This is a genomic window from Massilia sp. 2TAF26, from assembly GCF_052115005.1.
GTDB lineage: Bacteria > Pseudomonadota > Gammaproteobacteria > Burkholderiales > Burkholderiaceae_D > Telluria.
Genome location: NZ_JBFRFV010000022.1, coordinates 1 through 56035, shown reverse-complemented (window position 1 = coordinate 56035; position 56035 = coordinate 1). Strand labels below are relative to the sequence as shown.

The window sequence follows — 56035 nt, the reverse complement described above, 5'->3', positions numbered from 1 at the left end:
CTACCAGCCGGGCGATCCGCTGCGCCAGCTGGCCTGGCGCCACATCGCGCGGCTGGACCCGGCACTCGGCGGCCAGCTGGTCACCAAACAGTTCGAAGGCGGCTCGATGGACGAGCTGGTGCTCGACCTCGACGCGCTGCCGCCGCGGCTCGATCTCGAACTGAAGCTGGCGCGCCTGGCGCGCTGGGTGCTGGAGGCGGAACTGCGCGCCCTGCCCTATGCGCTGCGGCTCGGCCGCCAGCGGATCGAGGCCGCGCTGGGGCCGGCACACCAGGCCGCCTGCCTGGAAGCGCTCGCGCTGTACGGCAGCGCCGCCGAGGCCACATGAAAGTCCTGCGCCCCGCCTTCCCGCTGTCGCGCGACAAGCAGGACACCCTGCTGCTGCTGGCCAGCACGGTGCTGGTGCTGCTGCCGCATACCGCCCACCTGCCGCCCTGGGTGACCCTGCTGTGCGGCGCGACCCTGGCCTGGCGCGCCCTGCTCACCCTGCTGGGACGGCGCATGCCGGCCAACCTGGTGCTGGTGCCGCTGGCGATCGCTGCGATGGCGGGCGTGCTGCACACCTATCACACGGTGCTCGGGCGCGATGCCGGGGTCGCGATGCTGGTGCTGCTGGTGGCCTTCAAGATGCTGGAGATGCACGCGCGGCGCGACCTGTTCGTGGTGGTGTTCCTGTGCTTCTTCCTGGTGCTGACGAATTTCTTCTACTCGCAGAGCATCGGCACCGCCCTGCTGATGCTGGTCTCGGTGGTGGCCCTCCTGACCACCCAGCTGTCCTTTCAGCTGACCGGCGTGGTGCCTCCCTTGCGCACCCGCCTGCTGATGGGCGCGAAGATCCTGGCGCTGGCGGCGCCGCTGGCGGCCCTCGGCTTCTTCCTGTTTCCGCGCGTCGACGGGCCCTTGTGGGGCCTGCCCGAGGATGCCCGCGGTGCCCGCAGCGGCCTGTCCGACAGCATGGCGCCGGGCCAGTTCTCGAACCTGGCTCAATCGGACGATCCGGCCTTCCGCGTGAAGTTCGACGGCCCGCCGCCGGCCCAGCCGCAGCTCTACTGGCGCGGCCCGGTACTGGGCGCCTACGACGGCCGCACCTGGACCCGCCTGCTGCCGCGTCCGCATTTCGGGCGCAAGGCGCCGCAATCCGTGTCGATCTCGGTGCGCGGCGCGCCGCTGCACTACCAGGTCACGATGGAACCCTCGAACACGCGCTGGCTGTTCGCCCTCGAGATGCCGCGCGCCCTGCCGCAGATGTCCGGCGACGCCGCCAGCGTGACGCCCGACCTGGAGCTGCAGGCGTCAAATCCGGTACGCGAGCGGATCCGCTACGAGCTCTCATCCTATGTCGACTTCAGCCTGCAGGCCGACGCTCCGCTCGACAATGCCTACCAGTGGCTGCAGCTGCCCTACGGCCGCAACCCGAAGACGCTGGCCGCCGGCGAGCGCCTGCGCCAGGACTATCCGGAACCCATGCAGCGGGTGCAGGCGGTGCTGCGCCAGTTCTCCACCGGCGGCTATGCTTACACGCTGCAGCCGCCCCTGCTCGGCGGCGACGCCGTCGACGAATTCCTGTACACCACCCGCGCCGGCTTCTGCGAGCACTTTGCCGGCGCCTTCGTGTTCCTGATGCGCGCGGCCGGCATCCCGGCGCGCGTGGTGACCGGCTACCAGGGCGGCGAACTGAATCCGATCGACGGCTACTTCACGGTGCGCCAGTCGGACGCCCATGCCTGGGCCGAGGTCTGGCTGCAGGAACAGGGCTGGGTGCGGGTCGACCCCACCGCCGCGGTCGCGCCGGAGCGCGTGCAGCGCAGCCTGGCGCGCGCGCTGCCGGCGCCGGCGCCCTTCGGCATCGAAGGCCTGGGGCGCCTGATGCAGCCGGCCCCCGGTTCGCTGCTGGCCAAGGTTCGCTTTGCGATCGCCGCCGCCAACAATGGCTGGAACCAGTGGGTGCTGAACTACACGCCGCAGCGCCAGCATGCCTTGCTGGAAAGCCTGCAGGACAATCTGTTCGGCTGGCGCAGCGCGGCCCTGCTGGCCCTGGGATGCGCGCTGTTGTTGATCGCAGGAAAATTGTCGCGGCAACAGCGGATGGACCCGGTCGATAAGCTATACTCGGCCCTGTGCCACCGCCTCGGCCAACTGGGCCTGCCGCGTGCGCCGGACGAAGGCCCGACGGCATATGCCGCGCGTGTCGCCGGCGCCGAGCTGGCCTCCGGACCGAAGGCCGCCGCGGCCGAATTCCTGCGCCGCTACAGCGCCTGGCGCTATGCGCCGCCCACGCAGTCCCAGCCGCATGGCGCCGGCCTGCCGACTATCCTGAAAGAGTTGCTGTCCCGAGTTCGATGAAATCTTTTGTACCGCTGCTGCTTGCCCTCGCCATCGGCGCCGGGCACGCGTCCCACGCCGCCGCCTCCTCCTCGATCCACCATGCCGGCGCCAAGTCGGCCAAGGCGTCCAAGGCGTCCAAATCCGCCAAGGCTGGCAAAAAAGCCAAGGCCACGGCCGCGAAAGCCGCGCCGGCGCCCAAGCGTCCGGCGATCGACTATGACGGCGAACAGGTCGCCTTCGGCGAATGGCAGGCGGTACGCGATTTCGAAGACGAGATGGTCAGCCGCCACAACTTCGACCGCGCGGCGCTGGACGCACTGGTGGCCAAGACCCGCTTTATCGACTCCGCGGTCCAGCTGGTGAAACCGGCGCCGCCGGGCAAGCCGAAGAACTGGCAGGCTTACAGCGAGCGCTTCATCGAACCGATCCGCATCAATGCCGGGGTCCGCTTCTGGAACGAGAACGCGGCCCTGCTGGAACGCGCCGAGGCGATCTACGGGGTGCCGGCCGAGATCATCGTCGGCATCATCGGCGTCGAGACCATCTATGGCCGCGACACCGGACGCTTCCGCGTGGTGGACGTGCTGACCACCCTCGCCTTCGCCTATCCGGAATCGCCGAACCGCAACGACCGCATGCAGTTCTTCCGCAACGAGCTGGAAAAGACCCTGGTGCTGGCGCGCAAGGAAAACATCGATCCTTTCTCGCTGCTCGGCTCGTTTGCCGGCGCGGTCGGCATGCCGCAGTTCATGCCCGGCAATATCCTGAAATACGGCGTCGACTTCGACGGCGACGGCATCGTCGACCTGCGCAACTCGGCCGCCGACGCGATCGGCAGCGTGGCCAACTTCCTGGTCAACCATGGCTGGGACCGGAATGCGACCGGTCCCTCGGTCTTCCCGGCCGAAGTCGCGCCGAGCCTTGCCTGGGAGCCGCTGCTGGGCGGACTCGAGGCCCGCTACGAGCCGGCCGAGCTGCGCGGCGCCGGCGTCGTCACGCGGACGCCGCTGCCGGAACAGCGCCAGTACGGCCTGATCGACCTGCAGAATGGCGCCGCCCCGACCGAGTACTGGGTCGCAAATGCTAATTTCTTTGCAATCACAAAGTACAATCGCAGTTATTTCTATGCCATGTCGGTGATCGAACTGGGCCGCGCGGTGCGTTTGGCACGGGGTATGTGACCCTTAACCAGCTAGAAACTTTGTATCCGTTTGTAACGGTACAACAGTGTTAATGCTGAGCTAATGCAGTACTGACAACGATATACTCCCTGGGGTATGCTGTTTTCCTGGACGTAGTTCTCCGAGGAAACAGACCTTTCGCCCCGATACCCCCATATTTCTTGGTGTTTCTACATGCTTTTTGGAAACGTGCGGCAGCGCATCGAGGATTGCTTTACACTTAAGTTTAAATAAAAAGCAATTAATTTTTCAGTGAGTTTGTGAGAGAATTGCATTGCGGCTATTGTTGCAGCAAGACAACGAATTAAGCAGTTACGCCTGATAGTTATTGCTCTTAAGTACTAAATTTAAAAAAGTTGTATAATTTAGTAGAAATTTTCGAAACTTTGTTGTGATAATAGAGTAGAGCCGCTAACGAGCTCCCTTAACCCAAAAATAGGAATAGTGACATCATGACGAACCAAGTCGGCATTGATATGAACAGCGATTCGGAGAATGACGAACTGCTGCAGTACAACCCGAACCGCCTGCTCGACACCCTGATCGAGAACCTGCGCCTGAAGAACGACGCAGCCCTGTCCCGCGCCCTGGAAGTTGCGCCGCCGGTCATCTCGAAGATCCGCCACCACCGTCTGCCGGTCGGCGCCTCGCTGCTGATCCGCATGCACGAAGTCAGCGACCTGTCGATCCGCGACCTGCGCTACCTGATGGGCGACCGCCGTGCGAAATTCCGCATCAGCGACAAGCAGTTCAAGCCGAAGGACAAGGACAACAACGCAGCCGCCAGCGCAGAATAACCGTGGGCGCGACTACGGACGGCGGCCACACGTGCCGCCGCACCGGCACCAGCATTTGTATTGCCAGCTTCGCCAGTTCATCCTCGTGAGGGGAGACACCCAGCGCCCAGACCTCGCGCCGGGAAAAAGACATCCAGCCAATCAGGCGGGGAACACACCCGTCGACAGATAACGATCGCCGCGGTCGCAGACGACGAACACGATCGTCGCGTTCTCCACGGTCTGCGAAATGCGCAACGCGATTTCGCAGGCCCCGGCCGCGGAAATACCGCAGAAGATCCCCTCCTCGGCCGCCAGCCGGCGCGCCATCTGTTCCGCAGCAGCCTGGGTCACGTTCTCGACCTGGTCGACACGCGCCTTGTCGAAGATCTTCGGCAGATAGGCTTCCGGCCATTTGCGGATGCCGGGAATCGACGAGCCCTCTTCCGGCTGGGCGCCGATGATGCGGATCGCCTCGTTCCGTTCCTTCAGGTAGTGTGACACGCCCATGATGGTGCCGGTCGTGCCCATCGCGCTGACGAAATGGGTGATGCGGCCTTCGGTATCGCGCCAGATCTCGGGACCGGTGGTCTCGTAGTGGGCGCGCGGATTGTCCTGGTTGGCGAACTGGTCCAGGATGATACCCTTGCCGTCCTTCTGCATCTGCTCGGCGAGATCGCGCGCATATTCCATGCCGCCGGTCTTCGGGGTCAGGATGATCTGGGCGCCGTAGGCGGCCATGCTCTGGCGGCGTTCGACCGATAGGTTGTCCGGCATGATCAGGAGCATCTTGTAGCCGCGGATGGCGGCCGCCATCGCCAGCGCGATGCCGGTATTGCCGCTGGTCGCTTCGATCAGGGTGTCGCCCGGCTTGATCTGGCCGCGCTCCTCGGCGCCGCGCAGCATCGACATCGCCGCGCGGTCCTTCACCGAACCTGCCGGATTGTTGCCTTCGAGTTTGCCGAGAATGACGTTGTTGCGGGCCGCGGCGTCGGCGCCGGGAATGCGGACCAGCTGCACCAGCGGGGTGTTGCCGATCGTGTCCTGGATGGTCTTGTATGCCATGGGTTGCGTCTGCTTTCTTGCGATCTCAAAACGCCATTCTAATCCGAGATCAACAGCGGCGTATGGCGCCGCCCGCAGAGAGCGTGATTCGAAGCAATGTAGGGTGGGGCCTTCAGTCCAGTGGACTGAAAGGCGAGCCCACCCTACCAGGCTTACTTGGAAGCCTTGGCCGGCTTGGCGGCCTTGTCATCGGCCTTGGCCATCGGCGCGCCGGAATGCGCAGCCATTGCCGCGCCTTCCTTGGACTTGCCGTTCACCTGCAGGCCGGCTTCGGACAGCTTGGCGGCGCGCTTCTCGCCGACGCCCTTCACGCGCTTCTGGAAATCGGCCCAGTCCTTGAACTCGCCCTTGGCGCGTTCGTCGATGATGGTCTTCGACATGGCGGGACCGACGCCCTTCACCGAGTCCAGTGCCGCGGCATCGGCCTTGTTGACGTCGACCTGGGCGAATGCGATGTTGACCGACGCCGCCAGCGCGGCGATTGCAAGGAACAGTTTCTTGATCATCTGGTCTTCTCCGTTGGTTTGTATGTGGACGGCGAGCGCCGCCCGCATCCATTAACGGACCAGCCCGGCGGGCGTTGACGCCCGGCCTTTGGCAAAGCTCAAGTGCCGGCGTCGGTGCGGCGGCGGTGCGCGAACAGCTCGTCGCGGGTGACGGTGGCCGTACCCAGCTTGCCGACCACGATGCCGCCGGCGCGGTTGGCGGTGGCCAGGGCTTCCGCCAGCGGCGCGCCCACGCCCAGCATCGCGGCCATGGTCGCGATCACGGTGTCGCCGGCGCCGGAGACGTCGAACACCTCGCGGGCGTCGGCATGCACGTGCAGCACCTCGTCGGCGGTGTACAGGCTCATGCCCTCTTCCGAACGGGTCAGCAGCAGCGCGGTGAGACCCAGCTCCTCGCGCAGGCTCTGGGCCTTCTCGGTGAGCTGTTCCTCGGTCTTCCAGCTGCCCACGATGCGCTTGAGTTCCGACTTGTTCGGGGTCAGCATGGTGGCGCCGGCATAGGGCGTGAAATCGTCGCCCTTGGGGTCGACCATCACGGTCTTGCCGGCCGCGCGCGCCATGCGGATCATCTCGGCCACGTTCACCAGGCTGCCCTTGTTGTAGTCGGAGAAGATGATGACGTCGTAGTCCGGCAGGATGGCCTTGAACTGGGTCAGCTTGTCGCGCAGCGTGGTCTCGCTGGGCGCCTCTTCGAAGTCGATGCGCACCATCTGCTGCTGGCGTCCGATCACGCGCAGCTTGACAATGGTAGAGATCTGCTCGTCCCGCTTCAGGTAGGTATCGATGCTGGAATCGCGCAGGATCTGCTCGACCTCGTCGCCCGCCTCGTCGTTGCCGACCACTCCCAGCAGGCCGCAGTGGGCGCCGAGGGCGGCGGCGTTGCGCGCCACGTTGGCCGCCCCGCCCAGGCGGGCTTCGCGGCGCTCGATGCGCACCACCGGCACCGGGGCTTCGGGCGAGATGCGCGAGACGTCGCCGAACCAGTAGCGGTCGAGCATGACGTCGCCGACCACCAGCAGGCGCACGCTCTCGAGCTGCGGCGCCTCGGCCTGGCGGTAGCTGTCGGTCGGCAGCAGGCGGCTGGGAATGTCCTTGTAGCTCGACATCGCTGTCCTCACTTGCTGGTCAGGACCGAACGGCCGATCCCGTGGTATTCGATGCCCTGGCTGGTCATCAGGGCCGGCTCGTACAGGTTGCGGCCGTCGATGATCACCGGCTGCTTCAGGCGCGCCTTGATCTGCTCGAAGTCGGGGCTGCGGAAGGCTTTCCACTCGGTGACGATCAGCAGCGCCTCGGCGCCATCCAGCGCCTCCATCGGCGCCTCGGCGAAGCCGATGCGGGACAGCTTTTCCTCATCCAGGTCGAGGGCCAGCACGCGGCGCGCCTCTTCCATCGCCACCGGGTCGTACACGGTGGCGGTGGCGCCGCGTTCGATCAGCTCGGCCAGCAGCACGCGCGACGGCGCTTCGCGCATGTCGTCAGTGTTCGGCTTGAAGGCCAGGCCCCAGACCGCGAAGCGCATGCCGGACAGGTCCTCGCCGAAGCGGGCAACGACCTTGCGGCCCAGCACCTGCTTCTGGCGGTCGTTGACGGCCTCGACCGCGCTCAGGATCAGCAGTTCCTGGCCGTACTGGCGCGCGGTGCGCTCGATCGCCTGCACGTCCTTCGGGAAGCAGGAGCCGCCGTAGCCGGCGCCGGCGTACAGGAAGCTGTGGCCGATGCGCGGGTCGGAACCGATGCCGTGGCGCACCGCTTCGATGTCGGCGCCCACCTTGTCGGCCAGGTTGGCCAGCTCGTTCATGAAGGAGATGCGGGTCGCCAGCATGGCGTTGGCGGCGTACTTGGTGAACTCGGCCGAACGCACGTCCATCCAGTAGGTGCGCTCGTGGTTGCGGTTGAAGGGTGCGTACAGCAGCTTCATCAGCTCGTGGGCGCGGCTGCCCGCCGGGGTGTCGTCGAGGCCGATGACGATGCGGTCCGGACGCATGAAGTCCTCGACCGCGGCGCCCTCTTTCAGGAACTCGGGGTTCGAGACCACCGAGAACTCGGCCCCGCTCTTGCCGCGCGCCGCCAGCTCCTCACGGATCGCGGCGGAGACGCGGTCGGCGGTGCCCACCGGCACGGTCGACTTGTCGACGATGACCTTGAAGCCGTCCATGTGGCGGCCGATGTTGCGGGCGGCGGCCAGCACGTACTGCAGGTCGGCCGAGCCGTCTTCGTCCGGCGGGGTGCCGACGGCGATGAACTGCAGCTGGCCGTGGGCCACGCTGGCGGCGACGTCGGTCGAGAAATGCAGGCGGCCGGCGGCGCGGTTGCGCGCGACGATCTCTTCCAGGCCGGGTTCGTGGATGGGGATGCCCCCGTTGTTGAGCAGGTCGATCTTGCGCTGGTCGACGTCGAGACAGAACACATCGTTGCCGAGTTCCGCCAGGCAGGCGCCGGTGACGAGACCGACGTAGCCGGTGCCGATAATCGTAATCTTCATATTCTTAATTCATCACATTGAGTTCTTCGGTGCGGCGCGGCGGGTAGGTCTCCCACTTGCTGCATCCCGGGCATTGCCAATAGTACTGGCGGGCCTTGAAACCGCAGTGGCTGCACTGGTAGCGTGCGAGCTTCTGCGTATAACCGTGGACGAGGTTCTTCACCATCGACAGCTCTTCCCAGACATTCGCCGGCGCATCCATGAGGCGTGCTTCGAGCAGTTTGTCCAGGCCGAGCAGCGTCGGATTGCGGCGCAGTTCTTCGACCACCAGCTGTTTGGCAGCGTCCACGCCGTTCAGTTCGATGACGGCCTTGAACACCACCTCGATCAGATCAATCGACGACGCTTCCGCCAGGTAGGAGCGCAGCAGGTTCACGCCTTCCTGGGGCCGGCCGACCTTGCGGTAGCCGTCCATCAGGCGGGCCGCCACCAGGGCCACGTGGGGCACGCTCTGCTGCTCGACGCGGCGCCAGGTCTTGAGGGCGCCTTCGATGTCGCCCTGGGCGGTCTGGGCATCCCCGTACAGCATGGTCGCGCGCACGCTCTTGCGGTCGGCCTGCAGGGCCTTGTCGAGCAGCTGCATGGCGTCGGCCGGCTGCATGTGCACCAGCGCATCCTGGGCCAGCTCGCAGTAGAACTGGGCGATTTCCTTGTGCTGGGCGCCGGCGCCGGATTCCTGCAGCCCCTCGGCGGCGGCGATCGCGCGGCGCCATTCCTTTTCGCGCTGGAAAATTTCTAATAACGCGCGCCGGGCCTGCACCCCGTATTGCGTGTCGACCAGCAGGTTAAAGGTTTCCTCGGCGCGGTCCAGCAGGCCGGCCTTCAGGTAGTCCATGCCGAGTTCGTACTGGGCGTGCACCTGCTGCTCGATCGGCAGGTCGGGACGCGACAGCAGGTTCTGGTGGACGCGGATGGCGCGCTCGGTCTCGCCGCGGCGGCGGAACAGGTTACCGAGCGCAAAGTGCATCTCGGCGGTTTCGGGATCCAGCTTGACGATCTCGATGAAGGCGTCGATCGCCTTGTCGGGCTGCTCGTTGAGGAGGAAGTTCAGGCCCTTGAAGTAGCCGCGTGGCAGGCTGCGCGATTCGGACACGAGTTGCTTGATGTCGACGCGGGCGGCGATCCAGCCGAGGGCAAAAAAGACGGGGATGCCGAGCAGCCACCAGATTTCAAATTCCATGTGATTCTTATTCTGTTGTTACGACGGTTCAGCGCGGGGTGACGCTGTCGGGTTGCGGGGCGCTGGCGGCGGTGCCGGCGGCGCTCTGCAGGGCCTGGATGGTGTTCTTGTGCTGGGAGCTTTCGCGGCGGTGGCGGAACACGGTGGGCGTCACCGCCAGGATGCCGAGGAAGGCGCCGGCGATGAAGAAGGCCAGCAGCATCAATACCAGCGGTCCGCGCAGTTCATAGCCCAGGAAGAAATGCAGGTCCACCTGATCGGTGTTCTTGAGGGCGAAGCCGAAAAAGAGGACGAACAGGATGCATCCAAGAATGGCTGAAACAATCTTCATCTCATTAGGTCCTGTCAGGAGTGGCTACAAAGGCGCAGTGTCGCATATTTGAGACGAGTTTTCAAAAGGCGGGCCTATCCGTCGTTCCGCGCAGGCGGGGACGAGGGATAGGCAGGCATAAAAAAAACGGCATCTCCGAAGAGACGCCGTTTCTGTCCGCCAAACGGCAGACGACTCAGTCTTCGATGATCGGTTGCCCGACCATCGCGTCGACCCGCTCGCGCAACTGCTTGCCCGGCTTGAAGTGGGGCACCCGTTTTTCGGGCACCATCACCTTGTCGCCGGACTTCGGATTGCGTCCGATGCGGGGCGGCCGGCTGTTCAGCGCGAAGCTGCCGAAACCGCGGATCTCGATGCGCTGGCCGGTCGCCAGGGCGTTGGTCATCGCATCGAGGATGGTCTTGACAGCGTATTCCGCATCTTTGGCCACCAGCTGGGAATAACGTTCAGCCAGGCGGTTGATCAGCTCGGACTTGGTCATCTGCGCGTTCCCAGGTTAATTAACCCTTGTTGTCGAGCTTGGCCTTCAGCAGGGCGCCCAGCGAGGTGGTGCCCGATGCAGCGTTGCTGTCCGAAGCCAGCTTGCTCATCGCTTCCTGGGTGTCGGCGTTGTCCTTGGCCTTGATCGACAGCTGGATGCTGCGTGCCTTGCGATCGATGTTGATGACCAGGGCTTCGACCTTGTCGCCCACTTTCAGGTGGGTGCCGGCATCTTCAACGCGATCACGCGAGATTTCCGAAGCGCGCAGGTAGCCTTCGACTTCCTCGCTCAGGGCGATCACGGCGCCTTTCGGCTCAACCGATTTCACGGTGCCGGTGACCAGGGTGCCCTTGTCGTTCAGCGAAGCGAAGTTGTTGAACGGGTCGCCTTCCAGCTGCTTCACGCCCAGCGAGACACGCTCGCGCTCGACGTCGATTGCCAGAACCACGGCTTCCAGCTCGTCGCCCTTCTTGAACTTGCGCACGGCTTCTTCGCCGGCTTCGGTCCAGGACAGGTCCGACAGGTGCACCAGGCCGTCGATGTTGCCCGGCAGGCCGATGAACACGCCGAAGTCGGTGATCGACTTGATCGAACCCTTGACCTTGTCGCCCTTCTTGTGGGTCATGCCGAAGTCGTCCCACGGATTCGCCTTGCACTGCTTCATGCCCAGCGAGATACGGCGACGCTCTTCGTCGATTTCCAGGACCATGACTTCGACTTCGTCGCCCAGCTGGACAACCTTGTTCGGAGCCACGTTCTTGTTGGTCCAGTCCATTTCCGAGACGTGCACCAGGCCTTCGATGCCCTGCTCGACTTCCACGAACGCACCGTAGTCGGTCAGGTTGGTGACCTTGCCGAACAGGCGGGTGCCTTGCGGGTAGCGACGCGACAGACCGGTCCACGGATCGTCGCCCAGCTGCTTCACGCCCAGCGAGACGCGGTTCTTTTCCTGATCGTACTTCAGGACCTTGGCGGTGATTTCCTGGCCGACGGTCAGGACTTCCGACGGGTGACGCACACGGCGCCATGCCAGGTCGGTGATGTGCAGCAGGCCGTCGATGCCGCCCAGGTCGACGAACGCACCGTAGTCGGTGATGTTCTTGACGACGCCGGTGACCACGGTGCCTTCCTTCAGCGTTTCCATCAGCTTCGCACGCTCTTCGCCCATCGATGCTTCGATGACGGCGCGACGCGACAGCACGACGTTGTTACGCTTGCGGTCCAGCTTGATGACCTTGAATTCGAGGGTCTTGCCTTCGAACGGGGTGGTGTCCTTGACCGGACGGGTGTCGACCAGCGAACCCGGCAGGAATGCGCGGATGCCGTTGGTCAGGACGGTCAGGCCGCCCTTGACTTTACCGTTGACGGTACCGGTGACGATTTCACCGGATTCCATTGCTTTTTCCAGAGCCAGCCACGATGCCAGGCGCTTGGCCTTGTCGCGCGACAGGATGGTATCGCCGAAACCGTTCTCCAGCGATTCGATGGCCACGGAAACGAAGTCACCCACGTTGACTTCCAGTTCGCCCTGGTCATTCTTGAATTCTTCGATAGGAATGAAAGCTTCCGATTTCAGGCCGGCGTTGACGATCACGAAGTTGTGATCCAGACGCACGACTTCGGCCGAAATGACTTCGCCCGAACGCATGTCTTGACGCGACAGCGACTCTTCGAAGAGTGCTGCGAAGCTTTCCATGCCGGTATCTTGATTTGCTGCAGTAGCCATGAGTTTTTGAAAGGTTAGCCAGCAGAACGGCGATATGCCCTCTGAACTGGGTCAGGTTGAAACACACCCGGGAAACACTGCCCGGGCACCACTAGCCGTGCGCCCACCAGCCGAGCACCTGGGCAACCGCGTCTTCCACGGTCATCTCCGAGGTATCGAGGATATGCGCACCCTCTGCCGGGACCAGCGGCGCCACGGCGCGCTGGGTATCGCGCGCATCGCGGGACTGCAAATCCGCCAGCAGATCGTCCATATTAGCAGAAAACCCTTTGTCAATCAATTGCTTATACCGGCGTTGCGCACGCGCCTCGACACTTGCCGTCAGAAACACTTTCAACTTGGCGCCAGGGAAGATGACGGTCCCCATATCGCGCCCGTCGGCCACCAGTCCCGGGGTCTGGCGAAAGCCCAGCTGCAGCCCGAACAGGGCCTGGCGCACCGCCGGCAGCGCCGCGATCTTCGAGGCGGTATTGCCGACTTCCTCGGCGCGGATCGCATTGCTGACGTCCTCCGTGCCCAGGTAGATGTGGCCGCCGTTGAAACGGGCCGGCAGGTGTTCGGCCACCTTGGCGACCGCGTGTTCGTCCGACAGGATGGTGCCGCGGCGCAGCGCCGACAGCGCGGTCAGGCGGTACAGGGCGCCGGAATCGAGCAGGTGGAAGCCCAGGTGGTCGGCCACCCGGTGGGCCACCGTGCCCTTGCCGGACGCGGTCGGGCCGTCGACGGTGATGACGGGAATATTTGAATGGGGCATACGTAGCTTGTTCGTCAGAATAATTCTTCTTTGGCAATCGACGCAAACGTCTCGAAGTAATCCGGGAAGGTCTTGGCCACACACTTCGGATCGTTGATGCGCATGGCATTGCCGCGCCGCGCCTTGCCGTCCAGCGAAGCCAGCGAGAAGCACATCGCCATGCGATGGTCGTCGTAGGTGTCGATGGTGGCCGGCTGCAGCTCGGCCGGCGGGGTCACGCGGATATAGTCCGGGCCCTCCTCCACGATCGCGCCAACCTTGCGCAGCTCGGTCGCCATCGCGGCCAGGCGGTCGGTTTCCTTCACGCGCCAGCTGGCGATGTTGCGCAGGGTGCTGGTGCCGTCGGCGTACAGCGCGGCCACGGCGATCGTCATGGCGGCGTCCGGAATGTGGTTGAAGTCGGCGTCGATGGCTTTCAGCACGCCGTTCGAACGGGCCTCGATCCAGGTGTCGCCCTTGACGATGGTCGCGCCCATCTGCTCGAGCGCGTCGGCGAAGCGCACGTCGCCCTGGATGCTGTCGCGACCCACCCCCTCGACCCGCACCGGACCGCCGGCAATCGCGCCGGCCGCCAGGAAATAGGAGGCTGACGAGGCATCGCCCTCCACGTGGATGGTGCCGGGAGTATGGTAGCGCTGGCCCGGCTGCACCGTGAAGGATGCCCAGCCGTCCTGCCCGACCGTCACGCCGAAGCGGCGCATCAGGTTCAGCGTGATCTCGACGTAAGGCTTGGAGATCAGCTCCCCTTCCACCTCGATGGTCACCGGGCGGTCTTTCGCCATCAGCGGCGCGGCCATCAGAAGCGCGGTCAGGAACTGGCTCGAGACATTGCCGCGCACCGACATGCGGTCGGCGTGGATGTGGCCGCGGCGGATCCGCAGCGGCGGATAGCCCGGGGCACCCAGGTACTCGATCTGGGCGCCGACCGCGTTCAGGGCGTCGACCAGGTCGCCGATCGGGCGCTCGTGCATGCGCTGCACGCCGTGCAGGGTGTAATCGCCGCCGATCACGGCCAGGGCCGCCGTCAGCGGACGGATCGCGGTGCCGGCATTGCCCATGAAGAGGTCCGCTTCATGAATGGGCAGCTGCCCGCCGGCACCGTGCACGACGTGGGTGCGCTCGTCCAGCTGCTCCCACTCGATGCCGAGCGACTTGAGGGCGCCCAGCATCACCAGGGTGTCGTCCGAGGCCAGCAGGTCGTGGATGGTGGTCGTGCCCTCGCTGAGCGCGGCCAGCAGCAGGGTACGGTTGGAAATGCTCTTCGAACCCGGCAGGCGCACGGCGCCTTCCACGTGCATCACGGGTTCCAGGTCGAGGTGTTCGGGGTAGTGTTTTGCTTGGCTCATTCTGTTCCTGATTCCGGTGCGGGCGGTTTTTCGGCGGCTTCGATCGCTTCGATCCATGCGCGGCGGGCGCGCTGGGCATTGCCGTAGACCGCTTCCAGCGCGGCGCCATCGGCATCAAGCAGGCGCGCGCGCAGGCCATTCAATTGTGCCAGATAGGCATCCAGCTCACCGAGCAGCGCGTCGCGGTTGGCGAGGCTGATGTCGCGCCACATCTCGGGTGAAGAGCCGGCGATCCGGGTGAAGTCGCGGAAGCCGCTGGCCGCATACTGGAACAACAGGTCCGCATGCGGCTTGTTGGCGATATCGTCGACCAGCGCGTAGGCCAGCAGGTGCGGCAGGTGGCTGACGGCGGCGAACACCTTGTCGTGCTCTTCCGGCCCGAGGACGTGGATGATGGCGCCGCAGGCGCGCCAGGCGGCGGCCACCTTGTCGACTGCCGCTTGCTGGTTTTCCGGCAGCGGCGTCAGCACGGCTTTCTTGCCGCGGTAGAGATCGGGGATGGCGGCGTCCGGACCGTTCGATTCGCGGCCGGCGATCGGGTGGCCGGGCACGAACTGGGCGATGCGTTCGCCGAGCACGGCGCGCGCGCTGGCGACCACGTCCGCCTTGGTGCTGCCGGCGTCGGTGACGATGGTATGCGGCTCCAGCCAGGGCAGCAGCGATTCGAGGATGCGGGCGGTCTGGGCCACCGGCGCCGCCAGCAGCACCAGGTCGGCGCCGCGCAGGGCCAGCCGCGGATCGGTGCAGGCTTCATCGATGATGCCGAGCTGCCCCGCCCTCTCCAGCGCCGCGCCGGAACGCTCCAGCCCGACGATCCGCCGCGCCGCGCCGGCCGCCTTCAGGCCGAGGGCGAAGGAGCCGCCGATCAGGCCGACGCCGACGATGACGACTTTATCGAACATTCAGGCCAGTGCCTCGCGCAGTGCTTCGATAAAGCGTGCATTCTCTTCCGGCAAACCGATCGAGATGCGCAGCCACTGCGGCAGGCCATAGGCGCCGACCGGACGCACGATCACGCCCTGCTTCAGCAGCGCCACGTTCACGCGCCCGCCCGCGCCTTCGTCCTCGCCCACCTTCACCAGCACGAAGTTGCCGTGCGAGGGCACGTACTCGAGCTTGAGCTCGTCGAAGGCGGCGGTCAGCTGCTTGTAGCCGGCGCGGTTGTTCTCGGCACCCTTCTGCAGGAATTCCTTGTCGTTCAGGGCGGCGATGGCCGCGGCCTGGGCCAGGGAATTCACGTTGAAGGGCTGGCGGATGCGGTTCATCAGGTCGGTCACCGCCGGCTGGGCGATCGCGAAGCCGACGCGCAGGCCGGCCAGGCCGTAGGCCTTCGAGAAGGTGCGCGAGACGATCAGGTTCGGGAACTTGCGCACCCACTGGGTCGACTCGAACTGGTCCTTCTGTTCCAGGTATTCGTTGTAGGCCTCGTCCAGCACGACGACGACATTGGCCGGCACCTTGGTGAGAAAAGCTTCGATCTCGGGCGCCGAAATGAAGGTGCCGGTCGGGTTGTTCGGATTGGCGATGAAGACCAGCCTGGTGTCCGCATCGATCGCGGCCGCCATCGCATCGAGGTCGTGGCCGTAGTCCCTGGCCGGCACCACGATGCCGCGCGCGCCCACGCCCTGGGCCGCCAGCGCGTACACGGCAAACGAATACTGCGAGTACAGCACCGCCTGGCCCTTCTGCACGAAGGCGTGGGCGGCGATCTCCAGGATATCGTTGGAGCCGTTGCCGAGGGTGATCCAGTCGGCCGGCACATCGTAGCGCTTGGCCAGCGCGGCCTTCAGCTCGAAGCCGTTGGCGTCCGGATAGCGGCCCAGTTCCGCGGCGGCGGCGGCCATGGCCTGCCTGGCCGATTCCGGCACGCCGAAGGGGTTCTCGTTGGATGCCAGCTTGACGATATTGGCTTCATCCAGGCCGAACTCGCGGGCGACTTCGGAAATGGGTTTGCCCGCCTGGTAAGGGGCGATGGCGCGGACGTATTCTGGACCGAATTGCGACATGGGGACTCTCGATGACAAATGAAAAATGGATTACAAGCCTAGCGGATACGAGCCGAGCACCTTGAAGAAGGCGGCGTTGGCTTTCAGCTCCTCGAGGGCGCGGGCGACGGCCGCATCCTGCAGGTGCCCTTCGACGTCGACGTAGAAGTAGTATTCCCAGGTGCCGATGCGCGCCGGGCGCGACTCGAAACGGGTCATCGACACGCCGTGCCTGGCCAGCGGGGCCAGCAGATTGTAGACGGCGCCTGCCTTGTTCGGCACCGCCAGCACCAGCGAGGTGCGGTCCTGGCCCGACGGGCCGGTCGCCTGGCAGCCGATCACGGCAAAGCGCGTGCGGTTGTGCGGATCGTCCTGGATGTGGGCTTGCACCACGCCCAGCTTGTACTGCTCGCCCGCCATCTCGCTGGCGATCGCTGCGATCGTCGGATCCTGGCTGGCCAGCACGGCGGCTTCGGCGTTCGAGGCGACGGCGCGGCGCTCGACGTTCGGGTGGTGCAGGTTGAGCCAGGCCTGGCACTGGGCCAGGGCCTGCGAATGCGCGCACACGACTCTCACGCCGTCCATGCTGCCGGTCTTGCTCATCAGGCTGTGGTGGACCGGGATCGAGACTTCGCCGCTGATGATGGCGGTGGTGGCCAGCATCAGGTCGAGGGTGCGGTTGATCGCGCCCTCCGACGAGTTCTCGACCGGCACCACGCCGTAGTCGGCGGTGCCGGCCTCGGTGGCGCGGAACACTTCGTCGATCGACACGCAGGGCAGGCCTTCGACGGCGCTGCCGAAGTGCTGGAACACGGCCTGCTCGCTGAAGGTGCCGGTGGGGCCGAGATAGGCGACCGTGATGCGCTTTTCCAGCGCGCGGCAGGACGACATGATCTCGCGGAAGATGGTCTGCACGTCCTGGTCCTTCAGTGGACCGGGATTGTTCTCGGCGACCTTGCGCAGAACCTGGGCTTCGCGCTCCGGGCGGAACACCGGCGCATTGGTTTCTGCCTTCACGTGGCCGACCTCCTGGGCCACCTTGCCGCGGCGGCTCAGGAGTTCGAGGATTTGCGCGTCGATCGCATCGATCTGTTCGCGCAGGGGTTGTAATTTGTCTGTCATTGTTTGCTCATGATTATCGTTTGCCCGTCGTTCCCGACACTACCGGAACCGACTTCCCGCGAAGGCGGGAACCCAAGTTCTGCATGCATCTCGACTGCTCGACAAACTTGGATTCCCGCCTGCGCGGGAATGACGTCGGGTGATCAGCGCCCGGCAAACTCGTTCAAATAATCGACCAGGGCATGCACGCCCTCGATCGGCATCGCGTTGTAGATCGATGCCCGCATACCGCCGACGGACTTGTGGCCCTTCAGTTGCAGCAACCCGCGCGCCTTGGCGCCGGCCAGGAATTGGTCGTTCAGGGATTCGTCGCGCAGGTAGAAGGGTATGTTCATGCGCGAACGGCAATCGGGCGCCACGCGATTCCGGTAGAAATCGTCGGCATCCAGCGCCTCGTACAGCAGGCGCGCTTTTTCGATATTGCGGCGTTCCATCTCGGCCACGCCGCCCAGCCGCTTCAGGTGAGCGAACACCAGGCCGGCGATGTAGATCGCGTAGGTCGGGGGCGTGTTCAGCATCGAGTCGGCATCCGCCACCGCGCGCCAGTTGAAGACGCCGGGGCAGATCGGCAGCGCGTGGTCCAGCAGGTCGTCGCGCACGATCACCAGGGTCAGGCCGGCCGGGCCGATGTTCTTCTGGGCGCCGGCGAAGATCACGCCGTATTTCGAGACGTCGACGGCGCGCGACAGGATGTGCGAGGACATGTCGGCCACCAGCGGGGTCTCGCCCTGCACGGTCGGGACGAAATTGAATTCGACGCCGTCGATGGTCTCGTTGGTGCAGACGTGCAGGTAGGCGGCGTCGCTGCTGAGTTTCCAGCTTTCCTGCGGCGGCACCGTGGTGAAGCCGCTCGCCTCGCCGGAGGCGGCGATGTTGACGTTGGCGTAGCGCCGCGCTTCCTTCAGGGATTTGCTGGACCAGGAACCGGTCTGCACGAAATCGATGGTGGCCGGCTGGGGCTTGCGGCCGGCCAGGTTCAGCGGCACCAGGGAATTCTCGCCCAGTCCCCCGCCCTGCATGAACAGGATCTCGTAGTTGGACGGGACGTTCAGCAGTTCGCGCAGGTCGGCTTCGGCCTGCTCGTAGATCGAGATGAATTCGGGGCCGCGGTGGCTCATCTCCATCACCGACATGCCGCTGCCGTGCCAGTCGAGCATCTCGGCGGCGGCCTGCTGGAGAACTTCCTTCGGGAGGACGGCCGGGCCGGCGGAAAAATTGAAAACCTGGGTCATCGTGCCTGTTGCCTCACTTCCCGCCGAGAGCCTGGTGGCTTTGCGCCATGGCTTTCTGGATTCGCGGCATCATCACGCGCTGGCTGATCTCCATGCTGCGGGTCATCAGCTCGGGCATCTTGGCCTGCATCTTCTGGCCCAGCGGCGAAGTGTAGAAGGCGGTCAGCTGGCGGATCTCGTCCAGCGTATAGGTTTCCGCATACAGCGGCACCATTTCCGCGAGCATGTCGTCGACCAGGGTCGGATCGGCGAACAGCGTATGCGCCTGGACGGCCGCGGCCTGGGTCGCCTCGTCGAGCTTCTTCAGCTGCTCGGCCTTCTGGGCGGCGTCCAGGTTGGGATTGCCGTTGATCGAGGCCGTCATCGTCGACCGCATCTGCGCCGGCATCTGCTGCTCCATGCGCGCCAGCATGCCGGTCATCATCTCGCGCACCTTCATTGCCGCCAGCATCTCCCTGGTCGCCGCGACCACTGCCGGATCGGCGGACGGCACCGGCGCCGCCGCCAGACTGAAAGCGGGTGCGCAGCTCAGAATGAAGGTGGAAGCGATGGCGGCGAGCGTTTTTTTCATGATGATCCTTTGGATGGACGGCCCGTGGGCGAGCCTGTTGGCGTCATGGCAGCAGTGACGGGGAACCTGATTTTCGCACGAAACTTGCAAAAAATCCTCAGGGCGGACCATTTTTCGCCGCATTGCAGCAATCCGCCGCCGAATGCGTCAAATGAAAAACGGCCCGTGCATCGCTGCAGGGGCCGTTTCGATGGCTGGGACGCGCCTTATTCCGGCGCCGGCTCCAGCTCCACCTCGTCGACGTCGCTCTCGACCACGCGCTGCAGGCCGGACAGCTTGGTGCCGTCCTCCACCGCGATCAGGGTCACGCCCTGGGTCGCGCGGCCCATCTCGCGGATCTCGGCCACGCGGGTGCGGATCAGCACGCCGCCGGTCGTGATCAGCATGATCTCGTCGGTTTCGTCGACCAGGGTCGCGGCCACCACCTTGCCGTTACGCTCGGTGGTCTGGATCGCGATCATGCCCTTGGTGCCGCGGCCATGGCGGGTGTACTCCAAGATCGGGGTACGCTTGCCGAAGCCGTTCTCGGTGGCGGTGAGCACGGACTGCTGTTCGTTCTCGGCCACCAGCAGCGCGATCACGTTCTGGCCTTCTTCCAGGTTCATGCCGCGCACGCCGCGCGCGGTACGGCCCATCGGGCGCACGTCGTTCTCGTCGAAGCGCACGGCCTTGCCGGCGTCCGAGAACAGCATCACGTCGTGCTTGCCGTCGGTAAGCGCGGCGCCGATCAGGAAGTCGCCCTCGTCCAGGTCGACCGCGATGATGCCGGCCTTGCGCGGGTTGCTGAAGTCCTTCAGCGGGGTCTTCTTGACGGTACCCAGGCTGGTTGCCATGAAGACGTAGTGATCTTCCGGGAAGCTCGAGTTCTCACCCGACAGCGGCAGCACCACCGTGATCTTCTCGCCGTCCTGCAGCGGGAACATGTTCACGATCGGCTTGCCGCGCGAGTTGCGCGAGCCCTGCGGCACTTCCCACACCTTCAGCCAGTACATCCGGCCGCGGTTGCTGAAGCACAGGATGTAGTCGTGGGTATTGGCGATGAACAGCTGGTCGATCCAGTCCTCGTCCTTGGTCGCCATCGCCTGCTTGCCGCGGCCGCCGCGCTTCTGGGCGCGGTATTCCGAGATCGGCTGCGACTTCATGTAACCGGTGTGCGACAGGGTCACCACCATGTCCTGCGGGGTGATCAGGTCTTCGGTTTCGAGGTCGCTGGCGTTGTGCTCGATGGCCGAGCGGCGTGCATCCTTGCCGTTCTCGGTGTAGTCGGCCTTGATCTGGCCCATTTCGTCCACGATGATCGCGGTGACGCGTTCCGGCTTGGACAGGATGTCGAGCAGGTCGGCGATGTGGAGCATCACTTCCTTGTACTCGTTGACGATCTTGTCCTGCTCCAGGCCGGTCAGGCGCTGCAGGCGCATCTGCAGGATTTCCTGGGTTTGCTCGTCGGACAGGCGGTACATGCCATCCGGCTGCATGCCGTAGTGCTTCGGCAGGTGTTCCGGACGGAAGGCGTCGATGCCGCCGGATGCGCCCAGTTCGGTACGGCTCAACATCTCGCGCACCAGGGACGAATCCCAGGTCCGCTGCATCAGCTCGACCTTGGCGACCGGCGGGGTCGGCGCGGCCTTGATGATGGCGATGAACTCGTCGATGTTCGCCAGCGCGACGGCCAGGCCTTCCAGCATGTGGCCGCGTTCGCGCGCCTTGCGCAGTTCGAAGACGGTGCGGCGGGTGACCACTTCGCGGCGGTGCGACAGGAAGCTTTCCAGCATCTGCTTCAGGTTCAGCAGCTTCGGCTGGCCGTTGACCAGGGCCACCATGTTCATGCCGAAGGTGTCCTGCAACTGGGTTTGCTTGTACAGGTTGTTCAGCACCACTTCCGGCACTTCGCCGCGCTTCAGCTCGATCACCACGCGCATGCCCGACTTGTCGGACTCGTCGCGGATGTCGGAGATGCCTTCCAGCTTCTTGTCGCGCACGTTCTCGGCGATGCGCTCGAGCAGCGACTTTTTATTGACCTGATACGGCAGCTCGTCGACGATGATGGCCACGCGGCCGCCGTCCTTGCCGTACTCTTCGAAGTGGGTCTTGGCGCGCATCACCACACGGCCGCGGCCGGTGCGATAGCCGTCGCGCACGCCGGACACGCCGTAGATGATGCCGGCGGTCGGGAAGTCCGGCGCCGGGATCAGCTCGATCAGCTCGTCGATCGTGCAGTCCGGATTCCTCAGCACGTGCAGCGCGCCGTTGATGACTTCGGACAGGTTGTGCGGCGGAATGTTGGTCGCCATGCCGACCGCGATACCGGAGGAGCCGTTGACCAGCAGGTTCGGGATACGGGTCGGCAGGACGGTCGGTTCTTTTTCCTTGCCGTCATAGTTCGGCTGGAAGTCGACGGTGTCCTTGTCGATATCCGCCAGCAGCTCCTGGGAAATCTTGTCCAGGCGGCACTCGGTGTAACGCATCGCCGCAGCGCTGTCGCCGTCGATCGAACCGAAATTCCCCTGCCCGTCGACCAGGGTGTAGCGCAGCGAGAAGTCCTGCGCCATACGCACCAGGGTGTCGTAGATCGAGGCATCGCCGTGCGGGTGGAACTTACCCATGGTCTCGCCGACCACGCGCGCGCACTTGAGGTACGGGCGGTTCCACACGTTGTTCATCTCGTGCATCGCGAACAGCACACGGCGGTGCACCGGCTTGAGACCGTCGCGCGCGTCCGGCAGAGCACGGCCCACGATCACGCTCATCGCGTAATCGAGGTAGCTCTTGCGCATTTCTTCTTCCAGGGAAATTGGAATTGTTTCTTTTGCGAATTGATCCATTGGCGGGTCGGCTGTTTTGGGCCGTGAAATTTAAGTTTCCAAGGGGTAGATTTTACCACGCGCGCTATATCAGCAGTGCATTTTGAAAGCAAGTCCAGCGCGGCTTGCGTGTGCACGTTTGCTAATCTGACACATGCATGTAATAAACTTTCGTCAAGCTTGCGGTCCGTTCACAATTACGTTGTTGCGCAGAAACAACGAGAGAAATCGCATGCGCAGCAAATGGGCTTTCCGCGGTCGTGCGGATGTAGCGTATGTGGCAAAATGGCCGAGATGTTAATTGCTCGTTTCACAATGCGAAACAGACACGTCCGTGCAAGTGTTAATATTCTGCCCACGTGCTCACATCATGCGCATCGGCGCGCAAGTTTCGCGGCGGGAAGAATTTACCGAAAGGAAGAAAAAATATGAAAAAACTGGCAACCCTCATGCTCGCAGCCTCGGCCGCGATGGCAGGCAGCGCTTTCGCGCAAAGCGCTCCGCCGTACGCGCCGCTGACGACCGACATCCAGGCGCCGACGCCTTACAGCGCTTACGTTCAGGATGCCCGCGGCGTGATCGCGCGCAATCCTTTCGGCCTGTGCTGGCGTACCGGCTACTGGACCCCGGCCGACGCGGTCCCAGGCTGCGACGCACCGCTGTGCGTGGCGCCTGAGAAACTGGAAAACGGCAAGTGCGTCGCGCCGCCGCCGCCACCGCCGGTCGAAGCTCCGGCCCCGGCACCTGCCCCAGCACCGGCTCCGGCTCCGGTCCCGACCTCGGAAAAAGTGAGCTACTCGGCTGACGCCTTCTTCGACTTCGACAAAGCCGTACTGAAGCCGGCCGGCAAGGCATCGCTGGATGACCTGGTCTCGAAGCTGAAGGACATCAACCTGGAAGTCATCATCGCCGTCGGCCACACCGACTCGATCGGTACCGATGCCTACAACCAGAAGCTGTCGGTCCGCCGCGCTGAAGCCGTCAAGGCCTACCTGCAAGGCAAGGGCGTGGAATCGAACCGCATCTACACCGAAGGCAAGGGCGAGAAGCAGCCTGTGGCCGACAACAAGACTGCCGAAGGCCGCGCCAAGAACCGCCGCGTGGAAATCGAAGTGGTCGGCACCCGCGGCACCCAGCAGCAGTAATCTGCCGCTGGCGGGCTGACGCCCCGGACAAACCCCGCTTCGGCGGGGTTTTTTTTCGCCAACCCAACCGTAGCACGGCGGCATTTCCGCTATTATTCGCACCTATGACTACGCAAGCATCGACGACGGCCAACGCCGACCCCTTGGAAATCCAGAAGTTCAGCGAGCTGGCCCACCGCTGGTGGGACCCGACGTCCGAGTTCCGCCCGCTGCACGAGATCAATCCGCTGCGCCTGGAATGGATCAACGCGCGCGTGCCCCTGAGCGGCAAGAAAGTGATCGACATCGGTTGCGGCGGCGGCGTGCTGTCCGAATCGATGGCGCGCAAGGGCGCGAAAGTGACCGGCATCGACCTGTCGAAGAAGGCCCTGAAAGTGGCCGACCTGCACAGCCTGGAATCGGGCGTCGAGGTGCGCTACAAGCTCATCGCCGCCGAAGACATGGCCGCCGAGGAACCGGGCCAGTTCGACGTCGTCACCTGCATGGAAATGCTCGAGCACGTGCCCGATCCGGCCGCCATCGTGCGCGCCGCGGCGACCCTCGTGAAACCGGGCGGCCACGTGTTCTTCTCGACCCTGAACCGCAATCCGAAGTCCTACCTGTTCGCGGTGATCGGCGCCGAGTACGTGCTGCGCATGCTGCCGCGCGGCACCCACGACTACGCCAAGTTCATCACGCCGGCCGAGCTCTCCAGCTTCATCCGCGCCGCCGGCCTGCAGGTCGAAGGCCTGAAGGGGCTGAGCTACAACCCGCTGACCAAGATCTACTCGCTGAACCAGGACACCGATGTGAACTACATGGTGGCCTGCACCAAGCCGCTTTAAGACGATACTGCATGACCTTTCCCTCCCGCCTGCCCGTGCCGCGCGCCGTCCTGTTCGACCTCGACGGCACCCTGGCCGATACCGCGCCCGACCTCGCCGCCGCCGTCAACTGGCTGCGCACCGAGCGCGGCCTCGAACCGACGCCCTACGCGGTGCTGCGCCCGACCGCCTCGGCCGGCGCACGCGGCATGATCGGCGCCGCCTTCGGCCTGGCGCCGGGTGACGAGGGCTATGAAGAACTGCGCCTGCAATGGTTCGACCGCTACCAGTCGGCGATGGCGGTCGAGAGCCGCCTGTTCGACGGCGTGCCCGAACTGCTGGACGGCATCGAGCAGGCCGGCATGGCCTGGGGCGTGGTCACCAACAAGCCGATGCGCTTCACCGACCCGCTGATCCCGCAAATCGGCCTGGCGCACGCCGGCTGCGTCGTCTCCGGCGATACCACCGCCTTCGCCAAGCCCCACCCGGCCCCGCTGCTGGAAGGCGCACGCCTGCTGGGCCTGGCCGCCGAGGAATGCTGGTACGTCGGCGACGACCTGCGCGACGTCGAAGCCGGCCGCGCTGCCGGCATGGTCACGGTCGCCTGCGGCTGGGGCTATTGCGGCGAGATTCCGCCCGCAACCTGGGGCGCCGACTACCTGCTCGACAACCCGCTGCACCTGCTGCAGGTGTTGCGCGAAGTGATCGACGCCGCCCGTACTGCCGAAGCATCGGCCTGATCAAGCGCTTACATATCTTTACGATTGATACAGGGATGAGTCTATCTCTGCGTGACTCCCGCCATTAATCTACTCCCATACAACAACGCAACGTTTCGGGAGCAGAGAACATGGAAGCGATCAAGACCACCACCAACCGTATCCACCCGCTGATGGCCGGCGCCGCCGTGTCGGTCATCGTCGTCAGCCTGGCCGGCGCCGCCGCCATCACCGGCATCCTGCCGAGCTCGAACAGCGCTCCGCAAGCCCAGCCGGCCGCGCTGATGAGCTCCCAGGCCGCGCCTGGCTACGCCGGCGCACTGGCCCCGGTCGCCGCCCCCGTCGCGCCGCAGGGCGTGCAGCAGGCGCCTGTCGGCTACGCCCAGCCGGTGGCTGCAGGCTACGTCCAGCCGGCCGCCTACGCGCAGCCGGGCTATGGCCAGCCGGCATATGGTCAACAGGTGGCAGTCCAGCCGGCGCCCGCCCCGGCTCCGGTGGTGATCAAGGAAACCGTGATCAAGGAAGTGCCGGTGAAACAGGCTGCACCGCGTCCGCGCACCGTCGCCCACCACAGCTATGCCCGTGACGATTACTACGCCCCGGCACCGCGTCCGGCACCGCAGCCGAACTACGTCGGCATCGGCACCGGCGCCGTGATCGGCGGCCTGATCGGTAACCAGGTCGGCAGCGGCAACGGCCGCAAGCTCGCCACCGTGGCCGGCATCATCGGCGGCGGCATGATCGGCAACCAGATGATCAACCGCTGATCGCCGGTCCCCTGAAGGAAAGCCGCGGATGCGCAAGCCCGCGGCTTTTTTACGTCTTGCGGAACACGCTGACGATGATGTCGCTCGGGAACAGGCGCAGCAGCGGAAGCGCGCACATCACGGCGGCGTATTGCAGGTAGAGCGAGGGCCCGGAGATATTGCCGGCGCAGCGGATACGCTCCAGCAAGCCCTTGGCGCGCAGCGAAGGCAGTTCGCCGGAATGCAGGCGCTCGAAACCGTGCCGGGACACCAGACGCTCCAGGTTGGTGGGACGGAAGTAATGGACGTGGGGCGAAGGCAGGTCCTTCTGCCACAGGCGCTCAAAAGGGCTGCGCCAGCCCATCCGCGCAAAGGTCTTCGACAGCCGATAGAAGAAGCCTGCGCTGTTGGGCAGGTTAAGGATCAGCAAGCCGCCCTCCTCCAGGCGCGCATGGCAGGCGTCGAGCGCGGCGCGGATGTCGGGAATGTGTTCGATGACGTCGTTGAAGACGATGACGTCGAAGCGTTCGCCGCCCTCCAGCGCATCCGGAAAATATCCCTGACGCACCGGCAAGCCCCGCGCCGCCGTGCGTCCGCCGACCACGGCATCCGGCTCGATCCCCAGCGCCTCGAAACGCTCGCGCGCCGTCTCGAGGAACCAGCCATGCGCGCAGCCGACGTCGAGCAGCTTGCGCGCACCCGGCCGGGCCAGGCGAACCGCGATGTCGACGATGTCGCGGAAGTTCTCCTGGCGCAGCGCCTTCAGGCCCAGCTCGCGCTCATCCTCGTCGACCGGTGCCCCCGCCGTCTTCTCGTTGATCGCTCCTTGCAGAGCGGCACTTTCGTACCCACATTCGTGGCAGGACGCATGCCATCCAGCCAAACCAGCGGTTTGCGGCGTACCGCAGACGATACATGCCATATTCTCTCCGTTCAGTGTCATCGAGCCGTCTCCAGCAACCATGCATGATAGTTCGGATTTGACAATGAAAATCTATCGAAAGTTAACATTTTCGTGTGTTCTCGGAGAGATCCGTATCACTGCACACCGCCTCGGTTTGGAGTACAATGGTAGTTCTTCGTTGGGGGGCGACCTGGTTTCGACGTGGGTTGCAAAGCAGCGCAGGGCATACCGAGGACTGGTTACCTCGTAAATACATCCAGAAATCAATAACTGCAAACGATAACTCGTACGCACTCGCAGCCTAATCGCTGCTAGCTCTACATCACCTCGCCTCTGGGGTGAGCCGCAAGGCAAGTAGAGTCATTTACAGAGGCTAGGAATCAACTGGGTCACTTGGTTGCTTCCGAAATTTAAGGTGACTCGCTTGTACACAGGGTGCACATCCCCGTTGTACTGGTTAAATTAAAAGATAGTGCTAAGTATGTAGAACTGTCTGTAGAGTGCTTGCGGACGAGGGTTCGATTCCCTCCGCCTCCACCAGTATTCAAAAACAAAGCCCTGCCGGCGCAAGCCGGTGGGGCTTTGTTTTTGAATACTCGCATGAGAAGAAGGAAATCAAATCCTCGTCCGGCACGGACGAGGGGCGAGCGGGGGTGTCGAGCCGCACCGCGGCGAGCCCGCGAGCGGCTTGGCGCTTGCAAGCGCCAAGCCGCCCGATTCGCCTGGCTAAGCAGTCGCGCAGCGACTGTGCCTTACCTTCACCACTATTCAAACAAAAGCCCTGCCGGCGCAAGCCGGTGGGGCTTTGTTTTTGAATACTCGCATGAGCAGAAGGAAATCGAATCCTCGTCCGGCACGGACGAGGGGCGAGCGGGGGTGTCGAGCCGCACCGCGGCGAGCCCGCGAGCGGCTTGGCGCTTGCAAGCGCCAAGCCTCCCGATTCGCCTGACCAAGCAGTCGCGCAGCGACTGTGCCTTACCTCCACCACTATTCAAACAAAAGCCCTGCCGGCGCAAGCCGGTGGGGCTTTGTTTTTGAATACTTGCATGAGCAGAAGGAAATCGAATCCTCGTCCGGCACGGACGAGGGGCGAGCGGGGGTGTCGAGCCGCACCGCGGCAAGCCCGCGAGCGACTTGGCGCTTGCAAGCGCCAAGCCTCCCGATTCGCCTGACCAAGCAGTCGCGCAGCGACTGTGCCTTACCGCCACGGTTCGGCCAGGCAGATAAACGGCCTTCCGGCCGCATACCTGGCCTACCTGCTGGCCAAATGGCTCAAGCTACAGCCGTTTTGTGGTCTCCCAAGTCGCCCGAAAACGTGACCGGACCAAACTGGCAGGAGAGGGAGACGAGGCAAGACAAGCCCAGCGGGGACCATATCGACCTGTGAAATCGATCCAGACTGACCGCGACCGGCATGAGCTTCTTTCGATGACCTTGGCGCTGAAGTCTCGGCCAACAAGGCCCTTATCCCGCACCGCAGCAATTTCCTGCCGCCCCACCCTGCATCTCCAAAATTTCCTTCCGTAAACTTCACACTTTCTTCACCTCGGTAACATACTGTATCAAAAACCCAACGGATGTAACTGAAAGCAACATGATATTTCCCAAATACATACTTACGTCTTTGCAGCTCAGCAATATTGTGCAAGAGTATTTATGCGCGTACGTACACAAAGTCAGGGATAACTGACCACGTATGCATCAGTTGCTCAAAATAATTTTCATCCCAGGAGTTGTTGTGAAGCATAAAAGTATCTTGAAGAAGAGTTCCATCGCTCTGGCCGTCACCCTGGCCATCCCCGCTTTAGCTGCAGCGCAAGAAGCCAGCACGCCGGATCCAAAGATCCAGCGCGTCGAGGTGACCGGCTCCAGCATCAAACGTACGCAAACCGAAGCAGCGAACGCGGTCCAGATCATGACCCGCGACGACATCGAGAAAACCGGACAGACCACGGCGCTGGGCATCCTGACCGCCATGTCCTCGGTCAGCACCGACATCAACTCGGCCAGCGCAAGCTCGGGCAGCTTCGCAACCGGCTCTTCCGGCGTCAGCATGCGCGGCCTGAGCAAGGTCGCCACCCTGGTCCTGGTCAACGGCCGCCGCATTGCTCCTTACGGCCTGTCGGACGGCGCCCAGCAGAACTTCACCAATCTGGATGCCATCGCCACCGACGCCATCGAGCGCATCGAAGTGCTGAAAGACGGCGCATCGGCAATCTACGGCTCGGACGCCATCGCCGGCGTGATCAACATCATCCTGCGCAGCAATTACCAGGGTTTCCAGGTCAAGGGCCAGTACAGCGAAGCGCCGCACTTCCAGGACGCGCGCAACCGCAACGTGTCGGCGATCTGGGGTTATGGCGACATCGACAAGAACGGCTTCAACACCTACCTGACCGCCGAAGCCTACAAGACCGACGGCTACAGCCAGGGCGACCTGAGCTCGCACTACCCGGCCTGGCACCGCCTGACCCCGGGCCGCTCGACCTACGATGCGAAGAGCTCGTTCTCGCCGACCGGTAACTACTTCCTGAGCAGCACCAACATCGTCGCCGCACCGGGCTGCCCGGCCGCCGACATCGATCCGACCGACAAGCTCTGCAAGTGGGATGCCACGCCGTACGCCGGCCTCCGCACCAACAACAAGCGCCACGCGCTGGCCAGCAGCACCCACTTCCGCATCGGCCAGAACATCAATGCCAACTTCGAGGTCACAGCCGCCGGCGAAGTGAGCGATTACATCGTGGCCCCGTTCAGCGTCAGCAACGGCTCCGCCACCAGCTCGCAGAGCATCTGGTACAACGTGCTCGGCGGCAAGATGGTCGGTCCGTTCTCGTATCCGAAGCTGCCGGTCGGCCACCCGATGAATCCGTACAACACGGCGGTCGAGTACCGCGCGCGCATGATGGACACCGGTAACGGCTTCAACTTCAACCGCACCGATTCCGACCAGCAGCGCGTGATGCTGGCCCTGGACGGCACCATCGGCAACTGGGACTGGAAATCGGCGCTCGGCTACTCGCATTCGAGCGCGACCAAGGCAACCCGCGCCGTCAGCGCCAAGGGCTATACCGACGCGATCGTCAACAAGACCTACGTGTTCGGCAAGCAGAACGATCCGGCCCTGCTGGAATCGATGTTCCCGGTCCGTACCACGGAAGGCGAAGCCAAGGTCAAGTTCTTCGACGCGACCGTGTCGGGCACCGTGGCCCAGCTGCCGGCCGGTCCGCTGAACGTTGCGTTCGGCACCAATATCAGCCAGAACTCGTACTGGATGAAGAGCTCGGACAACGTGCTGCGCGGCGATCTGGTCGGCATCTTCGGCCTGCAGGTGGACGATTCGCGTAACGAGTACGCGCTGTTCACCGAAGCGAACGTTCCGCTGCTGAAGAACCTCGAGATGAACGCCGCGCTGCGTGCCGACAAGAGCGGCGATTTCGAGGCTCACCTGTCGCCGAAGCTGGGCCTGCGCTACACCGTCACCGACAGTCTGATGCTGCGCGCCACCGCATCGGGCGGCTTCCGTGCGCCGAACATCGTCGAATCCGGTAACGGCCTGGGCCGCAGCTCGGTCGCCACCGGCGTGAACGACCTGCGCCGCTGCCCGATCGCCAACCAGCTGAACGCACTGGTGCAGGGCGCTGCCAACGCGACCACCGCCGATAAGGCCCAAGCCAACAGCTTCCGCAACGCGGAATGCTCGGCCGGCCTGCCGAGCTTCGTGTCGTCGAACCCCAACCTGAAGCCGGAAACCTCGCGTTCGGTGACCCTGGGCGCCGTATGGGAGCCGATCAAGAACTGGAGCGCCGGCCTGGACTACTACTTCATCGAGCGCCGCAATGAAATCGGTACCCGTTCGGTGACCGACGTGCTGAAGGGCGAAGCCAGCCTGCCGGCCGGCCAGCTGATCCGTGTCGACAACACCGCCAACGACAACGAGTTCCTGGCCCTCGTGAAGAAGTACGCGCCGACCAACACCATCAACTATGGCGGCGTCGGCCAGCTGGGCCTGGTGTACAACCCCTACGTCAACAGCGGCCGTACCCGCGTGTCCGGCTTCGACTTCGACGCATCGGGCCGCTTCAAATTCATGGGCACGGACTTCCGCCTGAAACTCGACGGCAGCTACATCTGGAAATACCAGAACTACAGCCAGGCGCTGAACGGGTATGACGAGAACATTGCCGGCACCTGGGACTTCTACGATTTCCCGGCGTCGCGCCTGAAGACTGTCACCAAGCTGTACATGAAGAAGGGTGATTTCGATCACTCGATCACCATGAACTACAACAGCGGCTGGGGCAACAACAGCAACTCCTCGCCGACCTACTGCGTCACGCAGAAAGTCGCGCCGGAGAACATGGCTACCTGTAACCATGTCGGCAGCAACACCACCTTCGACTACTCGCTGACCTACTCGGGTATCGATCACGTGAAGCTGAGCCTGTACGTGACCAACATCTTCGAACAGGACTATCCGATCACCTGGCGTGACGGCTACGTCACGCAGTTCCGCCGCGTGGCAGTGGCTGCGACCTACAAGTTCTGATCGCCGACCTCCGGCGTGAAAGCTGAAAGACCAGGCTGCGGCCTGGTCTTTTTTTTCGCCCGCCGCCTAGGAGGTCGGGCCCGGATCGGTTCCCGGCGTCATCATGAGTTCCTTCGCCAGCGCATCGTTGAATGCCGGCAGATCGTCCGGCTTGCGGCTGGTGACCAGGCGCGCATCGATCACCACTTCGTCGTCGGTCCACTCGGCGCCGGCGTTGGTGAGATCGCGCTTCAGGCTGGGCCAGCTGGTCAGGTGCTTGGCGCTGGCGATGCCGGCATCGATCAGGGTCCAGGGACCGTGGCAGATCGCGCCGACCGGCTTGTCCTCGACGTCGAAGCCACGGATGAAATCGATCGCTTCCCTGCTCATGCGCAGCATGTCGGGATTGGCCACGCCGCCGGGCAGCACCAGGGCGTCGAAGTCGGCCGGATCGGCATCGCGCACGTTCATCTCGACCTTGAACCGGTCGCCCGGCTGCAGGTGGTTGAAGCCCTGCACCTCCTCGCCGGCGTTCTTCGGCGACAGCAGCACCACGGTCGCGCCCCGTTCTTCCAGATAGGACCGCGGGCTGGTGTATTCGATCTGCTCGACGCCGTCCGTCATCAGCATGGCGACGCGCTTGCCCTGCAAGGGCCTGCCTGATACCTGTTCCATATGAACTCCTTCCGGGCTCAGTGTGCGCCCGCTTGCCCCGGCTGGACCGCGGCCAGCTCGCTGAGGATGGCCTGGTTGAAGGCCGGGATGTCGTCAGGCTTGCGGCTGGTGACGAGCTTGCCGTCGACCACCACCTGTTCGTCGGTCCACTGCGCGCCCGCGTTCTGCAGGTCGAGCTGGAGGCTTGGCCAGCTGGTCATGCGCTTGCCGGTCACCAGGTCGGCGTCGATCAGGGTCCAGGGGCCATGGCAGATGGCGGCGATGGGCTTGTTCTCGCGGCCGAATTCGCGGATGAAGGTGATCGCCTCCGTCGACAGACGCAACTGGTCGGGATTGGCGACGCCGCCCGGCAGCACCAGCGCGTCGAAGTCGGCCGGACGCGCATCGCGCACGTCGAGTTCGACCTTGAACTTGTCGGCGGGGTCGAGGTGGTTGAAGCCCTGGATCTCGTCGCCGCTCGGCTTCGGCGAGACCAGGGTCACCTTGGCGCCCTGCTGTTCGAGGAAGCTGCGCGGCCCGGTGTATTCGACCTGCTCGACGCCGTCCGTCATCAGGATGGCGACTCGTTTGCCCTGCAGGGCCTGGCCAGCGCCCGGTTGCGGATTCTGTTGCGAATTCTGTTGCATGAGACCTCCTTCAATCGATGAAAAGTGATCGCTGTGGGAGGTCCGATTGTAGTTTTGCCCGCCTCGGGACGGCGCGCGCTTCCCTATCTAATCGAGTCCCAGCGCGTGCAGGCGCGCGCGCAGGCGGCGCACCTCGTCGCCGAGGTCGACCACCAGCGCGGCCACGTCCTCGTTGGCGTCGAAGTCGCGTTCCACCCGCAGCAGGCGGCGCGCGCGCAGCAGGTCGCCGCTGCGGAAGCGCCATTCGGTCACTTGTATGGCTGGCTGGCCGCCGAGGATGCCCGCGCGCACCCGGCGCACCACCCATTCCGGCTCCACGTTGCAGGCGCGCGCCAGCTCTTCGAGGGTCAGTGCAGCGTCGTCCAGCAGTACGCCGCTGATGCTCGTCATCTCATGCATCGCTCAAGCTCCTATGCGTTCGCGTGGGTTGAAGGCGAGGTCGCGCGCCATCGTCTCGTACAGTTCGCGCGCGCGCTGGCTGGTGGCCGGCGGCAGCACCACGTCCAGGATCAGGTAGAGGTCGCCGGGCTGCGAGGATGGGATGCCCCTCCCCTTCAGGCGCAGCTTGCGGCCGCTCTGCGACCCCGGCGGCACCGTCACCTCGACCGCGCCGGACGGCGTCGGCACCGAAATGCCGGCCCCCAGCGCCGCTTCCCACGGCGCCACCGGCACGTTCTGGTAGACGCTGGAACCCTCGACGCGGTAGCGCGCATCGGGGTTGAACTGGATCTCCAGATACAGGTCACCCGGCCCGCCGCCGCCGATGCCCGGATGGCCCTGGCCCGCCAGGCGCAGCTGCTGTCCCGGCGTCACGCCCTTCGGGATGTTCACGCTCAGGGTCTTCTCCTGCTGGCCGGCGCGCAGGCCGATGGTGCGCGTGGCGCCCTGGTAGGCGTCGCGCAGGTCGATCGAGATGGCGGCGTGGATGTCCTCGCCGCGCATCTGGAAACCGCCGCCGCCCATGCCCGCGCCCGCGCCGCCGCGGTGGCTGCGCCCCCGCCCCATGTGCGCGAACAGGTCGGCGAAGATGTCTTCCGCGCTGCCGCCTTCGTTGCCGAAATCGTACTGGCCGTACTGGCGGCCCCAGTCGGGCGGCGGCTGGAAGCCTTGGCCCTGGCGCGGCGCCTGGCCGAGCGCATCGTAGGCGGCGCGTTTCTCGGCGTCGCCCAGCACCTCGTAGGCCTCGTTGATTTCCTTGGTCTTCTCGGTCGCGTCCTTGTGCTTGCTGACGTCCGGATGATATTGCCGGACCAGCTTGCGGTAAGCCTTCTTGATGTCGTCCGCGGACGCGGTCCGTTCGACACCAAGGGTCTGGTAGTAGTCCTTGTATTCCACGAGCGGGCTCCTGGATGGGGTTCGATGGTTTGGATGCCTTTACATGGAGGTCATCAGCCTGCTTTTCAATTCAATGTAGCTCATGCCAGGGCAAACGGCGCGCACGCACCGCTACGGAACGATGGGCAGTATGATCATTGCGGTGGCGGCTAAAAGATATACTCCCTGCGCCTTTCGGCGATCTGCTGCGCGGACTGCTGCTGCTCGGGGTCGACGATGCTGCGGACAGCCTCCTCCGTAAGAGGCCTGTGCAGGATGGCGCCGACGCCATCGGGCTTCCCGTCGGCGGGCGGCACCGATCCGGGATCGGCCAGCAAGAGGATGGTCGCGTCCGGCAGACACCGTTTCAGTTCTCCGGTCAGGGATCGCCTGTCGCCTGGAAGGAGGGCCGTACAGGTAACGATCAAATCGAACTGGATCAAACGGGCAGCGTATAACGCCTTTTTTTGATTGAAGACCGGGGTTGTCAGGTACCCCATCGATGACAGCACAGCGGCAGTGTTGTTACATAGTTCCGAGTTTTTTTCCAGAATCAAAGCATACTTCATGGACTATCCCTGTCTTTATTGTAACTTATGGTCGCCATTATAAGGGTATCGAAAGGATAAGGACAAACCAATCGGATCGCGTCCATGCATCACGCTTACGACTCCTGATCTCGCACATGCCCCCATCGTTCGACGAGCTAGTCAATACTGCTGAGCAGTGCTAAATTTGCAATGCCAGGTATTTACCAGGGGGGATTCGGCACATGAGCATGAGCAAATGGGTCAAACGGACCAGCATCGCGCTGGTGGGGCTCGCCCTGCTGGGAGTAGCCGCCACCGTGGTCGGCAAGGCGCTGGGCGAGCGCAAGATGATGCGCAACGTGGTGCTGCAGGTGCGGCCGCTGGACGTGCTGCCGGATCCTGCGCGCATCGAGCATGGACGCTACCTTTACAACACCCGCGGCTGCGCCGAATGCCATGGTGCCAACGGCGCCGGCAAGACCGTCATCAGCGATGGCGGCATGCACGTGGTGGCGCCCAACATCACCGCGGGTCCGAACGGCACCACCGCACGCTACCAGCTGGTCGACTGGGTGCGCACCGTGCGCCACGGCGTCAAGCCGAACGGCAACCCGGTCATGATCATGCCCAGCGAGGACTACAGCCGCCTCACCGACGAGGACATGGCGGCGCTGATCGCCTTCCTCCAGCAGATGCGCCCCGTACCCGGCAGCAAGGCCGTGATCGAGGTGCCGGTTCCGGTGAAGGCCCTGTACGCCTTCGGCGTGATCCAGGACGCGTCCGAAAAGATCGACCATGCGCAGCCGCCCTTCCGCCCCGTATCGGCCGCCGTCACGCCGGAATATGGCGCCTACGTGGCGAACGCCTGCATCGGCTGCCACGGCGCCACCCTCAGCGGCGGCAGGATTCCCGGCACGCCGCCGTCCTGGCCGGCGGCCGCCAACCTGACGCCCGGCAAGGGCAGCGCCATGACCCGCTATCCGACCCCGGAACTGTTCATGGCCATGCTGCACAGCGGCCAGCGCCCGGACGGCAAGCCGGTCAGCGCCGTCATGCCCTTCGGCTCGCTCAAGCAGATGAACGAGATCGACATGCGGGCGCTGTACGCCTATCTGAAGACGGTGCCGCCGCGCGAGGCGGGACGGCACTAGTAGGGTGGGCGCGGCCGGCGTCGGCACTCTGTGCCCACGCGTAAAGTTCGCAGACCGGCAACGCCATCGTGGGCACGGAGTGCCCACCCTACAGTAGAATCATCGGTTTCGTTCGCAAACCGAGTCATGACGTCCACTACCACCACCACGCAGTCCTCAAACCCCGTCCGCACCGAGATCGCGACCCTGTGGCGCCTGTCGTGGCCGATGCTGGTCGGCCAGCTGGCGACGGTCGGCATGGGCGTCGTGGACGTCGCGATGACGGGCCATGTCAGCGCCGCCGAACTGGCCGCGGTCTCGCTCGGCACCTCGGTGTGGTCGATCATCCTGGTGACCGTGATGGGGGTCATGATGGCCGTGAACTCGGTGGTCGCGCACGAAATGGGCGCCGGGCGCTTCGACAGGATCTCGCACTCGGTGCGCGAGTCGCTGTGGATGGGCCTGCTGGTCGGCATTGCCGGCTGTGCGGCCGCCAACCTGTGCGCCCTGCTGTTCGACCACATCGGCCTCGAGCAGGCGGTGGCCGATCGCGCCAAGACTTTCCTTCACATCATCAGCCTCGGCATGCCGGCCTTCGGCTGCTACCGCGCACTGTACGGCTACACCACCAGCATCAACCAGACCAAGCCGATCATGGTCATCGCCATCCTCGGCCTGCTGTACAACGTGGTGCTCAACTGGGGCCTGATCTTCGGCCATTTCGGCCTGCCCAGGATGGGCGCGCTGGGTTGCGCGGTCTCGACCGCCAGCGGCGTGTGGCTGATGCTGGCCGCCATGATCGGCTGGATCAGGTTCTCTCCGGCCTATCGCGCGACCTACCCGTTCACGCACTGGGAAGGCCCGAACTGGCGCGAGATCGGCAGCATGCTGCGCCTCGGCCTGCCGATCGGCGTCACCCATTTCGCCGAGGTCAGCGCCTTCGGCATCGTCAGCCTGCTGGTGGCGCGCTTCGGCGTGGTGCAGGTGTCGGCGCACCAGATCGCGCTGAACTTCACCTCGCTGGTGTTCATGGTGCCGATGAGCTTCGGCATCGGCACCCTCACCCGCGTCGGCCAGGCGATGGGCGAAGGCAATGCGCAGCGCGCCCGCTTCGTGGCCTGGACCGGCACCGGCCTGTGCGTCTTCTTCGGCCTGCTGTCGGCCATCTTCATCGCCCTGTTCCGCTGGCAGATCGCCGCCATGTACACCTCGGACGCCGTGGTGCAGGCCACCTGCGCCCTGCTGCTGCTGTTCGCCGCCATCTTCCAGCTGTCGGACTCGACCCAGGTCGCGGCCGCATCGAGCATCCGCGGCTACAAGGTCACGCGTTCGCCGATGGTGATCCAGATGATCGCCTTCTGGGGCGTGGCCCTGCCGGTCGGCTGGATCCTCGGGCTGGCGCCTGAATGGTTTCCATGGTCGCCCGCCGAGCCGATGAAGGCCACCGGCTTCTGGATCGGACTGGTGCTGGGCCTGACGGTGGCGGCGGTGCTGCTGGCGTGGTCGCTCAACAATCTCTCGAAGCTGCGGGTACGCGAAGCGCGCTCTGCTTCTTGAGATGCAAGGCACATATTTACAGCGCTCGGCGCCTTACTCTGGTATCGTCTCGCCCGTTGCACAAAATTAATTTTTATCCGCGAGACAATCCATGCACCTCATTCTTGCCCTTCTTGCCGCCCTGGCGGCCGTTCCCGCATCCGCGGAACGCCTGACCCTGGACCGCATCTACGCCGACCCGGCGTTGTCCGGCCCCGGCGTTCGTAACGTACGCGTGTCGCCCGACGGCGAACGCGTGACCTTCCTGCGCGGCCGTGCCGACAACCAGTTCCAGCTGGACCTGTGGGAATACAATATGAAGGACAAGACCACGCACCGCCTGGTCGACTCCAAGAAGCTGGTCCCGCTTGAAAACCTGTCGCTGGAAGAAAAGGCGCGCCGCGAGCGTGCGCGTACCGCCAGCCTGTCCGGCATCATCAGCTACAGCTGGTCGCCGGACGGCAAGCAGATCCTGGTGCCGATCGCCGGCGACCTCTACCTGGTCGACGTCGCCAATCCGGATAATGCGCGCAAGGTTGCCTCGGGTAACGTCGGCGATCCGAAGATCTCGCCGAAGGGCCGCTACGTTTCCTTCGTGCGCGACCAGAACCTGTATGTGATCGACCTGTCGACCGGCAAGGAACGCCAGCTGACCCTTGATGGCAAGGGCACCATCCACAATGGCGAAGCCGAATTCGTCGCCCAGGAAGAGATGGGCCAGCGCACCGGTTACTACTGGGCGCCGGACGATTCCGCGATCGCCTACAAACGCTACGACGAAGCCCCGGTGCCGGTCGCGCGCCGCTTCGAAATCTTTGCCGACCGTACCGAAGTCATCGACCAGCGCTATCCGGCCGCCGGCGATCCCAACGTGCTGGTCGACCTGATGATCGTCGACCCGGCAAGCGGCGCACAGAAGCAGGTCGACCTGGGTCCGGAGAAGGACATCTACCTGGTGCGCGCCGACTGGAGCGCGGACGGCAAGAACCTGGTCTACCAGCGCCAGTCGCGCGACCAGAAGCGCCTCGACCTGGTCGCCGTCGACGCCGCCAGCCTGGCCCAGCGCACCCTGCTGACCGAAACCTCGAAGACCTGGGTCAGCATCCACGACGACCTGAAATTCCTGAAGAACCGTCCGGCCTTCATCTGGGCATCGGAGCGCAGCGGCCGCAACCACCTCTACCTGTTCGACCTGAACGGCACGCTGCTGCACCCGATCACCAAAGGCGAATGGGGCGTCGACAACATCCTGGCCGTGGACGAGGATGCCGGCAAGGTCTACATCGCCTCGAACAAGGATGCGGTGACCGACAAGCAGACCTATGCGCTAAACCTGGACGGCAGCAATGCCGACAAGCCGGTGCGCATCACCAAGCTGGATGGCATGCACGACACGTCCTTCGCGCGCAACGGCAAGATCTTCGTCGACACCTTCTCGGATCCGAAGACCCCGCCGCAAGTGTCGATCCGCAAGGCCGACGGCACCATGGTCGAGTGGCTCGAGCATAACGAGATGAACGCCAGCCACCCATACGCGAAGTACATGGCGGATCACCTGCCGACCGAGTTCGGCAGCATCAAGGCGCACGACGGCCAGACCCTGTACTACTCGATGATCAAGCCGGCCAACTTCAATCCGGCCAAGCGCTATCCGGTCTTCCTGTTCGTCTACGGCGGTCCGCACTCGCAGCAGGTCATCCGCGGCTGGGGCAACTTGTTCAAGCAGTACATGGCACAGCAAGGCTTCGTGGTGTTCACCTTGGACAACCGCGGCTCCTCGCGCCGCGAGCGCGCCTTCACCGACGTCATCTACGGCGAACTGGGCAAGCATGAAGTCGAAGACCAGCTGACCGGCGTCGACTGGCTGGCCAAGCAGAGCTTCGTCGATCCGAAGCGCGTCGGCGTGTTCGGCTGGAGCTACGGCGGCTTCATGACCCTGCGCCTGCTGGAAGCGGGGTCAAGCAAGATCGCGATGGGCGTGTCGGTGGCGCCGGTGACCGACTGGGCACTGTACGACACCCACTACACCGAGCAGTTCATGGGCGCGACGCCCAAGTCGAATCCGGAAGCGTACAAGCAGAGCGGCGTGTTCGCCCACCTGGACGGCCTGAAGTCGCCGCTGCTGCTGGTGCACGGCATGGCCGACGACAACGTACTGTTCACCAACAGCACGCGCCTGATCGACTCCCTGGTCAACCGCAACGTGCGCTTCGAGCTGATGACCTACCCGGGCGCCAAGCACGGCATCTCCTCGCGCACCGGCCAGCGTCACGTGTACGGGATGATCGAGGCTTTCTTCAAGAAGAACCTCGGCGGCACCGGTGCCAAGTAATGCGTAGGGTGGGCACTCCGTGCCCACGTTCAACGTAAAAACAGCCGCTTTCGAGCGGCTGTTTTCATTCGTGGGCACGGAGTGCCCACCCTACGAAGCGATTATTTGGTCGCGTCGTGAATCGTTTCCTGCGCATCGCCCAGGGTTTCCTGCGCCTTGCCCTCGGCCTGGTTCTTCAGGCCTTTCGCCTGCTGTTGCTTGCTGTCGACCAGCTTGCCGGCTTCTTCCTGAATTTTGCCGCCGATGTCTTTCAGTTTGCCTTCGACTTGATTCGAGTTCATGGTGCTCTCCTTTCATTGACTGTGACTCAATGATAAGAAAGCTAGTCCAGCGGCTCCGTTCGCGCACGCACATAGCTCGTCAATACGAAACTGGTGCCCTGCTTCGGTCGACTGTGAGAGCATGTCGGTATGAACGAGCAGCCCTCATCACCGGACGGCGAGCAGGCTGGGCCGGCGCCCGCGCAGCGCAGCGTCCTGCGGCGCCACGCCTTGATCGACGGTATCGCCATCGTCTTCCTGGCCCTGCTGGCCGCCGTCTATTACGCCGCCAATGCCCTGCTGCTGGTCTTCGCCTGCATCCTGTTCGCGATCCTGCTGTATGAGCTGAGCGTCCTGCTGTGCCGCCGCTTCGGGCTGAACCGCAAGCTGGGTCTGGGCATCGTGGTGGCGGTGCTGCTGCTCATCATCGGGCTGGGCGGCTGGGCAATGTCGCCGCGCATCGCCGAGCAGGCCAACCAGCTCGCGAAAGAGGTGCCGGCCTCGCTGGAGCGCCTGCAGCAGATGGTCGGCCAGCATCCCCTGCTCAGGCGCATCGCGGACGAATTGCCGCAGCCGAAGCGGCTCATGCAATACCTCGGCCAGATGGTGCCGAATGCCGGCCTGTTCTTCGGCGGCGTGCTGGGCGCGGTCGCCAACGTCGCCATCATCCTGTTCGTCGGCATCTATTTTGCGGTGTCCCCGCGCAGCTACATCGACGGCTTCCTGAAACTGGTGCCGCCGGCAAAGCGCGCCCGCGTCCAGCAGGTGCTGCACGAGATCGGCCGCACCCTGGGACGCTGGCTGCTCGGCACCTTCTGCGCGATGCTGATCGCGGGGATTGCGACCACGATCGGGCTGGGCCTGCTCGGCGTGCCGCTGGCGCTGATCCTCGGCATCATCGCCGGCCTGCTCGACTTCATTCCCTATGTCGGTCCGATCATGGCGGGCGTGCCGGCGGTGCTGATCGCGCTATCGGTGGATCCGCAGCTGGCGCTGTACACGGTGCTGCTCTTCCTCGGCATCCAGATGGTGCACGGCTATGTGCTGCAGCCCTTGATCGACTCGCACACCGTGCGGATCGCGCCCGGCCTGATCATCGTGATGCAATTGGTGTTCGGCACCATCTTCGGCTTTGCCGGCATCGCGCTGGCGACGCCGCTGACGGCCACCTTGATGGTGCTGATCAAGATGCTGTATGTCGAGGACATCCTTGGCGACCGGTCTCAGGAGCAAGACGGCGCGCCGCCGAGTGGATAAAGGCTAGCATGGCTTTACCCAACAATTGCAAAGGACACCACGACGATGAACACGCCCGCCCTGCTCCCCTCCGCCCTGATCGGCGCCGTCGCGAGCGCACGCTCGATGACGCCCATGGCCACGATCGCCACGGCGCGCCTCGCCGACCGCGATACGCCGGGCGAACTCGCCCTGCTGGACCGCCCCTTGTTCAAATACGGTGCCCTCGCAATGGGAGTCGGAGAACTGTTCGGCGACAAGATGAAGACGGCGCCCGACCGCACCGTCTTCCTGGGTCTGCTGGCGCGCGTATTGAGCGCCGGGATCGCCGGTGCGGCGCTGGCTCCGAAGGGCCGGGAAAAAGCCGGCGCAGCGGTCGCGGTGGCCACCGCCGTACCGCTCGCCTACCTGACGCTGGCCGCCCGCAAGCAGGCCATGGCGCGCATCGGCCAGACCCGCAGCGGGCTGATCGAAGATGCCCTGATCGTCGCCGCGGGCGCCGCGATCGTGGCGCTGACGACGCGGCAGGAAGGCGATTAGTCGGGAAGCCGGATATCGGTCAGCTTCCACTCCGCGAAACCCCGGCGCTGCATGACGAGCGCCATCGTATTTTTCCTGGCGCCGCTGCCTTCCCTTTCGGCATGGAAGAGGATGGTATCGGCGCCTTGCCTTTCGGTGCGCCAGACGGTCTTCCTGCGCTCGGCGGTATCCTGCCCGCCTTCGGCGCTTTCGCCGTTCCCGATCTTGAACTTCCCTTCGCGCATCGCAAACATGATCGTCTCCGGGCGCACAGCCGTGTCGATCAGTTTGTCGATCAGCACCCCTGCCAGCAGGCTGCCGAGATTGTTGCCGCCGTTCGCCTTGTCTTGATCCAGCCGCGCCGAGAACTGGCTCTTCAGGCTCTCACGCACCCTGGGAAAATCGACGCGTTCGTTGAAGCGCCCAGCGTCGGCCGCCACCGCGGCATCGCGCAGTTCGCGCATCGCCAGATAAGGCGACCAGTACCAATATGCCGCCACGCCGGCAAGCAAAACGGCCGCAAGGGCCGAGAGAATCCGCTTCTGTAATGATTTCATTGCCGGGATTCTAATTGGAAAAGAAAACAGCCGCACGAGGCGGCTGTTTGGGAGGGAAACGCTTAGGCAATGCAGATCAGCGGTTACCCTTGCCGACGATATCTTTCGCGTCGCCGACTTTTTCCTGCACCTTGCCTTCGACCTGCTTGTTCAGGCCTTTGGCTTGCTGCTCGCTGCTACCAACGGCTTTGCCGACACCTTCCTGAATCTTGCCGCCAATGTCCTTGGCCTTGCCTTTGATCTGGTCCTTGTTCATGGACACCTCCTTTCGTTAAGTTCACGAATCCTCGGCCCGCTGCGCATCCCATCCGGTGGACCGCCGAGACTGGTGGCGGTGTCGAGGTCCCGTCGCTACCGCTCGGCTGTCGAGCGGCACAGGTTCATCTTGGGCCGATTCCGGCCCTCACTCTGTTCGCCGGTTAACGTAGTGGAATCAATTCTTGTAACGGAATCAGTTTTTCCGCCACACACTGGCGAGCCAAGGCTGTTGCTCGCGCGGCAATCCGACCGGCCGGTAATAATGATGTATGGGCGTGAAGCCGGCCCCGACCACGTAAGCTTCCCAGGCCGGATAGTCGTGGAAACAGCCCCAGCGCGGGCCGTTCCAGCCCTCTTCGTTATTGCCGCGCGGGTTGGAGCTGAACAGCACGCCGCCCGGCTTGAGCGCGGCGTGCAGCTCGCCCAGCACCTTGGGCAGCAGGCTGCGCGGCACGTGGAAGAGCGAGGCGTTCGCATAGATGCCGTCGAACATCTCGTCCGGCAAGTCGAGGTCGATGAAATTCTGCAGCCACACTTCGCAGCCGCTGTACTGCGCGGCCATCTCCACGAAGCGGGCGCTGCCGTCCAGGCCGATGGCGCGGTGGCCCATGTCCCTGAAGGTTTTCAGGTCGCGTCCCGGGCCGCAGCCGAGGTCGAGGATGGTATGGGGAGGGTCGGCCTCGATCGCGTCGAGCAAGGCCGCGATGTTCTGGCTGACGTCGTGGTCCATGGTGCCGGCGAAGAAACGCGGCGCCACTGCGTCGTAGTGATGCAAGGTACGTTCCGAAATCTCGCGGAAGTCGTCGTGCTGTCCCATACATGGATGCGCGCGCAGCATGCGGCGCTTGAGGTCGAGAAAATGCTGCTTCATGAACCACCTGCAACAAGAATGCCAGGCCCCTGATTCTAGGCCTGGCAGTCCCGCTGCCGGCGTCCCTTACCTTCTACAAACTAATTACCAGACGCGAACACGCTCGTCCGGCGCCAGGTAGAGCTTCTGGCCCGGCTGCACGTCGAAGGCCTTGTACCAGGCGTCCAGGTTGCGCACGGTGGCGGCGCGGTACTGCGGCGGCGCGTGACCGTCGGTCAGGATGCCGCGGCGTTCGGCCGCTTCGCGCGCCTTGTTGCGCCAACTGTGCGCGAAGCCCAGGAAGAACTGGCGGTCGCCCTCTTCGCCGGCCTTGTTGCCGGAGGCAAGCTTGTAGGCATCGTAGGAGGCGGCCAGGCCAGCCAGGTCGGCCAGGTTTTCCGACAGCGTCAGCTGGCCGTTGACGGACAGGTCCGGGAAGGGTTTGTAGGTGTTGTACTGCTCCACCAGCTTGCCGGACGCGGCCTTGAAGTGCTCCATGTCCTGCTTGGTCCACCAGTCGCGCAGGCGGCCCTGGGCATCGAACTGGGCGCCCTGGTCGTCGAAGCTGTGGCTGATCTCGTGGCCGATGACGGCGCCGATCGCACCGTAGTTGGTGGCGTCGGAAGCCTTCGGATCGAAGAACGGCGGCTGCAGGATCGCGGCCGGGAAGTTCAGCGCATTCTGCAACGGCAGGTTGACGGCATTGACCAGCTGCGGCGGCATCGACCATTCGGTGCGGTCCGGCTTGCGGTGCAGCTTGGCGATTTCCTGGGCGGTGTGGAATTCGTCCGCGCGCACGGCATTGCCGAAGGCGTCATCGAGCACGACCTTCAGGCCCTCGTACGACTTCCACTTGTCCGGATAGCCCACGCCCACGTACAGGGTCTTGAGCTTTTCCTTGGCCTGGGCGCGGGTGGCCGGCGCCATCCAGTCGAGCTTGTCGACGCGCTTGCCGAAGGCATCGACGATATTGCCGACCATCTGCTGCAGGCGCGCCTTGTTCTCGGCCGGGAAGTACTTCGAGACGTAGATCTTGCCGACCGCCTCGTCCATCGCCTCGTTGGTCGCGGCCAGTGCGCGCTTCCAGCGCAGCGACTGTTGCGGCGTGCCGCTCAGGGCCTTGCCGTAGAACTCGAAACGCTGGTCGGACACGGCTTTCGGCAGTACGCTCGCCATCTGGTTGATGCGGTGGAAGGCCAGGTAGTCCTTCCAGGTCTGCAGGTCGACCTTCTGCACCAGTGCGGCTTCGCCCACCACCGCGCTCGGATGCCAGACGATGAATTTCTGCTGGTCGCCCAGGCGCGCGGCCTTGAAGAAGGCGTTCCAGTCCATGCCCGGGGCCTTGGCGGTGAAGTCCTTCGCGGTCCAGGTGTTGTCGGCCTTCAGCACGTCGGCCGAATCGGCGCGGGTGGCATGGGTGTTGGCGATGTCGACTTCGAGCGCGAACACCTTGGCGGCGCGTGCCTCGGCATCGCTCGCGGTTTTACTGTAATCGGCCAGCTTCAGCATGGCCGCGATGTGCTGCTGGTACTTGGTGCGCAGCTCGGCCATCTTCGGATTGTTGTCCAGGTAGTAGGCGCGGTCCGGCATGCCCAGGCCACCCTGCAGGAGGTAGGGCATGTGGCGCGTGGTGTCGTGCAGGCCCTGCGCGACCCACAGGCCGAACAGGTTCTCGGTAAAGAAGTGGGTGTTGTTCAGGGGGTCGACGTCGGCGCGGATCGATTCGCCCAGCGCGCGCGTGAGGCCGGCCTTGTCCTTGATGGCCTCGATCTTCGCCAGCATCGGCTTGAGCGGGGCGATGCCCTTGCCTTCGATGGCCGGCTCGTTCATGTAGGAGCGGTAGTAGTCGGATACCTTGCGGGGCTCGCCGCCCAGCTTCTTGTCGTCGGCGAGGCCCTCGATCATCTTGACGATGCGCTGGTTGGTCTCTTCCGCCAGCGCGCCCATCGCGCCCCAGGAGCTGCGGTCGGCCGGGATCTCGGTCTTCGACAGCCAGTCGCCGTTCGCGTAGGCGAAGAAATCGTCGCCCGGGCGGATGGCCGCGCTGCCTTGCGGCGCTTCGGCCTTCGGCGCGGCGGCCGGCTGCGCCTGCCCTGCCGCCTGGCCCGGCATCGAGATCACGGCGGCGCCGCACAGGGCGAACACGATCGCCGTCTTTACTGGTGTCCAGCTGGTCTTCATGGAATTCCCTTCTTGTTGATTGATCTGCTTATTGTAGTACCTGGGGTTCATTTCAGCGCCTCGCGCACCTGTGGCAGCAGGCGCGCCTTCTGGGCCGCGCGCACGCGCACGCCATTGGCGACCCGCTGCGCTTCGACCTGCGCGTCGGCCTCGAAGTTCTGGCGAACGTAGTCTTCCATGCGCTGGGCGTCCTGGACGCTCGAGGACGCGGTGACGATGCCCGGGAACACCCGGTAGCGGTTCAGCGCATCCTGGGTTTTCATCAACGGCTCGCGGTTGGCGACGGCGAAGTTCCAGGCCTGGTCGAGGTGTTCGCGGCCCACGCCCAGCACGATGCGGGCGACCATGGTCGGCGGCGTCGACGGCGCCAGCGACATCTGCAGCACCTTGTCGGCCAGGGCCGAATCCTGGACCTGGATCAGCGCCCCGGTCAAGCGCGAGCGCTCCTCGTTGTTCTGGCTCGCGGCCAGGCGCCCGGCGATGGCGTCGAAGGTGGCGGCGTCGGCGTAGCGGCCGGCGGCCGAGGTGACGAAGCCGATCATCGCCGGGCTGACCGCGGCGGGTTCCTTCAGCCAGCGCTGGAAGCGGCTGCGGGCCTGGGTGATCGCCTCCTCGTCGCCGGCGCGGGCCAGGACGCCGGCCAGCAGGGCGCGCAGCTGGGCGTCTTCGGCGGTTTCGCCCGGCTTTTCGTCCCAGCCCAGTTTCGCCAGCTTCGGTTTTGCAAAGCCGATGATGAAGCGGCGGACCAGCGGCCGTTCCGGCTCGCCGCGCGCCAGCGCATCCAGGAAGTTCAGGTTGGCAGCGATAGCCTCCCAGACCGCCAGGCGCGGCTCGTCGGCCAGTTGGCCGGCCAGCTTCAGGTATGCCTCGAGCGGCACGCTGCCGGCCGTGACCTGGGTCCAGGTGTCGTTCAGGAGCTTCAGGCGGGTGGCGTCCGGCAGGTGCGCGGCCTGGCCGGCCAGGGCGTCGAAGCTGGGACGGTCGTACTGGATGCGGAAGTAGCCGACGCTGTGCGGATCCACCACCAGCGCGCCTTCGCAGCCCGGCAGCATCAGGCGGGTGCTGGCGCCGGACAGCAGGGTATACATGGCCTTGCCGTTCACGGTACCGACCTGCACGGGCACGTTCCACAGCCGGTTTTCGGTGGCCGGCTCGTCGAGGCGGAACTGCTGCTGGCTGAGGCTCACCTTGCGCTTGCCGTCCTCGCAGACCTGCTCGACCTTGATGAGCGGGAAGCCCGGCTGGGTGGTCCAGTCCGAGGCCAGCTTGCCGACCGGCTTGCCGGACGCCTGCTCCAGCGCCGCCCACAGGTCGCTTGACGTCGTGTTCGAGTACTGGTGCTTCGCCATGTAGGCGCGGATGCCCTTGCGGAAGGCGTCTTCGCCGAGATACGCCTCGAGCATGCGCAGGAAGGCCTGGCCCTTCTCGTAGGTGATGTCGTCGAAGGCGTCGGCGGCCTGGGCTTCGGTCTCGACCGGGGTCTGGATCGGATGGGTGGTCTTGCGCGAGTCGAGGTTCATGACGCGCTCGCGGTCGCCGATGTTGGCCAGGTAGGGCCGCCACTCAGGGTGGAAATGCTCGGTGGCCTTGGACGCCATCCAGGAGGCGAAGCCCTCGTTCAGCCACAGATTGTCCCACCAGGCCATGGTCACCAGGTTGCCGAACCACTGGTGGGCCATCTCGTGGGCGTTGACCGAGAATGTGCCCTGCTTGACGCTCTCGGGGCTGGTCTTCGGGTCGTACAGCAGGGTGTTCTCGTTGTAGACGATGCCGCCCCAATTCTCCATCGCGCCATTGAAACCGTTCGGGATCGCAATCTGGTCGAGCTTGGCCAGCGGATACGGCACGCCGAAGTAATTGTTATAGAAGTGAAGCAGGTCGCGGCTGGCGCTCAGCGCGAATGCGCCCTTGTCCTTCTTGCCCTCGGTGGTGACGACGCCGATCTCGACCCCGTCCTGCCTGGCACTGATGCGCTCGAACTCGCCGGCCGCCAGCACCACCAGGTAGCTCGGCATCTTCGGGGTCGGCTTGAAGCTGATGCGCTGCTTGCCGCCGGCAAGCTTGGCCTGCTTGTCGACCGGGGTATTCGAATAGGCCTTCAGGCCCGCCGGCAGGTCGACCGACAGGCGGAATTTCGCGCGAAAGGCGGGCTCGTCCCAGGTCGGCAGCATGCGCCGGGCGTCGGTCGGCTCCATCGTGGTGGCGATCAGCTTCTTGTCGGCCTTGCCGGCCTGGTAATTCACATAGAACAGGCCGCGCCCTTCCCGATTGATCTTGCCGCGGAAGGCCAGGTCCAGGCGGTAGCGCCCCGGCGCGAGTTCATGCGGAAGGGTGAAGCTGAGGGTTTCCTGCTTGTCGTCCAGCACCGGCGTCAGCTTGAGCTGCTTCATGCCCTTGCCCGACAGGGCCGCGCTCTCGATCTCCAGGGCGGCGGCGTTCAGCATGATGGTCGAGGTCGGTTTGAGGACGTCGATCTCGATGCCTTCGGTGCCGCTGAAGGTATTGGCCTCGATGTCCGGCGCCAGGTGGGCGATGTATTCGACCGGAACGACATCCTTGGGCAGCTTGCCCGGTGTCTTATCAAAAGAAAATGGTGCCTCAGCATGGGCACCAATGGCGGCAATGGCCAGCGCGGTAGCGCCGAACGCCTGGAATCGTCTCATGGACTTTTCTCCCTCTCTCTCATCTTGTTATCGTCGGCGCTGCTGTGGCGCACCGATCCACCCTGCACTATAGGCAAGAGAAATGGCAAGGATGACAGGATTGCGACAGACTGCAAAAAGCCGCGCTGGATTGCACGATCCGGGGAGCAGGTCGCATTCTGCCCCTTTCCTTCGTGCGCCACAGTCTGCCGGAAACGGGCATGATCTTGATGTCGAAAAATTTTTAAAAAAATCTTTCGAAAACCCTAAAGTTCCCTAAAGCGGAGCCGTTAAGGTCTTAGATACCCGGCAATCCGGCCGGAAAAATTGCTTTTGGTGCACCATGACGTCCAACGAAGTCCTCGCCATGTACGAAAACATCGCCGCCCTCAGCGGCCGCATGGCGGCAGCGGCCCGCGACGGCGACTTCGACGGCCTGGCCCGCCTGGAAACCCAGTGCGCCCTGCAGGCAAGCGCCACCAAGTCGGGCGTTCCGGCACTCGAAGGCGCCCAGCGCCTGCGCAAGATCGACCTGCTCAAGCAGATCATGGCCAACGACCGCGCTGTGCGCGACGTGACCGAGCCCTGGCATGGACAGCTCGAGCGGGCCATGAGCGCTCACTGAATCCTGCCTGGCCGGCATTTCCGGAAAAAAGCACAACCCCTGCGATGGCGACGTCTCAGGGGTTTTTTTCCATCCTTCCCTGCAGCGCCACCGGACAGGACGGCTGGCTGGACTTCCGGCAGGCGCTGTGGCCGGACTGCCCCAGGGACGAGCACCTGGCCGAGATGCAGTCCGCCCTCGATCTTCCGGACAAATACGCCCAGTTTCTGGCTTGCGGAGCGGACGGCCAGGCCGCCGGTTTCGTCGAAGCCTCGCTGCGCACGGACTATGTCAACGGGACGGATAGCTCGCCGGTGGCTTTTCTCGAAGGTATTTACGTGGCGCCGGCGTACCGCCGCCAGGGCGTCGGCAGACTGCTGGTTGCCGCCGTGGCCGCATGGGCCAGGGAACGGGGATGCCGCGAACTCGCATCGGATGCGCCACTGGACAACGTGGTCAGCCATGCCATGCACGCCGCGCTGGGCTTCGAGGAAACCGAGCGGGTGGTGTACTTCCGCAAACCCCTGCCCTCTTCCTGATCCCGGTCTCAGGCCCCTTGCGCCGTCGCGGCCGCCCTACCCTGCGCCGCCAGGATTCCCGCAATATTCCCCTCGATCCATTCGGCCAGCTCACCCAGCTTGCCGCTGATCTCTTCCCCCAGCGGCGTCAAGCGATATTCGACGCGCGGCGCGGCCGCCGTGTGGACGATGCGCTGGACGAAGCCGTCCTGTTCCAGCCATACCAGGGTCTGGGCCAGCATCTTCTCGCTGATGCCGCCGACCCTGCGGCGCAGCTCGCCGAAACGCTGGGCGCCGTCGCCCAGCGCCACCAGCAGCAGGACGCCCCAGCGGCTGGTCACGTGCTTGAGTATGTCGCGCGAAGGACAATGTTCGGAAAATATATCGCCGCGCAGGGCGGGGTCCGGGGATGCATCGTTCATGGAGTCTCCTTGCCAACCATGACATCCTAAGCCAAGCGGGGAAACTCAGCCGTCGCCTTGCGCGCAGGCATGTGCAGGCAAGAAAATGAGGGCAAGAAAAAACCCGCTGCGGAAGATCCGAGCGGGTTTTCAGGAATTGGGGAGTGCGAGCACCAGGTATCTCCTGGCGTCGCCTCTTGCCGGTTGCATCCGGCGTTCACCTGCCACTGTAGACAGGCAAACCGCTTCCGGGTACAGGCGTTTCTTCAACGATCATCTGGTTTCCGCGCCACGCTATCGGTGGTGGCTGCGCCAGATCCTGAGCCGTTTTTGTGGTCAAGAAGATCACATGCGAGCCAGTATAACGCAAATTTCGAGCTTGTGTAGACGAGTTTGTGTGCGCCTATTCGAAAGTCGGCTCGACCGCTTCCGGCGCCGGTTCCGGCGCCGCCTTCGCCGCCGGCGCACTGCGCGCGCCGATGCGCTGGCGCAGCCGTTCGATCAGGCGCGGTGCGGCCGGGATGTTGACATTGCGTACCGTCCGCTTACGCCGGCGCAGCAGCAAAGCGGCGCCCGACGCCAGCAGCAGCGCCGCCGCGCCGCCGATCCAGCTCCACGGCAGACCGGATTCCGGTTCGGGCGGCGGGGTCTTGGGCTTGCGCGGCACCAGGGGCTTGATCGCGCTGATCGGCTTGGGACCGGCCGGTTTTTGCGCGAGCTCGAGTACCGGGGCGGGCGCGGGGGCAGATGCGGCGGCGGATGCGGCGGCGGGCGCCGGTGTCGGCGCGGGCTTCGGTATCGGTGCGGACGCCGGCGTCGATGCCGGCGCCGGCTTCGGTGCGGCAGGCGGCGTCGCGCCCAGGCTCGCCTGCAAGGATTTCACTTTGCCTTCCAGCACACCGATCTGTTTTTTCAGTTCGGCGTTCTTGCCGTCGAGGGCGGCGCAGACGCTGGCCTGCTCGGCTTGCTGCGCGCAGATGGCCGGCGCGGCGGCCTGGCGCGCGTGGCTGGGCAGCGGCAATGGCTTCGGCGCAGATGCTTTCGGTTCTGCATCGGCGGCCGGCTCGGGCTTGCGCACGGTGACGGCTTTGCGCGGAGGCAGGGAAACCGCCACCGGCGCGGCCTTCGGCGCCGGTTCCGTATGCGTCACCGCAGCCGGGACCGGGGCCGGAACGGGGACCGGCCCCGGTGCGGGTGCGGGCGCCGGATTCGGATCCGGTGTCAGCCACAAGGTGGCAAGACGCACCGTCCTCTGCCCCTTGTCGACCAGCTCCAGGTAGAGGTGCAGGTGCTCGCTGTCGACCTGGCGCAAGGTCGTCACGTGCAGGAACTGGCGGCCGTTGCGCCGCATCACCGACATAGTGGCGCTCGCCAGCACCGGCGGCATGGCGATGCCGGCGCCGTTGTAGACCTCGGGACTGGCCAGGCGCACGGACACGGCCGCCGACGGATCGTCGATCATGGTCAACTCGATATCGGCCACCAGCGGCTGCCCGATGTGGGACGACACGCGAGCCTCGCCCAGTTCGGCCGCGCGGGCGGAACCGAGGGCGGACAGCAGGACAAGCGTGGTCAGGAGACGGCGGGAGCAGTGGCGCATGGACGTGAAAAAAAGTGAAGCCTCAGCGTCATTAACGGCCGTTGCGGTACACTCTTTAACCGTGCTTCCCTACTAACAAAAAGTCAGGACATGTCTATGGAAAACAGGATCGAAAAGGACAGCTTCGGGCCGATCGAGGTGCCCGGTGGTCAACTGTGGGGCGCGCAGACCCAGCGCTCTCTGCACCACTTCCATATTTCGACGGAAAAGATGGCGCCGGAGCTGGTCGCCGCGCTGGCCCAGGTCAAGCGCGCCGCCGCCGCCGTCAACCGCTCGCTCGGCAAACTGCCGCCGGACAAAGCCGATGCCATCATGCGCGCCGCCGACGAGGTGCTCGAAGGCCGCCACCCGGGCGAATTCCCGCTGTCCGTCTGGCAGACCGGTTCCGGCACGCAGAGCAATATGAACATGAACGAGGTGCTGGCCAACCGCGCCTCCGAACTGATGGGCGGCGAACGCGGCGAAGCCAGATTGCTGCATCCGAACGACCATGTGAACATGGGCCAGTCCTCGAACGACATGTTCCCGACCGCGATGCACGTCGCCGCCGCCATCGCCGTCGCCAAGGACGTGCTGCCGGCACTGTTCAGGCTGCGCGGCACGCTCGAAGTGAAGGCGCGCGACTTCGCCGACATCGTCAAGATCGGCCGCACCCACCTGCAGGACGCGACCCCGCTGACCCTGGGCCAGGAATTCTCCGGCTACGTCGCCCAGCTGGAATTTGCCGAGCACGCGATCAAGAACACCCTGCCCGGCCTGCTGCAGCTGGCGGCCGGCGGCACCGCGGTCGGCACCGGGCTGAACGCGCATCCGGAATTCGCGAACCGCATCGCGGCTGAAATTTCTTCGCGTACCGGTCTGCAATTCAAGAGCGCACCGAACAAGTTCATGGCCCTGGCCGGCCACGACGCGATGGTGCTCGCGCACGGCGCCTTCAAGACGCTGGCGACGGCCCTGATGAAGATCGCCAACGACGTGCGCTGGATGGCGTCCGGCCCGCGCTCCGGCCTGGGCGAGATCACGATTCCCGAGAACGAGCCGGGCAGTTCGATCATGCCGGGCAAGGTCAATCCGACCCAGTGCGAGGCGATGACGATGCTGTGCTGCCAAGTGTTCGGCAACGACGTCGCCCTCACCATCGGCGGCTCGCAGGGCAATTTCGAGCTGAACGTGTTCAAGCCGATGATCGCCCATAACTTCCTGCAGAGCGCACGCCTGCTGGCCGACGGCATGCGTTCCTTCGACGAGCATTGCGCCCAGGGCATCGAGCCGAACCGCAAGCGCATCGGCGAGCTGATGGAGCAATCGCTGATGCTGGTGACCGCCCTGGCCCCGCATATCGGGTATGATCGCGCCGCGCAGATCGCCAAGACCGCCCAGCACGAAGGCCTGACCCTGCGCCAGGCGGCGCTACAGTCCGGCTTCGTCGACGAGGCGCAGTTCGATCAGTGGATCGTGCCGATCGAGATGACGCGGCCGCATCCGGGCTGAGGCGGACAAGCATTACCGAGGTCTTTGTCGGCCTCAACAGTACGACGCCGATTTTTAACCGAGGATAGAATGCAAACAACAACTTTTGAACTGACATCGGAGTTCATCGAACTCAACCAACTGCTGAAGATCGTCGGCTTCGTCGATAGTGGCGGTGCCGGCAAGAACATGGTCGCCAGCGGCGTGGTGTCGGTCGACGGCAAGAAGGAACTGCGCAAGACTGCCAAGATCCGTGCCGGCCAGGTCGTGAGCGTGGGCGATGTTCGGATCAGCGTCCGCTAAAAAAGTTCCGCTTCGCTCACAAAAAAATGGTGCGTCCCGCCGGGCGCGCTTGCCGGGCCCACCGGATTAGCCGTCCCCGGCTGTAGGGGTGACGTTTGCGCGCTGACAAACTTGGGCAGTCCTCCTTCTCTATATTGAAGACGTACTACGGCAAAAGGTGAGGAAGATGGAAACCCCAGACCCCAGCTCAATGACGCAGCAGAGGCTCATCGGCGACCTGCGTCTCGTCATCGAAAACGCGGAAGAACTGCTCAAGAACACCGATCACTACACCGGTCTGGTGTACCAAAGCGCACGCGCCAAGCTGGCTATGGCGCTGAACGCAGCCAACGAAGAGTTGGCCCGCTTCGAGGAGGAACAGCTGTCCCGGATGATCGAAGCAACCCGGGCCGCCAACGAACTGCATCACGACCAGACCGGCGAAGAGCGCATCCTGCGCGCCTTCCATTACCACTGAAGCACCCGCGGGCCCAGCGCCCGCGCCGGCCCTGCCTCACGCCGAGGGCGGGCCGGCCTCCCCGAAGTCCTCCACCCGCACGATCCCCGTCACCAGCCCGCTCTTCAGCCAGCCGTCCAGCCAGGTTGCGATCGGCGCATCCTCGTCCAGGTCGAAGGCCGCATCGAAGGCGGCGCCGAAACTTTCTCCGTTTGCCAGCCGCAACAGTGCCGCGTATTCCGCCGCATCGGTCTCGCGCACGGCCACCTGCCAGCGCGCACGCAGGATCGCGGCGTGGCCGGGCCGGCGCTGCGGCTCGCCGACGGCGTCTCCCGCCAGCCAGAAGGCGGCCGTCGCCCACTCCGCCGCCTGCAGGCGCAGCGAGGGATGCAGGTTGGCGCGGCTGGCTTCGAACTGCTGTGGGCTCAGGGTCGGCAGCACGGACAGCGGCGCGCCCTCGGCCGGCAATGAAGCATCGGAGGCATACCAGGATTCGTGCACCGACCATTCGAGGCGCGCAAGATCGAGCAGCCAGGGCCGCTCGCCATCACGTCCGATGAAGTCCGCCAGTTCCGCGCCGAAACGGTTCAGGTCCGGATCGCGGGCCGGGTAGGCTCGTCCATAGGCGCGCGCCAGGGCGTCGAAATCGTCTTCTCCCAGCACCTTGCGCAGCAGCGGATAGGCGGATGCCAGCGCGCGGCGCCAGGCGCTCACGAGATTGCCGCGGTAGATGCCCAGGCGCGCCGGGTCGCCCTTGAGCCGGGGCGCCAGCAGCGGCAGCCGGGCGGCATCAAGCAAGGCGGCGCCGAAGGCCTGCTGCAGCTCGGCCAGCGCCTCGACGTCGGATGGCTGTACAGAAACCGGATACGATAATGCCCCGGTGGACACTGGCCTGATGGCCTGCGTCACCTCGGCGGCAATGCGCCCGGCCATCGCCGCCTCTTCCAGCAGCACCTCGAGCGCCGGCACGTCCGTGTCCCACTCGATCAGGGCCGGCACGGCGCCGAAGCGCGCCAGCGCCTCGCGGTACAGCGCCCACACCGGCGGCGCCACGCGGTCACCATGGTGGTCGATGACGGCGTGTCCGGCGACCAGGTGGCCGCCCAGATGGAGTTCGCCGACCGCCCCCGGCGGCGCAAGGCTGGATAACGCATCCAGGGCCGCCAGCGCGTCCTCGCCGTGGTTGCACTGGTTGACGTAAAGATTGTTCACGTCGAGCAGGATGCCGCAACCGGTTCGGCGCGCCAGGGCAGCCAGGAATTCCGCTTCGCTCATCGCGTCGCCCGCAAAGCGCAGGTAGGTCGAGACGTTTTCGACCAGGATGCGGCGCTTCAACACTTCCTGCACGCGCTCGACGCGGGTGGCGACCAGGTCGAGGACGGCGCCGTCCAGGCGCAGCGGCAGCAGGTCGTTCAGCTGGCGGTCGCGCAGTGCGCCCCAGCTCAGGTGTTCGGAGACGAGTGCCGGTTCGATGGCCGCGGCCAGCTCGCGCACGCGTTGCAGATGTTGTTCGCAGAAACCCTGCGCCGAGCCGAGCCCCAGCCCGACGCCGTGCAGGCTGAGCGGATAATCGCGCCGCAGCGCTTGCAGTACATGCCAGTCCCAGCCCGAGCGGGCCAGGTAGTTTTCGGTATGGACTTCCAGCCATCCGGCCGCCGGGCGCCGCTCCAGCCACTGGCGGTAGTGCGGTGCGCGCAGGCCGATGCCGACGCCACGCGCCGGACGCGCCTCGTCCACGGCTTATTTACCCTGTTTGCCCTGTTGCAGCGGGTTCAGCCTGCCGCCCGACTTCTCGCAGCTGCCCTTGGGCACGGAACGCCATTCGGCCGGATCCTTGTCGACCGCCGCCTGGCCGGCGCAGCCATGGGTGGCGGTGCCGCAATCGTTCTGGCCGGCCTTGGCCACGCCGTAGCATTTTTCCTGCTCGCCCTTGGCTTGCATGTCCATCTGGCCGCTGGCCGACGCGTTGGCGGCGCACACGCTCGCGAGCGCGGCAGCAACGAGTGCTTGACGTTTATTCATGGATAGGGATCTCCTTCGGAATCCGTACGCCGGCGGGGACGGCCTTGTGCGGCTGCGCGCGGGCAGCGATGGTGGCGGCAAGAGCGGGTCATTATGCGGCCTGCCCTCGCGCCGGGTACGTGGATTGAGTAACGTGCCAGACGGCGATCCTGTTGACGCGCCCGGCTTGTTTTTGCCGGCGCCGTGCCGGCAAGGATTCAGGCGGTGGTGTTGACGTTCTTGCCCAAGTGCGCCGGCAGGTTCTGCGCCGGCGCGGCGGCCTGCACCGCGTCCAGCAGCTGGGTGGCGGTCGAGGCCTGGATGTCCTGGGCCTTTTTCAGCACGGCCATGCTGACATCCTGACGGGTGCCGGTATCGGCGATGCTGGTGGCGAGCTTGGCAATACCCATGACGTCCATGACGATCTCCTCTGTGTGGTCCTACTGCGCGTTATCCTGGTTTAACGGCAGGACCGGCCAGAACTTTAGCGTGCGGCCGCGATGCGCCGTTGAATCCAGCGCAATACCGTGGCCGGCTCGTTCAGATCGAGCCAGTCGACACCGGCAGCGAGGCCGGGCGGCGCCGGGACGTCGGACGCCACTGCGGCTATCTGCGCATCGTCCGGGTACAGCGGCGCACGTCCGAGTTCGGGGCGATACACCTCGAGCTTCGGGATTGCCGCCCATTTATAGCCTTCGACCAGGGTCAGGTCGGCCGGCGCCAGGCGCGCCAGCTGCTCTTCCAGCGATGGCTCCGGTGCGCCGCGCAGCTCGTGCATGATCGCGAATCGGTAGGGAGAGGCGATCATGACCTCGCCGGCGCCGGCCTGGCGCAGGCGGGCGCTGTCCTTGTGCGGCGGCTCGAGCACGATGTCGTGGTGGCTGTGCTTGATGACGTTGACGCGCAGGCCTTCGGCGGCCAGCCGGCCCACCAGGTATTCCAGCAGCGTGGTCTTGCCGCTGCCGGACCAGCCGATCACGCCCAGCACCTGGCCGGCGGCCAGCCGCACCTCAATAAGCGACACGATAGCGGATCCCCCGGAAATTCATCACGGCCGCCTTCGGCAACAGCCTTTCCAGCAGCAGCCCCGGCGCGACTTCCTCGCCTTCGTGGCGCAGCGCCTTGTCGACAATCAGCAGGCGATCCGCCGGATTGGCCGAGTACATATAGCCGCCGAATGTCACGCGCGGGATGTCGCGCTGGATGATGTCGGGCAACTGGTGCAGGTAGGGATAGCTGTCTTCCGGCACCGGCGCAGGTACGGGCGCGGCTGCCGCGGCGCGCGGTGCGGCGGCGGGCGTCGCCGCAAGTGCGGGTCCAGTGGCCGGCGTCGCTGCGCGTGCC

The 56035-nt window shown here is 64.8% G+C and carries 54 protein-coding genes and 1 other RNA gene (1 of these 55 cut by a window edge); 20 read left to right on the top strand and 35 right to left on the bottom strand.

Going from position 1 to position 56035, the window contains the following annotated elements; all coding sequences use genetic code 11:
- The 4 genes from AB4Z32_RS20285 to AB4Z32_RS20270 form a co-directional block, all read left to right on the top strand.
- Positions 1-328, top strand: the 3' portion of a protein-coding gene (locus tag AB4Z32_RS20285) for a DUF58 domain-containing protein (protein WP_442123699.1). The gene continues 677 nt to the left of window position 1, outside the view; the window shows 328 of its 1005 coding nt (coding positions 678-1005); its start codon lies off the left edge, out of view; it ends in the stop codon at positions 326-328.
- Positions 325-2343, top strand: coding sequence for a transglutaminase TgpA family protein (locus AB4Z32_RS20280; RefSeq protein WP_442123673.1), 2019 nt, complete (start codon positions 325-327; stop codon positions 2341-2343). Before AB4Z32_RS20285 ends, AB4Z32_RS20280 begins: the two co-directional genes overlap by 4 nt.
- Positions 2340-3506, top strand: a complete 1167-nt coding sequence (mltB, locus tag AB4Z32_RS20275) for a lytic murein transglycosylase B (RefSeq protein ID WP_442123672.1) — start codon at positions 2340-2342, stop codon at positions 3504-3506. Before AB4Z32_RS20280 ends, mltB begins: the two co-directional genes overlap by 4 nt.
- Positions 3507-3958: 452 nt before the next feature.
- Positions 3959-4303, top strand: coding sequence for a hypothetical protein (locus tag AB4Z32_RS20270; protein ID WP_442123671.1), 345 nt, complete (start codon positions 3959-3961; stop codon positions 4301-4303).
- A gap of 141 nt (positions 4304-4444) precedes the next feature.
- Here AB4Z32_RS20270 and cysM read toward each other — a convergent pair whose 3' ends face one another.
- From cysM to gyrA, 16 genes are all read right to left on the bottom strand, one after another.
- Positions 4445-5347, bottom strand: coding sequence for a cysteine synthase CysM (cysM, locus tag AB4Z32_RS20265; RefSeq protein WP_442123670.1), 903 nt, complete (start codon positions 5345-5347; stop codon positions 4445-4447).
- A 152-nt stretch (positions 5348-5499) separates the two neighbouring features.
- Positions 5500-5853 (bottom strand): ComEA family DNA-binding protein, encoded by a 354-nt coding sequence (locus tag AB4Z32_RS20260; protein ID WP_442123669.1) that lies wholly within the window; start codon positions 5851-5853, stop codon positions 5500-5502.
- A 98-nt stretch (positions 5854-5951) separates the two neighbouring features.
- Positions 5952-6959, bottom strand: coding sequence for a D-glycero-beta-D-manno-heptose-7-phosphate kinase (gene rfaE1 / locus AB4Z32_RS20255; protein ID WP_442123668.1), 1008 nt, complete (start codon positions 6957-6959; stop codon positions 5952-5954).
- Positions 6960-6967: 8 nt separating this feature from the next.
- Positions 6968-8338: a UDP-glucose dehydrogenase family protein gene (locus tag AB4Z32_RS20250; RefSeq protein WP_442123667.1), complete on the bottom strand. Its 1371-nt coding sequence runs from the start codon at positions 8336-8338 to the stop codon at positions 6968-6970.
- Between the two features lie 4 nt (positions 8339-8342).
- The gene (lapB, locus tag AB4Z32_RS20245; RefSeq protein ID WP_442123666.1) at positions 8343-9518 is read right to left on the bottom strand and encodes a lipopolysaccharide assembly protein LapB; all 1176 of its coding nucleotides are present in this window, start codon (positions 9516-9518) and stop codon (positions 8343-8345) included.
- Positions 9519-9546: 28 nt separating this feature from the next.
- Complete coding sequence (locus AB4Z32_RS20240) at positions 9547-9849, bottom strand: LapA family protein (protein ID WP_230027580.1); 303 nt, start codon at positions 9847-9849, stop codon at positions 9547-9549.
- Between the two features lie 175 nt (positions 9850-10024).
- Positions 10025-10330, bottom strand: a complete 306-nt coding sequence (locus AB4Z32_RS20235; protein WP_008446215.1) for an integration host factor subunit beta — start codon at positions 10328-10330, stop codon at positions 10025-10027.
- Positions 10331-10349: 19 nt separating this feature from the next.
- Complete coding sequence (gene rpsA, locus AB4Z32_RS20230) at positions 10350-12056, bottom strand: 30S ribosomal protein S1 (protein ID WP_442123665.1); 1707 nt, start codon at positions 12054-12056, stop codon at positions 10350-10352.
- 91 nt (positions 12057-12147) lie between these two features.
- Positions 12148-12810: a (d)CMP kinase gene (cmk, locus tag AB4Z32_RS20225; RefSeq protein WP_442123664.1), complete on the bottom strand. Its 663-nt coding sequence runs from the start codon at positions 12808-12810 to the stop codon at positions 12148-12150.
- A 14-nt stretch (positions 12811-12824) separates the two neighbouring features.
- A complete protein-coding gene (gene aroA / locus AB4Z32_RS20220; protein WP_442123663.1) occupies positions 12825-14156 on the bottom strand; it encodes a 3-phosphoshikimate 1-carboxyvinyltransferase in 1332 nt (443 codons plus the stop codon).
- Positions 14153-15058, bottom strand: coding sequence for a prephenate dehydrogenase (locus AB4Z32_RS20215; RefSeq protein WP_442123662.1), 906 nt, complete (start codon positions 15056-15058; stop codon positions 14153-14155). Before AB4Z32_RS20215 ends, aroA begins: the two co-directional genes overlap by 4 nt.
- Positions 15059-16162: a histidinol-phosphate transaminase gene (gene hisC, locus AB4Z32_RS20210; protein ID WP_442123661.1), complete on the bottom strand. Its 1104-nt coding sequence runs from the start codon at positions 16160-16162 to the stop codon at positions 15059-15061. It lies immediately after the preceding gene.
- Between the two features lie 30 nt (positions 16163-16192).
- Entirely contained in the window at positions 16193-17263 is a 1071-nt protein-coding gene (gene pheA, locus AB4Z32_RS20205; RefSeq protein WP_442123660.1) for a prephenate dehydratase, read from the bottom strand.
- A 143-nt stretch (positions 17264-17406) separates the two neighbouring features.
- Positions 17407-18495, bottom strand: a complete 1089-nt coding sequence (gene serC, locus AB4Z32_RS20200; protein WP_442123659.1) for a 3-phosphoserine/phosphohydroxythreonine transaminase — start codon at positions 18493-18495, stop codon at positions 17407-17409.
- 13 nt (positions 18496-18508) lie between these two features.
- A complete protein-coding gene (locus AB4Z32_RS20195; protein ID WP_442123658.1) occupies positions 18509-19066 on the bottom strand; it encodes a DUF2059 domain-containing protein in 558 nt (185 codons plus the stop codon).
- A gap of 206 nt (positions 19067-19272) precedes the next feature.
- Entirely contained in the window at positions 19273-21888 is a 2616-nt protein-coding gene (gene gyrA / locus AB4Z32_RS20190; protein ID WP_442123657.1) for a DNA gyrase subunit A, read from the bottom strand.
- A gap of 407 nt (positions 21889-22295) precedes the next feature.
- Here gyrA and ompA point away from each other — a divergent pair, with 407 nt between their 5' ends.
- The 4 genes from ompA (at position 22296) to AB4Z32_RS20170 (ending at position 25301) form a co-directional block, all read left to right on the top strand.
- The gene (gene ompA / locus AB4Z32_RS20185; RefSeq protein WP_442123656.1) at positions 22296-23012 is read left to right on the top strand and encodes an outer membrane protein OmpA; all 717 of its coding nucleotides are present in this window, start codon (positions 22296-22298) and stop codon (positions 23010-23012) included.
- A gap of 104 nt (positions 23013-23116) precedes the next feature.
- Positions 23117-23836 carry a bifunctional 2-polyprenyl-6-hydroxyphenol methylase/3-demethylubiquinol 3-O-methyltransferase UbiG gene (gene ubiG, locus AB4Z32_RS20180; RefSeq protein ID WP_442123655.1) on the top strand — a complete coding sequence of 240 codons (720 nt, stop codon included), beginning with the start codon at positions 23117-23119 and terminating at the stop codon, positions 23834-23836.
- A gap of 11 nt (positions 23837-23847) precedes the next feature.
- Complete coding sequence (locus AB4Z32_RS20175) at positions 23848-24555, top strand: HAD family hydrolase (RefSeq protein ID WP_442123654.1); 708 nt, start codon at positions 23848-23850, stop codon at positions 24553-24555.
- 110 nt (positions 24556-24665) lie between these two features.
- Positions 24666-25301: a glycine zipper 2TM domain-containing protein gene (locus tag AB4Z32_RS20170; RefSeq protein WP_442123653.1), complete on the top strand. Its 636-nt coding sequence runs from the start codon at positions 24666-24668 to the stop codon at positions 25299-25301.
- Positions 25302-25350: 49 nt separating this feature from the next.
- Here AB4Z32_RS20170 and AB4Z32_RS20165 read toward each other — a convergent pair whose 3' ends face one another.
- Positions 25351-26202, bottom strand: a complete 852-nt coding sequence (locus AB4Z32_RS20165) for a class I SAM-dependent methyltransferase (protein ID WP_442123652.1) — start codon at positions 26200-26202, stop codon at positions 25351-25353.
- 163 nt (positions 26203-26365) lie between these two features.
- Between AB4Z32_RS20165 and ssrA the strand changes: the two genes are divergently transcribed.
- Both ssrA and AB4Z32_RS20155 read left to right on the top strand, forming a co-directional pair.
- Positions 26366-26724: a transfer-messenger RNA gene (ssrA, locus tag AB4Z32_RS20160) on the top strand.
- A 1216-nt stretch (positions 26725-27940) separates the two neighbouring features.
- On the top strand, positions 27941-30733 hold the full coding sequence (locus AB4Z32_RS20155; protein WP_442123651.1) for a TonB-dependent receptor plug domain-containing protein: 2793 nt from the start codon (positions 27941-27943) through the stop codon (positions 30731-30733).
- Positions 30734-30799: 66 nt separating this feature from the next.
- On the opposite strand, the gene AB4Z32_RS20150 is transcribed toward AB4Z32_RS20155, so the two are convergent.
- The 5 genes from AB4Z32_RS20150 to AB4Z32_RS20130 all read right to left on the bottom strand — a co-directional run bounded on the left by AB4Z32_RS20150 (position 30800) and on the right by AB4Z32_RS20130 (position 33896).
- The gene (locus AB4Z32_RS20150; RefSeq protein WP_442123650.1) at positions 30800-31387 is read right to left on the bottom strand and encodes a type 1 glutamine amidotransferase domain-containing protein; all 588 of its coding nucleotides are present in this window, start codon (positions 31385-31387) and stop codon (positions 30800-30802) included.
- A gap of 17 nt (positions 31388-31404) precedes the next feature.
- On the bottom strand, positions 31405-32013 hold the full coding sequence (locus AB4Z32_RS20145; RefSeq protein ID WP_442123649.1) for a type 1 glutamine amidotransferase domain-containing protein: 609 nt from the start codon (positions 32011-32013) through the stop codon (positions 31405-31407).
- Positions 32014-32100: 87 nt separating this feature from the next.
- On the bottom strand, positions 32101-32412 hold the full coding sequence (locus AB4Z32_RS20140; protein ID WP_442123648.1) for a chaperone modulator CbpM: 312 nt from the start codon (positions 32410-32412) through the stop codon (positions 32101-32103).
- Positions 32413-32415: 3 nt separating this feature from the next.
- Complete coding sequence (locus tag AB4Z32_RS20135; protein ID WP_442123647.1) at positions 32416-33348, bottom strand: DnaJ C-terminal domain-containing protein; 933 nt, start codon at positions 33346-33348, stop codon at positions 32416-32418.
- 149 nt (positions 33349-33497) lie between these two features.
- On the bottom strand, positions 33498-33896 hold the full coding sequence (locus AB4Z32_RS20130; RefSeq protein WP_442123646.1) for a hypothetical protein: 399 nt from the start codon (positions 33894-33896) through the stop codon (positions 33498-33500).
- Positions 33897-34099: 203 nt separating this feature from the next.
- On the opposite strand from AB4Z32_RS20130, the gene AB4Z32_RS20125 reads away from it, so the two are divergent.
- The 3 genes from AB4Z32_RS20125 to AB4Z32_RS20115 all read left to right on the top strand — a co-directional run bounded on the left by AB4Z32_RS20125 (position 34100) and on the right by AB4Z32_RS20115 (position 38855).
- Complete coding sequence (locus AB4Z32_RS20125) at positions 34100-35008, top strand: c-type cytochrome (protein WP_442123645.1); 909 nt, start codon at positions 34100-34102, stop codon at positions 35006-35008.
- A gap of 126 nt (positions 35009-35134) precedes the next feature.
- Entirely contained in the window at positions 35135-36544 is a 1410-nt protein-coding gene (locus tag AB4Z32_RS20120; protein WP_442123644.1) for an MATE family efflux transporter, read from the top strand.
- A 91-nt stretch (positions 36545-36635) separates the two neighbouring features.
- Positions 36636-38855, top strand: coding sequence for a S9 family peptidase (locus tag AB4Z32_RS20115; protein WP_442123643.1), 2220 nt, complete (start codon positions 36636-36638; stop codon positions 38853-38855).
- 101 nt (positions 38856-38956) lie between these two features.
- On the opposite strand, the gene AB4Z32_RS20110 is transcribed toward AB4Z32_RS20115, so the two are convergent.
- Positions 38957-39136, bottom strand: coding sequence for a CsbD family protein (locus AB4Z32_RS20110; protein ID WP_442123642.1), 180 nt, complete (start codon positions 39134-39136; stop codon positions 38957-38959).
- 129 nt (positions 39137-39265) lie between these two features.
- Here AB4Z32_RS20110 and AB4Z32_RS20105 point away from each other — a divergent pair, with 129 nt between their 5' ends.
- Together AB4Z32_RS20105 and AB4Z32_RS20100 are read left to right on the top strand one after the other, a co-directional pair.
- Positions 39266-40372: an AI-2E family transporter gene (locus AB4Z32_RS20105; protein ID WP_442123641.1), complete on the top strand. Its 1107-nt coding sequence runs from the start codon at positions 39266-39268 to the stop codon at positions 40370-40372.
- 45 nt (positions 40373-40417) lie between these two features.
- Positions 40418-40891, top strand: a complete 474-nt coding sequence (locus AB4Z32_RS20100; protein WP_442123640.1) for a hypothetical protein — start codon at positions 40418-40420, stop codon at positions 40889-40891.
- On the opposite strand, the gene AB4Z32_RS20095 is transcribed toward AB4Z32_RS20100, so the two are convergent.
- The 5 genes from AB4Z32_RS20095 to AB4Z32_RS20075 all read right to left on the bottom strand — a co-directional run bounded on the left by AB4Z32_RS20095 (position 40888) and on the right by AB4Z32_RS20075 (position 47379).
- Entirely contained in the window at positions 40888-41427 is a 540-nt protein-coding gene (locus AB4Z32_RS20095) for a DUF2939 domain-containing protein (protein ID WP_442123639.1), read from the bottom strand. The two genes, AB4Z32_RS20100 and AB4Z32_RS20095, sit on opposite strands and share 4 nt — an antisense overlap.
- A gap of 76 nt (positions 41428-41503) precedes the next feature.
- Positions 41504-41683: a CsbD family protein gene (locus AB4Z32_RS20090; protein ID WP_442123638.1), complete on the bottom strand. Its 180-nt coding sequence runs from the start codon at positions 41681-41683 to the stop codon at positions 41504-41506.
- A gap of 195 nt (positions 41684-41878) precedes the next feature.
- Positions 41879-42502, bottom strand: a complete 624-nt coding sequence (locus tag AB4Z32_RS20085) for a class I SAM-dependent DNA methyltransferase (RefSeq protein ID WP_442123698.1) — start codon at positions 42500-42502, stop codon at positions 41879-41881.
- 138 nt (positions 42503-42640) lie between these two features.
- The gene (locus AB4Z32_RS20080) at positions 42641-44716 is read right to left on the bottom strand and encodes a M13 family metallopeptidase (RefSeq protein ID WP_442123637.1); all 2076 of its coding nucleotides are present in this window, start codon (positions 44714-44716) and stop codon (positions 42641-42643) included.
- Positions 44717-44763: 47 nt separating this feature from the next.
- Entirely contained in the window at positions 44764-47379 is a 2616-nt protein-coding gene (locus AB4Z32_RS20075) for a M1 family metallopeptidase (RefSeq protein ID WP_442123636.1), read from the bottom strand.
- A gap of 322 nt (positions 47380-47701) precedes the next feature.
- Here AB4Z32_RS20075 and AB4Z32_RS20070 point away from each other — a divergent pair, with 322 nt between their 5' ends.
- Both AB4Z32_RS20070 and aac(6') read left to right on the top strand, forming a co-directional pair.
- Positions 47702-47983 carry a flagellar protein FliT gene (locus tag AB4Z32_RS20070; protein WP_442123635.1) on the top strand — a complete coding sequence of 94 codons (282 nt, stop codon included), beginning with the start codon at positions 47702-47704 and terminating at the stop codon, positions 47981-47983.
- A gap of 44 nt (positions 47984-48027) precedes the next feature.
- Positions 48028-48501: an aminoglycoside 6'-N-acetyltransferase gene (gene aac(6') / locus AB4Z32_RS20065; RefSeq protein ID WP_442123634.1), complete on the top strand. Its 474-nt coding sequence runs from the start codon at positions 48028-48030 to the stop codon at positions 48499-48501.
- Between the two features lie 8 nt (positions 48502-48509).
- Here the strand turns inward: aac(6') and AB4Z32_RS20060 are convergent, their stop codons facing one another.
- Together AB4Z32_RS20060 and AB4Z32_RS20055 are read right to left on the bottom strand one after the other, a co-directional pair.
- Positions 48510-48902, bottom strand: a complete 393-nt coding sequence (locus AB4Z32_RS20060; protein ID WP_442123633.1) for a winged helix-turn-helix transcriptional regulator — start codon at positions 48900-48902, stop codon at positions 48510-48512.
- 382 nt (positions 48903-49284) lie between these two features.
- Positions 49285-50481, bottom strand: a complete 1197-nt coding sequence (locus AB4Z32_RS20055; RefSeq protein ID WP_442123632.1) for a type IV pilus assembly protein FimV — start codon at positions 50479-50481, stop codon at positions 49285-49287.
- A 96-nt stretch (positions 50482-50577) separates the two neighbouring features.
- On the opposite strand from AB4Z32_RS20055, the gene fumC reads away from it, so the two are divergent.
- The 3 genes from fumC (at position 50578) to AB4Z32_RS20040 (ending at position 52711) form a co-directional block, all read left to right on the top strand.
- Complete coding sequence (gene fumC, locus AB4Z32_RS20050) at positions 50578-51972, top strand: class II fumarate hydratase (protein ID WP_442123631.1); 1395 nt, start codon at positions 50578-50580, stop codon at positions 51970-51972.
- A 69-nt stretch (positions 51973-52041) separates the two neighbouring features.
- Entirely contained in the window at positions 52042-52254 is a 213-nt protein-coding gene (locus AB4Z32_RS20045; protein ID WP_442123630.1) for an RNA-binding S4 domain-containing protein, read from the top strand.
- A 166-nt stretch (positions 52255-52420) separates the two neighbouring features.
- A complete protein-coding gene (locus AB4Z32_RS20040) occupies positions 52421-52711 on the top strand; it encodes a DUF883 family protein (protein WP_442123629.1) in 291 nt (96 codons plus the stop codon).
- 36 nt (positions 52712-52747) lie between these two features.
- Here AB4Z32_RS20040 and bufB read toward each other — a convergent pair whose 3' ends face one another.
- From bufB to AB4Z32_RS20015, 5 genes are all read right to left on the bottom strand, one after another.
- Positions 52748-54427 (bottom strand): MNIO family bufferin maturase, encoded by a 1680-nt coding sequence (gene bufB / locus AB4Z32_RS20035; protein ID WP_442123628.1) that lies wholly within the window; start codon positions 54425-54427, stop codon positions 52748-52750.
- 3 nt (positions 54428-54430) lie between these two features.
- Complete coding sequence (locus AB4Z32_RS20030) at positions 54431-54712, bottom strand: BufA1 family periplasmic bufferin-type metallophore (protein ID WP_442123627.1); 282 nt, start codon at positions 54710-54712, stop codon at positions 54431-54433.
- A gap of 197 nt (positions 54713-54909) precedes the next feature.
- Positions 54910-55110, bottom strand: coding sequence for a YjfB family protein (locus tag AB4Z32_RS20025; protein WP_442123626.1), 201 nt, complete (start codon positions 55108-55110; stop codon positions 54910-54912).
- A gap of 65 nt (positions 55111-55175) precedes the next feature.
- A complete protein-coding gene (mobB, locus tag AB4Z32_RS20020) occupies positions 55176-55706 on the bottom strand; it encodes a molybdopterin-guanine dinucleotide biosynthesis protein B (protein WP_442123697.1) in 531 nt (176 codons plus the stop codon).
- The coding region (locus AB4Z32_RS20015; protein ID WP_442123625.1) for a general secretion pathway protein GspB at positions 55702-56035 on the bottom strand (334 nt) is incomplete at its 5' end. The genes mobB and AB4Z32_RS20015, both read right to left, overlap by 5 nt.

Bases quoted from the DNA above. Each gene is read 5' to 3' on its own strand.
- AB4Z32_RS20280 (WP_442123673.1), top strand. From the start codon at position 325: ATGAAAGTCCTGCGCCCCGCCTTCCCGCTGTCGCGCGACAAGCAGGAC.
- mltB (WP_442123672.1), top strand. From the start codon at position 2,340: ATGAAATCTTTTGTACCGCTGCTGCTTGCCCTCGCCATCGGCGCCGGG.
- AB4Z32_RS20270 (WP_442123671.1), top strand. From the start codon at position 3,959: ATGACGAACCAAGTCGGCATTGATATGAACAGCGATTCGGAGAATGAC.
- cysM (WP_442123670.1), bottom strand. From the start codon at position 5,347: ATGGCATACAAGACCATCCAGGACACGATCGGCAACACCCCGCTGGTG.
- AB4Z32_RS20260 (WP_442123669.1), bottom strand. From the start codon at position 5,853: ATGATCAAGAAACTGTTCCTTGCAATCGCCGCGCTGGCGGCGTCGGTC.
- rfaE1 (WP_442123668.1), bottom strand. From the start codon at position 6,959: ATGTCGAGCTACAAGGACATTCCCAGCCGCCTGCTGCCGACCGACAGC.
- AB4Z32_RS20250 (WP_442123667.1), bottom strand. From the start codon at position 8,338: ATGAAGATTACGATTATCGGCACCGGCTACGTCGGTCTCGTCACCGGC.
- lapB (WP_442123666.1), bottom strand. From the start codon at position 9,518: ATGGAATTTGAAATCTGGTGGCTGCTCGGCATCCCCGTCTTTTTTGCC.
- AB4Z32_RS20240 (WP_230027580.1), bottom strand. From the start codon at position 9,849: ATGAAGATTGTTTCAGCCATTCTTGGATGCATCCTGTTCGTCCTCTTT.
- AB4Z32_RS20235 (WP_008446215.1), bottom strand. From the start codon at position 10,330: ATGACCAAGTCCGAGCTGATCAACCGCCTGGCTGAACGTTATTCCCAG.
- rpsA (WP_442123665.1), bottom strand. From the start codon at position 12,056: ATGGCTACTGCAGCAAATCAAGATACCGGCATGGAAAGCTTCGCAGCA.
- cmk (WP_442123664.1), bottom strand. From the start codon at position 12,810: ATGCCCCATTCAAATATTCCCGTCATCACCGTCGACGGCCCGACCGCG.
- aroA (WP_442123663.1), bottom strand. From the start codon at position 14,156: ATGAGCCAAGCAAAACACTACCCCGAACACCTCGACCTGGAACCCGTG.
- AB4Z32_RS20215 (WP_442123662.1), bottom strand. From the start codon at position 15,058: ATGTTCGATAAAGTCGTCATCGTCGGCGTCGGCCTGATCGGCGGCTCC.
- hisC (WP_442123661.1), bottom strand. From the start codon at position 16,162: ATGTCGCAATTCGGTCCAGAATACGTCCGCGCCATCGCCCCTTACCAG.
- pheA (WP_442123660.1), bottom strand. From the start codon at position 17,263: ATGACAGACAAATTACAACCCCTGCGCGAACAGATCGATGCGATCGAC.
- serC (WP_442123659.1), bottom strand. From the start codon at position 18,495: ATGACCCAGGTTTTCAATTTTTCCGCCGGCCCGGCCGTCCTCCCGAAG.
- AB4Z32_RS20195 (WP_442123658.1), bottom strand. From the start codon at position 19,066: ATGAAAAAAACGCTCGCCGCCATCGCTTCCACCTTCATTCTGAGCTGC.
- gyrA (WP_442123657.1), bottom strand. From the start codon at position 21,888: ATGGATCAATTCGCAAAAGAAACAATTCCAATTTCCCTGGAAGAAGAA.
- ompA (WP_442123656.1), top strand. From the start codon at position 22,296: ATGAAAAAACTGGCAACCCTCATGCTCGCAGCCTCGGCCGCGATGGCA.
- ubiG (WP_442123655.1), top strand. From the start codon at position 23,117: ATGACTACGCAAGCATCGACGACGGCCAACGCCGACCCCTTGGAAATC.
- AB4Z32_RS20175 (WP_442123654.1), top strand. From the start codon at position 23,848: ATGACCTTTCCCTCCCGCCTGCCCGTGCCGCGCGCCGTCCTGTTCGAC.
- AB4Z32_RS20170 (WP_442123653.1), top strand. From the start codon at position 24,666: ATGGAAGCGATCAAGACCACCACCAACCGTATCCACCCGCTGATGGCC.
- AB4Z32_RS20165 (WP_442123652.1), bottom strand. From the start codon at position 26,202: ATGGCATGTATCGTCTGCGGTACGCCGCAAACCGCTGGTTTGGCTGGA.
- AB4Z32_RS20150 (WP_442123650.1), bottom strand. From the start codon at position 31,387: ATGGAACAGGTATCAGGCAGGCCCTTGCAGGGCAAGCGCGTCGCCATG.
- AB4Z32_RS20145 (WP_442123649.1), bottom strand. From the start codon at position 32,013: ATGCAACAGAATTCGCAACAGAATCCGCAACCGGGCGCTGGCCAGGCC.
- AB4Z32_RS20140 (WP_442123648.1), bottom strand. From the start codon at position 32,412: ATGCATGAGATGACGAGCATCAGCGGCGTACTGCTGGACGACGCTGCA.
- AB4Z32_RS20130 (WP_442123646.1), bottom strand. From the start codon at position 33,896: ATGAAGTATGCTTTGATTCTGGAAAAAAACTCGGAACTATGTAACAAC.
- AB4Z32_RS20125 (WP_442123645.1), top strand. From the start codon at position 34,100: ATGAGCATGAGCAAATGGGTCAAACGGACCAGCATCGCGCTGGTGGGG.
- AB4Z32_RS20120 (WP_442123644.1), top strand. From the start codon at position 35,135: ATGACGTCCACTACCACCACCACGCAGTCCTCAAACCCCGTCCGCACC.
- AB4Z32_RS20115 (WP_442123643.1), top strand. From the start codon at position 36,636: ATGCACCTCATTCTTGCCCTTCTTGCCGCCCTGGCGGCCGTTCCCGCA.
- AB4Z32_RS20110 (WP_442123642.1), bottom strand. From the start codon at position 39,136: ATGAACTCGAATCAAGTCGAAGGCAAACTGAAAGACATCGGCGGCAAA.
- AB4Z32_RS20105 (WP_442123641.1), top strand. From the start codon at position 39,266: ATGAACGAGCAGCCCTCATCACCGGACGGCGAGCAGGCTGGGCCGGCG.
- AB4Z32_RS20100 (WP_442123640.1), top strand. From the start codon at position 40,418: ATGAACACGCCCGCCCTGCTCCCCTCCGCCCTGATCGGCGCCGTCGCG.
- AB4Z32_RS20095 (WP_442123639.1), bottom strand. From the start codon at position 41,427: ATGAAATCATTACAGAAGCGGATTCTCTCGGCCCTTGCGGCCGTTTTG.
- AB4Z32_RS20090 (WP_442123638.1), bottom strand. From the start codon at position 41,683: ATGAACAAGGACCAGATCAAAGGCAAGGCCAAGGACATTGGCGGCAAG.
- AB4Z32_RS20085 (WP_442123698.1), bottom strand. From the start codon at position 42,502: ATGGGACAGCACGACGACTTCCGCGAGATTTCGGAACGTACCTTGCAT.
- AB4Z32_RS20080 (WP_442123637.1), bottom strand. From the start codon at position 44,716: ATGAAGACCAGCTGGACACCAGTAAAGACGGCGATCGTGTTCGCCCTG.
- AB4Z32_RS20075 (WP_442123636.1), bottom strand. From the start codon at position 47,379: ATGAGACGATTCCAGGCGTTCGGCGCTACCGCGCTGGCCATTGCCGCC.
- AB4Z32_RS20070 (WP_442123635.1), top strand. From the start codon at position 47,702: ATGACGTCCAACGAAGTCCTCGCCATGTACGAAAACATCGCCGCCCTC.
- AB4Z32_RS20060 (WP_442123633.1), bottom strand. From the start codon at position 48,902: ATGAACGATGCATCCCCGGACCCCGCCCTGCGCGGCGATATATTTTCC.
- AB4Z32_RS20055 (WP_442123632.1), bottom strand. From the start codon at position 50,481: ATGCGCCACTGCTCCCGCCGTCTCCTGACCACGCTTGTCCTGCTGTCC.
- fumC (WP_442123631.1), top strand. From the start codon at position 50,578: ATGGAAAACAGGATCGAAAAGGACAGCTTCGGGCCGATCGAGGTGCCC.
- AB4Z32_RS20045 (WP_442123630.1), top strand. From the start codon at position 52,042: ATGCAAACAACAACTTTTGAACTGACATCGGAGTTCATCGAACTCAAC.
- AB4Z32_RS20040 (WP_442123629.1), top strand. From the start codon at position 52,421: ATGGAAACCCCAGACCCCAGCTCAATGACGCAGCAGAGGCTCATCGGC.
- AB4Z32_RS20030 (WP_442123627.1), bottom strand. From the start codon at position 54,712: ATGAATAAACGTCAAGCACTCGTTGCTGCCGCGCTCGCGAGCGTGTGC.
- AB4Z32_RS20025 (WP_442123626.1), bottom strand. From the start codon at position 55,110: ATGGACGTCATGGGTATTGCCAAGCTCGCCACCAGCATCGCCGATACC.